53 protein-coding genes and 2 tRNA genes (2 of these 55 cut by a window edge) are annotated in these 56207 nt (G+C 64.0%); 37 read left to right on the top strand and 18 right to left on the bottom strand.

Annotation, left to right across the window (positions count from 1 at the left end; translation table 11 throughout):
- Positions 1-1350, top strand: partial view of an MFS transporter gene (locus CW305_RS04260; protein WP_104097180.1) — the 3' portion only. It extends 63 nt beyond the left edge of the window; the window shows 1350 of its 1413 coding nt (coding positions 64-1413); its start codon lies beyond the left edge, outside the window; its stop codon occupies positions 1348-1350.
- Positions 1351-1386: 36 nt separating this feature from the next.
- Here the strand turns inward: CW305_RS04260 and rdgC are convergent, their stop codons facing one another.
- Positions 1387-2307 (bottom strand): recombination-associated protein RdgC, encoded by a 921-nt coding sequence (gene rdgC / locus CW305_RS04265; RefSeq protein ID WP_003300724.1) that lies wholly within the window; start codon positions 2305-2307, stop codon positions 1387-1389.
- A gap of 215 nt (positions 2308-2522) precedes the next feature.
- Between rdgC and CW305_RS04270 the strand changes: the two genes are divergently transcribed.
- From CW305_RS04270 to bamJ, 3 genes are all read left to right on the top strand, one after another.
- Positions 2523-2598: transfer RNA gene (locus CW305_RS04270), tRNA-Val, on the top strand.
- A gap of 13 nt (positions 2599-2611) precedes the next feature.
- Positions 2612-2688, top strand: a tRNA-Asp gene (locus CW305_RS04275).
- A 268-nt stretch (positions 2689-2956) separates the two neighbouring features.
- Positions 2957-3706 (top strand): BamJ family beta-barrel-assembly machinery protein, encoded by a 750-nt coding sequence (gene bamJ, locus CW305_RS04280; RefSeq protein WP_044315268.1) that lies wholly within the window; start codon positions 2957-2959, stop codon positions 3704-3706.
- Between the two features lie 71 nt (positions 3707-3777).
- Here the strand turns inward: bamJ and bfr are convergent, their stop codons facing one another.
- Both bfr and CW305_RS04290 read right to left on the bottom strand, forming a co-directional pair.
- A complete protein-coding gene (gene bfr, locus CW305_RS04285; protein ID WP_003300730.1) occupies positions 3778-4248 on the bottom strand; it encodes a bacterioferritin in 471 nt (156 codons plus the stop codon).
- A 191-nt stretch (positions 4249-4439) separates the two neighbouring features.
- Positions 4440-4658, bottom strand: coding sequence for a bacterioferritin-associated ferredoxin (locus tag CW305_RS04290; RefSeq protein ID WP_104097181.1), 219 nt, complete (start codon positions 4656-4658; stop codon positions 4440-4442).
- A 196-nt stretch (positions 4659-4854) separates the two neighbouring features.
- On the opposite strand from CW305_RS04290, the gene CW305_RS04295 reads away from it, so the two are divergent.
- Positions 4855-5394, top strand: a complete 540-nt coding sequence (locus CW305_RS04295; RefSeq protein WP_003300734.1) for a YaeQ family protein — start codon at positions 4855-4857, stop codon at positions 5392-5394.
- A gap of 18 nt (positions 5395-5412) precedes the next feature.
- On the opposite strand, the gene CW305_RS04300 is transcribed toward CW305_RS04295, so the two are convergent.
- The 4 genes from CW305_RS04300 to CW305_RS04315 all read right to left on the bottom strand — a co-directional run bounded on the left by CW305_RS04300 (position 5413) and on the right by CW305_RS04315 (position 9112).
- The gene (locus CW305_RS04300; RefSeq protein WP_104097182.1) at positions 5413-6633 is read right to left on the bottom strand and encodes an NRAMP family divalent metal transporter; all 1221 of its coding nucleotides are present in this window, start codon (positions 6631-6633) and stop codon (positions 5413-5415) included.
- Between the two features lie 114 nt (positions 6634-6747).
- The gene (locus CW305_RS04305) at positions 6748-7662 is read right to left on the bottom strand and encodes a 5-oxoprolinase subunit C family protein (RefSeq protein ID WP_104097183.1); all 915 of its coding nucleotides are present in this window, start codon (positions 7660-7662) and stop codon (positions 6748-6750) included.
- On the bottom strand, positions 7659-8366 hold the full coding sequence (gene pxpB, locus CW305_RS04310) for a 5-oxoprolinase subunit PxpB (protein WP_104097184.1): 708 nt from the start codon (positions 8364-8366) through the stop codon (positions 7659-7661). Before pxpB ends, CW305_RS04305 begins: the two co-directional genes overlap by 4 nt.
- Positions 8363-9112, bottom strand: coding sequence for a 5-oxoprolinase subunit PxpA (locus CW305_RS04315; RefSeq protein ID WP_104097185.1), 750 nt, complete (start codon positions 9110-9112; stop codon positions 8363-8365). Before CW305_RS04315 ends, pxpB begins: the two co-directional genes overlap by 4 nt.
- A gap of 192 nt (positions 9113-9304) precedes the next feature.
- On the opposite strand from CW305_RS04315, the gene CW305_RS04320 reads away from it, so the two are divergent.
- The 11 genes from CW305_RS04320 to CW305_RS04370 all read left to right on the top strand — a co-directional run bounded on the left by CW305_RS04320 (position 9305) and on the right by CW305_RS04370 (position 21827).
- Entirely contained in the window at positions 9305-9832 is a 528-nt protein-coding gene (locus CW305_RS04320; RefSeq protein ID WP_046618750.1) for a winged helix DNA-binding protein, read from the top strand.
- A 26-nt stretch (positions 9833-9858) separates the two neighbouring features.
- Positions 9859-11574 (top strand): single-stranded-DNA-specific exonuclease RecJ, encoded by a 1716-nt coding sequence (recJ, locus tag CW305_RS04325; RefSeq protein ID WP_104097186.1) that lies wholly within the window; start codon positions 9859-9861, stop codon positions 11572-11574.
- Positions 11575-11702: 128 nt separating this feature from the next.
- Positions 11703-13796 carry a molybdopterin oxidoreductase family protein gene (locus tag CW305_RS04330; RefSeq protein ID WP_104097187.1) on the top strand — a complete coding sequence of 698 codons (2094 nt, stop codon included), beginning with the start codon at positions 11703-11705 and terminating at the stop codon, positions 13794-13796.
- Between the two features lie 95 nt (positions 13797-13891).
- The gene (locus CW305_RS04335) at positions 13892-15001 is read left to right on the top strand and encodes an NADH:flavin oxidoreductase/NADH oxidase (RefSeq protein ID WP_104097188.1); all 1110 of its coding nucleotides are present in this window, start codon (positions 13892-13894) and stop codon (positions 14999-15001) included.
- 43 nt (positions 15002-15044) lie between these two features.
- On the top strand, positions 15045-15761 hold the full coding sequence (locus tag CW305_RS04340; protein ID WP_104097189.1) for a tellurite resistance TerB family protein: 717 nt from the start codon (positions 15045-15047) through the stop codon (positions 15759-15761).
- A gap of 124 nt (positions 15762-15885) precedes the next feature.
- Positions 15886-16981, top strand: a protein-coding gene (gene prfB, locus CW305_RS04345) for a peptide chain release factor 2 (RefSeq protein ID WP_096780450.1) whose coding sequence is annotated in 2 segments (ribosomal slippage) — positions 15886-15957 and positions 15959-16981 — 1095 coding nt in all. Because the reading frame shifts where the segments join, the coding sequence is not laid out codon by codon here.
- 64 nt (positions 16982-17045) lie between these two features.
- Entirely contained in the window at positions 17046-18548 is a 1503-nt protein-coding gene (lysS, locus tag CW305_RS04350; protein WP_104097190.1) for a lysine--tRNA ligase, read from the top strand.
- A gap of 90 nt (positions 18549-18638) precedes the next feature.
- A complete protein-coding gene (locus CW305_RS04355; RefSeq protein WP_003283839.1) occupies positions 18639-19934 on the top strand; it encodes a flavohemoglobin expression-modulating QEGLA motif protein in 1296 nt (431 codons plus the stop codon).
- Between the two features lie 42 nt (positions 19935-19976).
- A complete protein-coding gene (locus tag CW305_RS04360) occupies positions 19977-20636 on the top strand; it encodes a Bax inhibitor-1 family protein (protein WP_104097191.1) in 660 nt (219 codons plus the stop codon).
- A gap of 62 nt (positions 20637-20698) precedes the next feature.
- Positions 20699-21445 (top strand): TIGR00266 family protein, encoded by a 747-nt coding sequence (locus tag CW305_RS04365; RefSeq protein ID WP_014820989.1) that lies wholly within the window; start codon positions 20699-20701, stop codon positions 21443-21445.
- Positions 21446-21503: 58 nt separating this feature from the next.
- Positions 21504-21827 carry a PA3694 family proteiin gene (locus CW305_RS04370; protein ID WP_014820988.1) on the top strand — a complete coding sequence of 108 codons (324 nt, stop codon included), beginning with the start codon at positions 21504-21506 and terminating at the stop codon, positions 21825-21827.
- Positions 21828-21895: 68 nt separating this feature from the next.
- Here the strand turns inward: CW305_RS04370 and lptF are convergent, their stop codons facing one another.
- From lptF to CW305_RS04385, 3 genes are all read right to left on the bottom strand, one after another.
- Entirely contained in the window at positions 21896-22678 is a 783-nt protein-coding gene (gene lptF / locus CW305_RS04375) for a lipotoxin F family OmpA-related lipoprotein LptF (RefSeq protein ID WP_014820987.1), read from the bottom strand.
- Between the two features lie 50 nt (positions 22679-22728).
- Positions 22729-23121 (bottom strand): DUF4398 domain-containing protein, encoded by a 393-nt coding sequence (locus CW305_RS04380; protein ID WP_014820986.1) that lies wholly within the window; start codon positions 23119-23121, stop codon positions 22729-22731.
- 287 nt (positions 23122-23408) lie between these two features.
- Positions 23409-23759, bottom strand: coding sequence for a hypothetical protein (locus CW305_RS04385; RefSeq protein WP_044315254.1), 351 nt, complete (start codon positions 23757-23759; stop codon positions 23409-23411).
- Between the two features lie 224 nt (positions 23760-23983).
- Here CW305_RS04385 and ppc point away from each other — a divergent pair, with 224 nt between their 5' ends.
- The 7 genes from ppc (at position 23984) to CW305_RS04420 (ending at position 31222) form a co-directional block, all read left to right on the top strand.
- The gene (gene ppc, locus CW305_RS04390; protein ID WP_104097192.1) at positions 23984-26623 is read left to right on the top strand and encodes a phosphoenolpyruvate carboxylase; all 2640 of its coding nucleotides are present in this window, start codon (positions 23984-23986) and stop codon (positions 26621-26623) included.
- A 245-nt stretch (positions 26624-26868) separates the two neighbouring features.
- Positions 26869-27516 (top strand): adenylate kinase, encoded by a 648-nt coding sequence (adk, locus tag CW305_RS04395; RefSeq protein WP_041014541.1) that lies wholly within the window; start codon positions 26869-26871, stop codon positions 27514-27516.
- Between the two features lie 143 nt (positions 27517-27659).
- The gene (gene tsaB / locus CW305_RS04400) at positions 27660-28337 is read left to right on the top strand and encodes a tRNA (adenosine(37)-N6)-threonylcarbamoyltransferase complex dimerization subunit type 1 TsaB (RefSeq protein ID WP_104097193.1); all 678 of its coding nucleotides are present in this window, start codon (positions 27660-27662) and stop codon (positions 28335-28337) included.
- A 64-nt stretch (positions 28338-28401) separates the two neighbouring features.
- Positions 28402-28746, top strand: a complete 345-nt coding sequence (locus CW305_RS04405; protein WP_014820981.1) for a hypothetical protein — start codon at positions 28402-28404, stop codon at positions 28744-28746.
- A 74-nt stretch (positions 28747-28820) separates the two neighbouring features.
- Positions 28821-29618, top strand: a complete 798-nt coding sequence (locus tag CW305_RS04410) for a DUF72 domain-containing protein (RefSeq protein ID WP_104097194.1) — start codon at positions 28821-28823, stop codon at positions 29616-29618.
- Positions 29619-29687: 69 nt separating this feature from the next.
- Positions 29688-30380, top strand: coding sequence for an extensin-like domain-containing protein (locus CW305_RS04415; protein WP_104097195.1), 693 nt, complete (start codon positions 29688-29690; stop codon positions 30378-30380).
- Positions 30381-30445: 65 nt separating this feature from the next.
- Positions 30446-31222, top strand: a complete 777-nt coding sequence (locus tag CW305_RS04420) for a class I SAM-dependent methyltransferase (protein WP_104097196.1) — start codon at positions 30446-30448, stop codon at positions 31220-31222.
- Between the two features lie 33 nt (positions 31223-31255).
- Here the strand turns inward: CW305_RS04420 and CW305_RS04425 are convergent, their stop codons facing one another.
- Positions 31256-31891, bottom strand: coding sequence for a TetR/AcrR family transcriptional regulator (locus CW305_RS04425; RefSeq protein ID WP_104097197.1), 636 nt, complete (start codon positions 31889-31891; stop codon positions 31256-31258).
- A gap of 93 nt (positions 31892-31984) precedes the next feature.
- On the opposite strand from CW305_RS04425, the gene CW305_RS04430 reads away from it, so the two are divergent.
- Together CW305_RS04430 and CW305_RS04435 are read left to right on the top strand one after the other, a co-directional pair.
- Positions 31985-33085 (top strand): efflux RND transporter periplasmic adaptor subunit, encoded by a 1101-nt coding sequence (locus CW305_RS04430; protein WP_125876521.1) that lies wholly within the window; start codon positions 31985-31987, stop codon positions 33083-33085.
- A gap of 5 nt (positions 33086-33090) precedes the next feature.
- Positions 33091-36171, top strand: coding sequence for an efflux RND transporter permease subunit (locus CW305_RS04435; protein ID WP_104097199.1), 3081 nt, complete (start codon positions 33091-33093; stop codon positions 36169-36171).
- A 31-nt stretch (positions 36172-36202) separates the two neighbouring features.
- Here CW305_RS04435 and CW305_RS04440 read toward each other — a convergent pair whose 3' ends face one another.
- Complete coding sequence (locus CW305_RS04440; protein ID WP_104097200.1) at positions 36203-36763, bottom strand: TetR/AcrR family transcriptional regulator; 561 nt, start codon at positions 36761-36763, stop codon at positions 36203-36205.
- Between the two features lie 135 nt (positions 36764-36898).
- Between CW305_RS04440 and CW305_RS04445 the strand changes: the two genes are divergently transcribed.
- The 3 genes from CW305_RS04445 (at position 36899) to CW305_RS04455 (ending at position 39782) form a co-directional block, all read left to right on the top strand.
- Positions 36899-37492, top strand: coding sequence for a glutathione S-transferase family protein (locus tag CW305_RS04445; protein ID WP_014820973.1), 594 nt, complete (start codon positions 36899-36901; stop codon positions 37490-37492).
- A gap of 25 nt (positions 37493-37517) precedes the next feature.
- The gene (locus CW305_RS04450) at positions 37518-38321 is read left to right on the top strand and encodes an MBL fold metallo-hydrolase (protein WP_101274808.1); all 804 of its coding nucleotides are present in this window, start codon (positions 37518-37520) and stop codon (positions 38319-38321) included.
- 123 nt (positions 38322-38444) lie between these two features.
- Positions 38445-39782, top strand: coding sequence for a sensor domain-containing protein (locus CW305_RS04455; protein ID WP_104097201.1), 1338 nt, complete (start codon positions 38445-38447; stop codon positions 39780-39782).
- Positions 39783-39809: 27 nt separating this feature from the next.
- Here CW305_RS04455 and mapR read toward each other — a convergent pair whose 3' ends face one another.
- Positions 39810-41219 carry a GntR family transcriptional regulator MpaR gene (gene mapR, locus CW305_RS04460; RefSeq protein WP_003300787.1) on the bottom strand — a complete coding sequence of 470 codons (1410 nt, stop codon included), beginning with the start codon at positions 41217-41219 and terminating at the stop codon, positions 39810-39812.
- A 34-nt stretch (positions 41220-41253) separates the two neighbouring features.
- Positions 41254-42672 (bottom strand): cytochrome c oxidase accessory protein CcoG, encoded by a 1419-nt coding sequence (gene ccoG, locus CW305_RS04465; protein WP_104097202.1) that lies wholly within the window; start codon positions 42670-42672, stop codon positions 41254-41256.
- 301 nt (positions 42673-42973) lie between these two features.
- On the opposite strand from ccoG, the gene CW305_RS04470 reads away from it, so the two are divergent.
- From CW305_RS04470 to mdoH, 6 genes are all read left to right on the top strand, one after another.
- A complete protein-coding gene (locus CW305_RS04470; protein WP_014820968.1) occupies positions 42974-43339 on the top strand; it encodes a CidA/LrgA family protein in 366 nt (121 codons plus the stop codon).
- On the top strand, positions 43336-44046 hold the full coding sequence (locus CW305_RS04475; RefSeq protein WP_014820967.1) for an LrgB family protein: 711 nt from the start codon (positions 43336-43338) through the stop codon (positions 44044-44046). Before CW305_RS04470 ends, CW305_RS04475 begins: the two co-directional genes overlap by 4 nt.
- Positions 44047-44189: 143 nt before the next feature.
- Positions 44190-44969 (top strand): PhzF family phenazine biosynthesis protein, encoded by a 780-nt coding sequence (locus tag CW305_RS04480; RefSeq protein WP_104097203.1) that lies wholly within the window; start codon positions 44190-44192, stop codon positions 44967-44969.
- A gap of 101 nt (positions 44970-45070) precedes the next feature.
- Positions 45071-47362, top strand: a complete 2292-nt coding sequence (gene bglX / locus CW305_RS04485; protein WP_104097204.1) for a beta-glucosidase BglX — start codon at positions 45071-45073, stop codon at positions 47360-47362.
- Positions 47363-47549: 187 nt separating this feature from the next.
- A complete protein-coding gene (locus tag CW305_RS04490) occupies positions 47550-49076 on the top strand; it encodes a glucan biosynthesis protein G (RefSeq protein ID WP_104097205.1) in 1527 nt (508 codons plus the stop codon).
- Positions 49069-51645 (top strand): glucans biosynthesis glucosyltransferase MdoH, encoded by a 2577-nt coding sequence (gene mdoH / locus CW305_RS04495; RefSeq protein WP_181063848.1) that lies wholly within the window; start codon positions 49069-49071, stop codon positions 51643-51645. Before CW305_RS04490 ends, mdoH begins: the two co-directional genes overlap by 8 nt.
- 45 nt (positions 51646-51690) lie before the next feature.
- Here mdoH and CW305_RS04500 read toward each other — a convergent pair whose 3' ends face one another.
- Positions 51691-52032 (bottom strand): FKBP-type peptidyl-prolyl cis-trans isomerase, encoded by a 342-nt coding sequence (locus CW305_RS04500; protein WP_041014525.1) that lies wholly within the window; start codon positions 52030-52032, stop codon positions 51691-51693.
- A gap of 226 nt (positions 52033-52258) precedes the next feature.
- Here CW305_RS04500 and CW305_RS04505 point away from each other — a divergent pair, with 226 nt between their 5' ends.
- Complete coding sequence (locus tag CW305_RS04505) at positions 52259-52957, top strand: pirin family protein (RefSeq protein WP_104097206.1); 699 nt, start codon at positions 52259-52261, stop codon at positions 52955-52957.
- 82 nt (positions 52958-53039) lie between these two features.
- A complete protein-coding gene (wrbA, locus tag CW305_RS04510; protein WP_014820960.1) occupies positions 53040-53639 on the top strand; it encodes an NAD(P)H:quinone oxidoreductase in 600 nt (199 codons plus the stop codon).
- Between the two features lie 15 nt (positions 53640-53654).
- Here wrbA and CW305_RS04515 read toward each other — a convergent pair whose 3' ends face one another.
- A complete protein-coding gene (locus tag CW305_RS04515; RefSeq protein WP_104097207.1) occupies positions 53655-54155 on the bottom strand; it encodes a GNAT family N-acetyltransferase in 501 nt (166 codons plus the stop codon).
- A 131-nt stretch (positions 54156-54286) separates the two neighbouring features.
- Here CW305_RS04515 and CW305_RS04520 point away from each other — a divergent pair, with 131 nt between their 5' ends.
- On the top strand, positions 54287-54826 hold the full coding sequence (locus CW305_RS04520) for a DUF3087 domain-containing protein (protein WP_104097208.1): 540 nt from the start codon (positions 54287-54289) through the stop codon (positions 54824-54826).
- A 45-nt stretch (positions 54827-54871) separates the two neighbouring features.
- Here CW305_RS04520 and CW305_RS04525 read toward each other — a convergent pair whose 3' ends face one another.
- On the bottom strand, positions 54872-55573 hold the full coding sequence (locus CW305_RS04525) for a c-type cytochrome (protein ID WP_104097209.1): 702 nt from the start codon (positions 55571-55573) through the stop codon (positions 54872-54874).
- 10 nt (positions 55574-55583) lie between these two features.
- Positions 55584-56207, bottom strand: the 3' portion of a protein-coding gene (locus tag CW305_RS04530; RefSeq protein ID WP_104097210.1) for a copper resistance protein B. Its footprint extends 351 nt past the window's final position; the window shows 624 of its 975 coding nt (coding positions 352-975); the start codon falls outside the window, past its right edge — the gene reads right to left on this strand; it ends in the stop codon at positions 55584-55586.

The following is a 56207-nucleotide window of genomic DNA, read 5'->3' on the forward strand; positions in this document are numbered from 1 at the left end:
ACGCATTCGCAGTTTCGCCTGCTCGGCAAGCGTCGCTTCCTGCCTTTTTTCTGCACGCAGCTGCTCGGTGCATTCAACGACAACGTGTTCAAGCAGGCGTTGATCCTGGCGATTCTGTTCAAGATCGGCACTGGCGCCGACAAGAGTCTGCTGATCAATCTTTGTGCGCTGCTGTTCATCCTGCCGTTCTTTCTGTTCTCCGCGCTGGGTGGCCAGTTCGGCGAGCGCTTCGAGAAGGCCTGGCTGATTCGCCGAATCAAGTTCGCCGAGATCCTGATCATGCTTGTCGGGGCGCTCGGCATGCTGCTCGGCAACCTGCCGGTATTGCTTGCGGTGCTGTTCTGCATGGGCACCCAGTCGGCGCTGTTTGGTCCGGTCAAGTACTCGATCCTGCCGCAGCAGCTCGCCGAGGATGAGCTGGTGGGAGGCAATGCGCTGGTGGAGATGGGAACGTTCCTGGCGATTCTCGGGGGCACCATCGGTGCGGGTGTGTTGATGGCGAGTGAGGGCTACGCCGAGCTGGTGGCGATCAGCGTGGTGCTGATCGCGCTCGTCGGTTATCTCGCCAGTCTGGCCATTCCAGCCGGTACGGCAGCGCTGCCGACCCTGCATATGGATTGGCGCGTGTTGCGTCAGTCATGGCGCATTCTGCGGCTGGGGCTCGGTCAGCAGCGGGCGGTGTCCCGGGCCATGCTGGGCAATTCCTGGTTCTGGTTTCTCGGTGCGACTTACCTGACGCAGATCCCGGCGTTTGCCAAGGACTATCTCGGTGGCGATGAAAGCGTGGTGACGTTGATCCTGACGCTGTTTTCGATCGGCATCGCGCTGGGATCGCTGCTTTGCGAGCGGCTGTCGCGGCATCACGTGGAGATCGGCCTGGTCCCGTTCGGAGCCATTGGCCTGAGCCTTTGCGGAGTGCTGCTGTGGTGGCATGCGAGCGGCCACGTGGAGCCTGTGGGTACGGTCGACTGGCTTGCGCTGCTCGGCGAGCCTTCTGCCTGGTGGGTACTGATGGATATCCTCGGGCTGGGGATTTTCGGTGGGCTGTACATCGTCCCGCTGTATGCCCTGATCCAGTCACGCAGTGTGGTTCACGAGCGCTCGCGAGTGGTGGCAGCGAACAATATTCTCAATGCGCTGTTCATGGTCGCGTCGGCGATCATCGCAATTGTCCTGCTGGTGCTGCTGAAGCTCTCGATACCGCAGCTTTTTCTGACTGTTTCGTTGCTCAGCGTGCTGGTCTGCGGGGCGCTGTTCGTCGATGCGCCGGAGTTCATCGAGCGTTTTCTGATCTGGTCGCTGGGGGAGCGATTGGGCGGGGCGCTGGCGTTGCAGCTGAAGGTGCGTTGAGGGGAGCGGGGCGCCGATCAGCGCCCCGGGCGGGTGTCAGAGGCCCTGGGGGACTTCTTCGCCACCGAACGCCTCGAACAGCGCAGGCAGGAACTCGCGGAAGGTCATCATCATCAGCAGGAAACTGGCGTCCTGCTGGGCAAGGGCGTCTTCACCACCGTCCTGCTCGGCCTGGTCCTGCAGCAGTTCCTCGAAGCGCAGGCGCTTGATGATCAACTTGTCGTCCAGCACGAAGGACAGCTTGTCCTGCCAGGCCAGCGACAGCTGGGTGACCTGCTTGCCGGCTTCCATATGCTGCTGGATCTCGTCGCTGGTCAGGTCCTGGCGCTTGCAGCGCACCACGCCGCCGTCCTCGTGGGTATCGCGCAGCTCACATTCGTCGAGCACGAAGAAATCGTCTGCGGACTTCTGCGTCTTGACCCAATCGGTCAGGGTGGCGCTTGGCGCAATCTTCACGGTCAGCGGGCGCACCGGCAGCGAGCCGATCGCTTCACGCAGGGTCGACAGCAGGTCCTCGGCCTTCTTCGGGCTGGCCGAGTTCACCAGGATCAGCCCGCGCTCGGCGTCGATTGCGGCGAAGGTGCCGGATTTGCGGATGAAGGCGCGCGGCAGAAAGGCCTGGATGATCTCGTCTTTTATCTGGTCGCGCTCCTTCTTGTAGACCTTGCGCATCTGCTCGGCTTCGATCTCGTCGACCTTTTCCTTCAGGGCATCCTTGACGACGCTGCCCGGAAGAATGCGTTCTTCCTTGCGCGTGGCGATCAGCAGGAAACCCTGGCTGACGTGCACCAGGGGGGCGTCTTCACCCTTACCAAAAGGGGCGACGAAGCCGTAGGTGCTCAGCTCCTGGCTGGCGCAGGGGCGGGCAGGTTTGGCGGCCAGTGCAGCTTCGAGTGTCTCGGCATCTAGAGCGACGTTCTGGGTGAGACGGTAAACGAGCAGGTTACGAAACCACATGGCGGGGTAGATCTCCGGAAAGCAAAGGGGTGCATTATTCCTGCCTGGCCAGTTCAGGCCAACCCTGCGGGATGTTAATGCACGGCGAACGAGAAAAATCGGCTGGTAAATCGAGGGTTTTCCTAAGTCTTTGGAACTTCTGCAATTTTTTTTTCGAAAGGGGGTTGCCAAGGTGCGGAACCCTCTCTAGAATGCGCCCCACTTCGAGAGCAAACGGGTGATTAGCTCAGCTGGGAGAGCATCTGCCTTACAAGCAGAGGGTCGGCGGTTCGATCCCGTCATCACCCACCACTCGAGGTTTAGCGCAGCGGTAGTTCAGTCGGTTAGAATACCGGCCTGTCACGCCGGGGGTCGCGGGTTCGAGTCCCGTCCGCTGCGCCATATTCGCTTCACGGGTCCACTGAACGCCCTGAAGCAACGAAAGAAACGGCCATCTAGGCCGTTTTTTTTTGCCTGGATATTTTTGGGCGGAAGCTGCGGGTGCCGCTTCTCGCTCGGCTCGATCCTGCTGTCGGGATTGCTACGCGCGTCCGTTCTTTGCAATCTCTTTACGGTCCTTGCCTTGGGGTGCGGTAGCCAGTGCCGGGATGCGCTGCTAAGCTCGACCATCGGTTTTTCGAATGCCCAACAGCGTATTTAAGGAAACAGCATGAGACTGAGACATCATCGTTTGGCGCCTGCGGTTGCCCTGGTTGGCCTGGTGCTGGCCGGCTGCGACTCGCAGACCAGTGTCAAACTGGACACTCCGGCGCAGAAGGCGTCCTATGGTATCGGCCTGAACATGGGCAAGAGCCTTGCGCAGGAGGGTATGGATGATCTCGACTCCCAGGCTGTTGCGCAGGGTATTGAAGATGCCATCGGCAAGAAGGAGCAGAAGCTCACCGATGAGCAGCTGATGGAGGCTTTCACCTTCCTGCAGACCCGTGCCGAAGAGCGCATGGTTGAGATGAATGCCAAGGCGGTCGAGGCTGGCAAGAAGTTCCTCGAAGACAACGCCAAGCGTGAAGGTGTGAAGACCACCGAATCCGGTCTGCAGTACGAAGTCGTCAAGGCGGCCGAAGGCCGTCAACCGACCGAGAACGACGTGGTGACCGTGCACTACGAGGGCAGCTTGACCGACGGCACCGTCTTCGATAGCTCGATCAAGCGCGGCAGCCCGATCGATCTGCCGGTCGGCGGTGTGATTCCAGGTTGGGTCGAAGGTCTGCAGCTGATGCATGTGGGCGAGAAGTACAAGCTCTACATCCCGAGCGAACTGGCCTACGGTGAGCAAAGCCCGAGCCCGCTGATCCCGGCCAACTCGGTGCTGGTCTTCGATCTCGAGCTGCTGGATATCAAGGGTGGCGAGGCCGAGCAGCCCGCAGCCGAGCAGCCTGCTGAAGCAGCCGAGCAGGAATAAGCGGTTCTCTTCGCTGCAAACGAAAACGCCCCGATCTAGTCGGGGCGTTTTTATATGGGCTTGCTACTGAATCAGTCGTCCATCTGCGACTGCAGGTAGTTTTCCATGCCCACCTTGTCGATCAGGCTCAGCTGCGTCTCCAGCCAGTCGATATGCTCCTCCTCGGATTCGAGGATGTCTTCCAGCAGCTCGCGACTGCCGTAGTCGCCGACGCTTTCGCAATAAGCGATGGCGACCTTCAGATCCTGCACGCCACCTTGCTCCAGCCTGAGGTCGCACTCGAGCATCTCGCGAGTGTTCTCACCGATCAGCAACTTGCCCAGATCCTGCAGATTCGGCAGGCCTTCCAGGAACAGGATGCGCTTGATCAGCTTGTCCGCATGCTTCATCTCGTCGATGGATTCTTCGTACTCATGCTTGCCGAGCTTGCCGAGACCCCAGTCCTCATACATGCGCGCGTGCAGGAAGTACTGGTTGATGGCTACCAGCTCATTGCCGAGGATCTTGTTGAGGTGCTGAATGACCAGCTTGTCGCCTTTCATGTAGTTAGCCTGCCTGACGCGGTGGGAATGCAAGCAGTCTGGCCACGCTCAGGTGACCTGTCAAACCTAAGTCATTGAATGCTAAAGCTAAACCCTAGCGAGAATAGTTGCGTTCCGCATCCTTCTGAGCAACTTGCTGATTTGCAGGCAAAAAAAAGCCGGGCATGGCCCGGCTTCATGGCTTCAGTCTGTCAAGCCTGAACAAAACTGGCAGGGTAGGCGAGTGAGGCCTGGGCACTTTGCACGTTGCTGAGCGTTTCGCGCACGACCTGCTTGGCGGCGCAGGCGCACTTGCCGCACTGGGTGGCGACGCCGGTCGTTTCCCGTACTTCACGGTAGCTGCAGCAGCCTTCGTAGATGGCATCGCGAATCTGGCCGTCGGTGACACCCTGGCAAAGACAGACGTACATAGAAGCACTACCCGTTGAATTCGTTGACGGTTGGGATGCTAATCAGAATGAGAATAATTGTCAAAGTTCGTTCGTCGGGGGTTTCTCCTGATGAGCGTATTTTTCCGTTCGTACCGACGGTGTCGAAGGCCGCAGCGAGGATCGGTGTTGACCGCTTTGCGGTAGACTGCGCGCCTTTTCGCAACGGAGGCCGTTCATGGCCCTGCAAGCCACACCATACAAAGTCGAGCTGAATCTCACGGACCTGGACCGCGGGGTTTACGAGAATCTGCGCTTTACGGTCGCCAAACACCCGTCGGAAACCGAAGAACGCCTCGGCGTACGATTGATTGCCTATGCGCTCTGGTATAGCGAGCAGCTGGCCTTTGGTCGCGGCCTCTCTGATGTGGACGAGCCAGCACTCTGGGAAAAGAGTCTGGATGGCCGCGTCCTTCATTGGATCGAAGTGGGTCAGCCGGATGCAGAGCGATTGACCTGGTGTTCGCGACGAGCCGAACGCGTCAGTCTGGTTGCCTATGGCAATCTGCGCGTCTGGCAGGGCAAGGTGATCGATGCGGTGAAGGGATTGAAGAATCTGTCCATTGCCACCATCGACTCGGAGTCACTTGCCGCGTTGGTCAAGGACTTGCCGCGTAGTCTGCAGTGGGGCGTGATGATCAGTGACGGCACGTTGTTCATCACCGATGAGCGTGGCCAGTTCGAAGTGAAGTTGGGTTGGTTGCTCGGCGAGCGCTGAGAGCGCCCGCCGTGCCAGTCACGCTTGCCAGAACTCCAGCAGCGCATTGAACGACATCACCACCCCGACCGCCGTGGCCAGCATGGCCAATATGCCGAACACCAGCATCCAGGTGGGGTGGCGGTAGGCGTCGCCGACGATGTTCGTTTTGCGCGATGCGAGCAGTATGCAGCCCAGTGCCAGCGGCAGCACCAGGGCATTCAGCGTGCCCGCTACCACCAGAACCTTCACGGGCTGGCCGACCAAGCTGTAGATGAGCGTCGAGCAGGCAATAAAGGCGATCACCACTCGCTGGTTATGCCGGCGGATGCTGTCATGCAGCGAGTACATGAAGGTCACACTGGTATAAGCGGCGCCGATCACCGATGAAACCGAAGCGGCCAGCAGCACTACGCCAAAGGTCTTGTAGCCGATGGTGCCCATCGAATGGGAAAACACCGACGCAGCGGGGTTGCTCGGGTCGAGAGTCAGGCCCTGGCTGACGACCCCGAGCGCGGCAAGAAAGAGGCAGATGCGCACGACGCCGGTGGTAGCGATACCGATCACAGCCGCGCGGGTTACCAGCCTGACATTCTCTACCCCGGTGATGCCGGCCTCTACCAGGCGATGGCCACCGGAAAACGATATGTAGCCGCCGACCGTGCCGCCCACCAATGTCACGATCGGCAGCAGCAGGATCAATGGGTCGTCCGGATTGAAGCTGCGACTCATCGCTTCGAGCAGCAGTGGATTCGACTGCAGCATGGCGTAGCCGATCATGCACAGCATTACCAGGCCGAGAACCTGCATCACCGAGTCCATCACGCCCTTGGCGTTGCGCAGCAGGAAGATGCCGATGATCAGCACCGCGGCGATCAGCGAGCCGATTATCGGCGGGACGCCGAAGATCACATTCATCGCCAGGCCGGCGCCACCGATGTTGCCGATGTTGAAGGCAATGCCGCCAAGCACGATGAAGGCGGATATCAGATGGCCGACGCCGGGTATCACGCGGTTGGCGACGTCCTGGCCGCGCAGGTTGGCAACGGTGATCACCCGCCAGATATTAAGCTGGGCACCGATGTCGATGAGCAAAGAGATCAGGATCGCGAAGGCGAAACTCGCCAGATACTTCTCGGTGAACAGCGACGTTTGGGTTAGAAACGCGGGTCCGATGGACGAAGTCGCCATGATGAAAATGGCGCCGCGCAGGACGTTGCGCTGGGCGGGAGTGCCGCGTTCGGCTTGTGTGGCTTGCATTGGATACCTTCTTTTTCTTGGCGTTGGGGCAGGTAGAAATGCGCCCGGGTCATACCCGGCAATGTTGTTCTTGTAGGAATAACTGGCTGCTGGTCAGCGGCTCCTTATGAGCGACTACCGCCACTGGGCGAGCAGTTCGCGGTGCGCGCGTTGCGCGGCCTCCAGTGAAATCGGTTTGAGCCTGAGCGAGGTACCGGGCAGGCACTGCGCCAGCTGGGCCACCGCCGCAGGTGTCAGCGCGCCTAGGCGTGGATAGCCGCCGATTGTCTGGCGGTCGTTGAGCAGGATGATCGGCTGCCCGTCGGCCGGAACCTGGATCGCCCCCAGCGGCACGCCTTCGGAAATCATGGATGAGCGCGTGCTGTGAAGCGTGGGGCCGAGCAAGCGCACGCCCATGCGGTCGGCTCGTTGATCGACTGTCCAGTCGCTGTTGAAGGCATCGAACAGGCTCTGGCCGCTGAAATCACCAATCTGCGCGCCGAGCACGACCGCCAGGGTCGGGCTCGATAGTGGGGTGACGGTTTGCACTGGCAGCTCTCGGCGAGCAGCAGAAACACCACTGAGCCAGTGCAAGCGGTCGCCCTTGGCCAGCGCTTGGCCGTCACCGGCCAAGCCGCCGAGCTGCTCGCGCCGGACCGTGGCGTAGCTGCCCAACACCGGTGTCGCCTGGAAGCCGCCTGGTGCGGCGAGATAGGCGCGAACGCCTCGCTTTGGATGCGCGAAGGCAAGCAGCTGACCCTTACGGACCTCGAAGCTGCGCCCCGGTGCGATGGCTTCGTCATCGAGCGCGGCGCCGAGATCGGCACCGCAGATCGCCAGGCAGGTATCGGTTTGCGCGCGAAGGCTGAAATTCCCCAGCGTGATTTCCACCGTAGCGGCCTGCGCAGGATTTCCAAGCAGCCAGTTGGCCCAGCCGTGGGAAATCCAGTCCACCGGGCCGCCCTGGGTAACGCCGAGGTGGCGGACGCCCATACGGCCGCCGTCCTGCAGGCTGGCCAATGCGCCGGCGCGTTCGATAAGCAGGCTCATGCAGCGGTCTCCTCGAAGGGGCTGTCGTCACCGCCCAGGCGGACGAATTCGGCGCGCTCGATGGGCACGAAGCGCACCCGGTCGCCTGGCTGCCAGAGGCTGTAGCCGTCGAGCTCGCGGTCGAACAGACGAACCGGGCTGCGCCCGATCAGATTCCAGCCGCCCGGCGAAACCAGCGGGTAGATCGCTGTCTGCCGATCGGCGATGCCCAGGCTGCCGGCCGGCACCCGCTTGCGTGGTGTGGCCAGGCGCGGGCTTGCCAGTTGTTCGTCCACCAGTCCGAGAAAGGCGAAGCCCGGTGCAAAGCCCAATGCGAATACCTGATAGATATGCGCGCTGTGTTGCTCGATCACGCCGGCTACACCGAGGCCGCTGCGCTCGCCCAGCGCTTGCAGTTCCGGGCCGACGCTCGGGTCGTACCACACCGGTATATCGTGCTGGCGAGCACTTTCGGCAGCGGCCGGCTGAAGACCTTCAAGGGCCTGATGAAGATGCTGGCGGGCCTGCTGATCGTTCAGCCGGGTCAGGTCGTAATGCACCAGCAGGGTGGTGTAGGAAGGCACCAGATCGATCAGTGCCGCGCCGAAGGTTTCGCGCACACGCTGACTGGCGGCGAGCATCCAGGGCATATTGTCTTCATCGATCTGATCGAACAGGCGCAGCAACAGACTGTCGACGCCGACCACTTCGATCCGCGGCTTCATGCGGGAAGCGCCTGCAGCGACTGACGGATGCGCTGGACGGCGGCTATGGAACCGGCGTTGTCGCCATGCACGCAGAGGGTATCGGCCTGCAGAATCAGCGCGCTGCCATCGCTCGCAATCAGCGCCTCGCCCTTGGCCAGGCACAGGGCCTGGTCGGTCACGGTTTCTGCATCGTGGTGGACGGCGCCTGGCAGGCTGCGCGAAACAAGCATGCCGGCGGCGTCATAGGCGCGGTCAGCGAACACCTCGAACCACAGGGTGATGCCCATTTCCGCTGCCAGCGCCTGGCTCGTGCTGTTGTCGCGGGTGGACATCAGCATCAACGGCAGGTTGGCGCTGTAGGCCTTGATGGCGCTCATCACTGCGCGCAGCAGGTCGGGCTGGCGCATCATGTCGTTGTACAGCGCACCGTGGGGTTTGACGTAGCGGACCTGCGTGCCTTCAGCGCGGCAGATGCCGTCGAGCGCGCCGATCTGGTAGAGCAGCATGTTCTCCACTTCGGCCGGGCTGCAGGCCATGGAGCGCCGGCCGAAGCCGACCAGATCCGGATAGGCCGGATGGGCGCCGATGCGCACATCATGCTTGCGTGCCAACGCGACCGTGCGCCGCATGATCTGCGGATCGGACGCGTGGAAGCCGCAGGCGACATTGGCGCAGTCGATGAAAGGCATCACCTCGGCATCCAGACCCATGGTCCAGGCGCCGAAGCTTTCCCCTATGTCGCAATTGAGTAAGAGACGACTCACGATGGCTGCTCCTTTCGAAATGGACTGGTGCGTTTGCGGCGGTGTCGAGGATCGATACACTGATAAAGTATTGATAAATTATCAACGTATTTCTTCCGTCGGGCGTCTGAAGTGCCTGAGCGGACATTGCTGTATCCTTGCCCGCCCCATCGATACGAACGGCGCTGCCGCTTCATCAATCAGGAACTCAAGATGGTTGACGCCAAAAGCCCCCGCCCGTTGCGATCTTCGATCGTCGCTTCGGCGCACCTCGCCGAGCAGTCGCAGGAACTCTCTGAACTGGAGTACGGCATCATCGTCGCCAGCGCCGCGCTGATGCGCTGGATGGAGCGCTGCATGCAGGCCTGCGGCACGGTAGAGATGAACGCGCTGGACGTCATGGTGCTGCACAACCTCGCCAGTCGCGGCCGCGCCAAGCGACAGGCGGACATCTGCCTGCTGCTCAACGTGGAAGACACGCACACCGTGACCTACGCGCTGAAGAAGCTGAGCAAACTCGGCCTGGTGGAAGGTGCCAAGCAGGGCAAGGAAATGTTCTATCGCACCACCGAAAAGGGTCGCGCGCTCTGCCAGGAATACGCCGACATCCGCCGCGAATGCCTGATCGCGTCGTTCGAGAACCTGAATATCGATCCCGATGAGATCCACCGCCTGGCCGGCATGCTGCGTGCCATGTCCGGGCTGTACGACCAGGCCGCTCGCGCCGCCACCTCCCTGTAAACGACCTTCACCGAGCCCGGAATTCCATGCGTATCGAACCCCGCCCCCTGCCCGAGCAGCTGCCCGACCTTGGCGAGCTGCCGCCGCTGCTGCAGCGCCTCTACGCGGCCCGTGGCGTGACCTGCGCTGAGGAGCTGGACAAGGGGCTGGCGCGGTTGATTCCTTATAAGCAGCTCAAGGGCATCGATGCCGCGGTGGAACTGCTGGTCGAGGCGCTGGAAAAGCGTCAGCGCATCCTGTTCGTCGGCGATTTCGATGCCGATGGCGCGACGGCCAGCACCGTGGGTGTACTTGGCTTGCGCCAGCTTGGCGCTGCCCACGTCGATTACCTGGTGCCCAATCGCTTCGAGTACGGGTACGGTCTGACCCCTGAAATCGTTGCCGTTGCCTTGCAGCGCGAGCCCGATCTGCTGGTGACCGTGGACAACGGCATCTCCAGTGTCGACGGCGTGGCGGCGGCCAAGGCCGCAGGGCTCAAGGTGCTGGTCACGGACCATCACCTGCCGGGCCACGAACTGCCGGCGGCTGATGCCATCGTCAACCCCAATCAGCCTGAGTGCGCCTTTCCCAGCAAGTGCATCGCCGGTGTCGGGGTCATCTTCTATGTGCTGCTGGCATTACGCGCTCGCCTGCGTGAGCTGAACTGGTTCACCCGTCAGGGCTGGGCCGAGCCGAATCTGGCTGAGCTGCTCGATCTGGTGGCGCTGGGCAGTGTCGCCGACGTGGTACCGCTGGATGCCAACAACCGCATCCTGGTCCATCAGGGCTTGGCGCGGATTCGCGCGGGGCGGGCGAGGGCGGGCCTGCGGGCGATTCTCGAAGTGGCGGGGCGCGACCATCGACGCATCACCTCTACCGACCTGGGCTTCATTCTCGGACCGCGGCTCAACGCGGCCGGGCGGCTGGATGACATGTCGCTGGGCATCGAATGCCTGCTCTGCGAGGACGAGGCACTGGCGCGCGACATGGCGGTCCAGCTCGATGAGTTGAATAAAGACCGCAAGAGCATTGAGCAGGGCATGCAGCGCGAGGCGCTGGCGCAGCTCAAGGACCTGCCGCTGGAGGATCTTCCGTTCGGCCTGTGCCTGTTCGAGGCGGACTGGCATCAGGGCGTGATCGGCATCCTGGCTTCGCGCCTGAAGGAGCGCTACCACCGCCCGACCATCGCCTTCGCCGATGCTGGCGACGGGCTGCTCAAGGGGTCGGCGCGCTCGGTGCCGGGCTTTCATATCCGCGATGCGCTGGATGCGGTTGCCGCCAAGCATCCTGGCTTGATCAGCAAGTTCGGCGGGCACGCCATGGCGGCCGGGCTGTCGCTGCCGCAAGCCAACTTCGGTGCCTTCGCCGCCGCCTTCGATGCCGAAGTGCGCCGCCAGCTGTGCGAGGACGATCTCACCGGTCGGCTGCTTACCGACGGCCAGCTCAGCGTCGAGGAGTTCCACCTGGAACTGGCGCGTGCGCTGCGCAACGCCGGGCCCTGGGGCCAGCACTTTCCCGAGCCGATGTTTCATGGGGTGTTCCAGTTGGTGCAGCAGCGTATCGTCGGCGAGCGCCATCTGAAGCTGGTGCTCAAGAGCGAATGTGGATCGCTGACCCTCGACGGCATTGCCTTCAACGTCGACCGCGAAATCTGGCCGAATCCGACGGTGCGCTGGGCGGAGCTGGCCTACAAGCTGGACGTCAACGAGTACCGCGGTCAGGAAAGCGTGCAGCTGATGGTGGCGCATATCGCCCCGCGCTGATCGATGCATGCCGGCTGACGATAGGCCGGCTGAATCCAGCGCCATTCCCCGTAAAGACGTCTGATTGTTGCCCATGGCCGTGGCGCCTAGAGTGGCTGGACAACAACAGCGCCATGCGGGAATCCGAAATGAGCGACACGACCGTCCACCACCGTGCCTGTCATCTGTGCGAAGCCATCTGTGGTCTGACTATCCAGACCGAAGGCGAGCGAATCCTCTCGATCAAGGGCGACCCCCTCGACAGCTTCAGCCGCGGCCATATCTGTCCCAAGGCTGTCGCCCTGCAGGACATCCAGAACGACCCTGACCGGCTGCGCCACCCGATGCGGCGCTGCGGCGATGAGTGGCAAGCGATCGGCTGGGACGAGGCGTATGAACTGGTCGCTGAGCGCCTCGCTGAGATCCGCGAGCGCCACGGCGCCAATGCCGTGGCCATCTATCAGGGCAACCCGAGTGTGCACAACTACGGGCTGATGACCCACAGCAACTACTTCCTTGGGCTGCTGAAGACGCGCAATCGCTTTTCCGCGACCTCGGTCGATCAGCTGCCGCATCACCTGACCAGCCATCTGATGTACGGCCACGGCCTGTTGCTGCCGGTGCCGGACATCGATCACACCGATTTCATGTTGATCCTGGGGGGCAATCCGCTGGCGTCCAACGGCAGCATCATGACCGTGCCTGACGTGGAAAAACGGTTGAAGGCGATCCGTGCCCGCGGAGGCAAGCTGGTGGTGGTCGACCCGCGGCGCAGCGAGACCGCCGCGATAGCCGATCAACATCTGTTCGTGCGCCCCGGACAGGACGCCGCGCTGCTGTTCGGGCTGCTCAATACTCTGTTCGAGGAAGGCCTGACACGTACCACCGAACTCCCGCTGGACGGCATCGAGGAGGTGCGAAAGGCAATCGCCGCCTTTACGGCAGAGGCGATGAGCGCCCGTTGCGGAGTACCGGCCGAACAGATCCGCCAGTTGGCGCGGGACTTCGCGGCGGCGGACAGGGCGGTCTGCTACGGACGCATGGGCGTTTCGACCCAGGCCTTCGGCACGCTCTGCCAGTGGCTGGTGCAGCTGATCAACCTGGTCACCGGCAACCTCGACAGGGTCGGCGGCGCGCTGTGCACCGAGCCGGCGGTGGATCTGGTGGAGACCACCAAGGGCGGCCATTTTGACGCCTGGCGTAGTCGGGTGTCGCAACTGCCCGAATATGGCGGCGAACTACCGGTAGCGGCATTGGCCGAAGAGATGCTCGAGCCTGGGGAAGGGCAGGTGCGTGCGCTGATCACCGTGGCCGGCAACCCGGTGCTTTCCACACCCAACGGGCGCAAGCTGGAGCAGGCGCTGGATGGCCTGGAGTTCATGCTCAGCGTGGATTTCTACATCAACGAAACCACTCGCTATGCCGACGTGATCCTGCCGCCGACCGCGCCGCTGGAGCACGACCATTACGATGCGACATTCAATCTGCTCGCCGTGCGCAACGTCACCCGCTTCAACCAGCCGGTGCTGCCCAAGCCCGAGGGCGCGCTGCACGACTGGGAAATCTTCATCGGGCTGGCTAAGGCCTACGCGGGGCGGGTGGGTGTCGAGCTGAAGCCCACCATGCCGCCGCAGCAGATGATGGACCTGGCGCTGCGCCATGGGCCATACGGTGACAAGTCAGAGCGCAAGCTGAGCCTGGCAGCGCTGGAGGATTATCCCCACGGTCTGGATCTCGGGCCGCTCAAGCCGAATCTGGCGAGGCGCCTGAAAACGCCGAGCAAGCGCATCCAGGCCGCGCCGGCGTTGATGCTGGACGATCTGCAGCGTTTCGCCGCCGAGCCGCAGACCAAGAGCGACGAGCTGCTGCTGATCGGCCGCCGGCATGTACGCAGCAACAATTCCTGGATGCACAACTACCAGCGCCTGGTGAAGGGCAAGCCGCGTCACCAGCTGCTGATGCACCCTGCGGACATGGCTGCTCGGACTTTGCAGGATGGCCAGCGGGTGCGCGTGCATTCCCGGGTCGGCGTGGTCGAGGTGGAGGCGCTGGCCAGCGAGGAGATGATGCCCGGCGTGGTCAGCCTGCCGCATGGCTGGGGCCACGCCCGTCCTGGCGTGCAAATGGATATCGCCCGGCAGCAACCGGGCGCCAGCAGTAACGACCTGACTGACGAGCGCCAGTTGGATGTATCCGGCAATGCCGCGCTCAACGGTGTGCCGGTGCAGGTTAGCGCTGCCTGAGGCAGACAGTTCCACCGATGTCGGGCTGGGCATGAGCGGCGAAACGGTCTCTACTGACGGGTGTCAAATCCGCATCACCGACAGTAGAGGCCGACATGTCCCAGCTTTTCCAGCCGCTTACCCTGCGCCAGCTCAAACTGCCCAACCGGATTGCCGTATCGCCCATGTGCCAGTACTCGGCGAAGGCCGGGATGGCGAACGACTGGCATCTGGTGCATCTGGGCAGTCGGGCCGTCGGTGGCGCCGGGCTGGTGATCATCGAAGCGACGGCGGTCAGCCCTGAGGGGCGTATTTCGCCGGACGACCTCGGCATCTGGTCCGAGGAGCATGTCGAGCCGCTACGCCGTATCACCCGCTTCATCGAGGCGCAGGGCGCGTTCGCCGGCGTGCAGCTGGCCCATGCCGGGCGCAAGGCGAGTACGTGGCGGCCCTGGCTCGGCAAGCATGGCAGCGTGCCCATCGCCGCTGGCGGTTGGACCCCGGTCGGCCCTTCGACCATTGCTTTCTCGCCTGAACATGCCGTGCCGACGGCGCTGGACGATGCCGGCATCGCGGGCGTCGTGCAGGCGTTCGTCGAGGCGGCCGAGCGCTCATTGGCAGCCGGCTTCAAGGTCGCCGAGGTGCATGCGGCCCATGGCTACCTGCTGCATCAGTTCCTTTCGCCGCTATCCAATCAGCGCCAGGATCGTTACGGCGGCTCGTTCGATAACCGTATCCGCCTGCTCCTGGAGGTTACGGCGGCTGTTCGCGAGGTCTGGCCCGAGGAATTGCCGCTGTTCGTCCGCCTCTCGGCGACCGACTGGGTCGATGATGGCTGGAATGCCGACGAAACCGTCGAACTCGCGCGGCGGCTCAGGGAAATTGGCGTCGACCTTATCGACGTGTCATCCGGCGGCACTGCTGCCAACGCCTATATTCCAGTCGGGCCGGGCTACCAGACCCAGTTCGCCGAGCGCGTGCGCAAGGAGGCGGGTATCGCCACCGGCACGGTCGGCATGATCACCGAGGCGGTGCAGGCCGAACACATCCTGCGCACCGGTCAGGCCGACCTGATTCTGCTCGCCCGCGAACTGCTGCGTGATCCGTACTGGCCGCTGCATGCCGCCGAGGACCTGCGTGACAGTTCCGTGGCCTGGCCGGCGCAGTACGTGCGTGCCGCCCATCGCGACACGCCGATTCGTCAGGTGCCCGAGTCGTTCGACTGAGCACTGCTGTTCAAATCCTGATTCAATCCGTTTGGGGACTTCGATGAAAACCAGTGGCCTTCTCGATCAACTGCTCAGGTCCGGTCAGGACCTGCTGCAGAAGCAGCAATCCAGTGCAGGCGGAAAGCCCGGCAAAGGCGGTTTGAGCGACCTGCTTTCCGGCGTTGGCGGCGGTTCGCTCGGCAATGCCCTGTCGGGTGCCGGTGGCGGCGCGCTGGCGGCCGGTGCCATGGGCCTGCTGCTGGGCAACCGCAAGGTACGCAAGATGGGCGGCAAGGCGGTGACCTACGGCGGTCTGGCTGCACTCGGGGTGCTGGCCTACAAGGCGTACAGCAATTGGCAGGCACAGCAGGGCGGGACGCAGCAGCAGACGCCACAGACCATCGATCGCCTACCGCCGGCAGAGGTCGAGGTCCACAGCCAGGGCATTCTCAAGGCACTGGTGGCAGCGGCCAAGGCCGACGGCCATGTCGATGCCCGAGAGCGTCAGCTGATCGAGGCGGAGCTGGGCAAGCTGGCCGATGCTGATCTGCAGCACTGGCTGGAGGCTGAGCTGAACAAGCCGCTGGACCCGGCTGACGTGGCCAGTGTCGCCAGTACCCCGGAGATGGCTGCGGAGATGTATCTGGCCAGCGTGCTGATGGTCGACGAGGAGCATTTCATGGAGCGTGCCTATCTGGATGAACTTGCCCGCTGTCTGCAGCTCGATCCGCAACTCAAAGCCGAGCTGGAAAGCCAGGTACGCGGTGTGAGTGCCTGATCGACCGTCATGAGGGCAAATCCGTTTCCTGACCGTCCGCCGGCACGTCCGGCGGGCTGTCAGCACGGGTCGGCTGAGTTATAATCGCCGGCTTTTGCACCGTCCGATTGAGAGCTGCCTACCTATGGAAATCAACCCGATCCTCAACAGCATCAAGGACCTGTCCGAGCGCACCCTGTCAATTCGGGGGTATCTTTGACTACGATCAGAAGCATGATCGTCTCGTCGAAGTAAACCGCGAACTCGAAGACCCCAACGTCTGGAACAAGCCCGAATACGCCCAGAGCCTGGGCCGTGAACGCGCCACCCTGGCGCAGATTGTCGAAACCATCGATGATCTCGATGGCGGACTTGCCGACTCTCGCGACCTGCTCGACATGGCGGTCGAAGAAGATGATCAAGGCGCCGTTGATGATGTGGCCGCCGAGCTGGACCGTCTGCGCGGAATCCTCGAAAAGCTCGAATTCCGCCGCATGTTCAGCCACGAGATGGACCCGAATAACTGCTACCTGGACATCCAGGCTGGTTCCGGCGGCACCGAGGCGCAGGACTGGGCGAACATCCTGCTGCGCATGTACCTGCGCTGGGCCGACAAGCGCGGTTTCACTGCCGAGATCGTCGAGCTGTCCGAGGGCGAAGTCGCCGGTATCAAGGGCGCTACCGTTCACATCAAGGGTGAATATGCTTTTGGCTGGTTGCGCACCGAGATCGGTGTGCACCGCCTGGTGCGCAAGAGTCCGTTCGACTCCGGCGCGCGCCGCCACACCTCGTTCTCGGCAGTGTTCGTCTCGCCCGAGATCGACGACAGGGTCGAGATCGAGATCAACCCGGCCGACCTGCGCATCGATACCTACCGCTCCTCCGGTGCTGGTGGTCAGCACGTCAACACCACCGACTCGGCAGTGCGTATCACCCACGTACCGACCAACACCGTAGTGGCCTGTCAGAACGAGCGTTCCCAGCATGCCAACAAGGACACCGCCATGAAAATGCTGCGGGCCAAGTTGTACGAACTGGAAATGCAGAAGCGCAACGCCGCCTCTCAGGCGCTGGAAGACAGCAAGTCGGACATTGGCTGGGGGCACCAGATCCGTTCCTACGTGCTCGACGACTCGCGCATTAAGGATCTGCGTACCGGTGTGGAGCGCAGCGATTGCCAGAAGGTGCTCGACGGCGACCTCGACGGATACCTCGAAGCCAGCCTGAAACAGGGGCTCTGAGAGCAGCTGCAAGCCTCAAGCCGCAAGCACCTCCATTGAAACGATTTGACCGGGACGACCCGCAATGAGCGAACAACCGCTGAACCAGCACGCCATCCAAGAGGAAGAAAACAAGCTGATTGCCCAGCGCAAGGAAAAGCTTGCTGCCGTGCGCGAGCAGGGCAATGCCTTCCCCAATGACTTCCGTCGCGACCGCTATGCAGGCGACCTGCAGAAACAGTACGCCGAGAAGACCAAGGAGGAGTTGGAGGCGGCCGCCATTCCGGTCAAGGTCGCCGGGCGCATCATGCTCAACCGCGGGCCATTCATGGTGCTGCAGGATATGAGCGGGCGCATCCAGGTCTATGTCGATCGCAAGACGCTGCCGGCCGAGCAGGTCGAGGCGGTCAAGCACTTCGACCTGGGCGACATCATTGCCGCCGAGGGCACCCTGGCGCGCTCCGGCAAGGGCGACCTCTACGTCTACATGAACAGCGTGCGCCTGCTGACCAAGTCGCTGCGCCCGCTGCCGGACAAGTTCCACGGCCTGACCGACACCGAGCAGCGCTATCGCCAGCGCTACGTCGACCTGATGGTCAACGAGGAGGTGCGTGAAACGTTCCGTGTGCGCTCCCAGGTCATCTCGCATATCCGCAAGTTCCTCGCCGAGCGTGACTTCCTCGAAGTCGAAACGCCGATGCTGCAGACCATTCCCGGCGGCGCTGCGGCCAAACCGTTCGAGACCCATCACAACGCGCTGGACATGCCGATGTTCCTGCGCATCGCGCCGGAGCTCTACCTCAAGCGTCTGGTGGTCGGTGGCTTCGAGCGCGTGTTCGAGATCAACCGCAACTTCCGTAACGAAGGCGTCTCGACCCGGCACAACCCCGAGTTCACCATGCTCGAGTTCTACCAGGCTTACGCCGACTACGAAGACAACATGGATCTCACCGAGGAGCTGTTCCGCGAGCTGGCCCAGGCCGTGCTTGGCGGCACCGACGTGCCCTACGGCGACAAGGTGTTCCATTTCGGCGAGCCGTTCGCGCGGCTGTCGGTGTTCGACTCGATCCTCAAGTTCAACCCGGAGATATCGGCCTCCGATCTCAACGATCTGGAGAAGGCCCGTGCCATCGCCAAGAAGGCCGGCGCCAAGCTGCTCGGCCATGAAGGCCTGGGCAAGCTGCAAGTGATGATTTTCGAGGAGCTGGTCGAGCACAAGCTGGAACAGCCGACCTTCATCACCGAGTACCCGTTCGAGGTCTCGCCGCTGGCCCGACGCAACGATCGCAACCCCAACGTCACCGACCGCTTCGAACTGTTCATTGGTGGCCGCGAGATCGCCAACGCCTATTCCGAGCTCAACGATGCCGAGGATCAGGCCGAGCGCTTCCACGCGCAGGTGGCGGACAAGGATGCCGGCGATGACGAAGCCATGCACTTCGACGCCGACTTCGTTCGTGCGCTGGAGTACGGCATGCCGCCAACCGCGGGCGAGGGTATCGGCATCGATCGCCTGGTGATGCTGCTGACCAACTCGCCTTCGATCCGCGACGTGATCCTCTTCCCGCACATGCGTCCGGAACTCTGATCCACTGAGCGTCGACCGACCCGCAGTGTGCCGGCCTCGGCCGCTGCGGGTATAACCTCAAGGGTACGGGTCATCCGTGAAGAGGGACTGATGAACAGCCGTAACAACCTGGACGAGTATCAGACCATCGTGCGCGGGCTGTCCGACCGCATCGTCGAGGCGCAGACGCCAGTGCGCGTACTGGACGCGGTGAAGTGGGACGAGAATACCCGCCAGGGTTTTTTCGCCGCCAAGGGCCGCGAGCTGCCGAAGATCGATCGCGGCTACTACGAGGGCCGGCCACTGGCCTTCGATTCCAGCGCCAAGAAGCAGGAATTCCAGGACATCGAGCGCGACATCACCCGCCAGCTAGGCCAGTTCAACCCCGTCGGGCAGATCATGCGGCGCATGTGCAAGGAATACCGCATGGTCATCCGCATGCTCGAGGCGCGTGGCACACCGGACTTCGGCATGATCTCCCAGGAGCTCTACGGCGCGGCATCCGACGCCTTCCATGCTGGCGATCCAACCCTGGCCGACCTCGGCCTTATGCTCTCCGACTATCTGAACAACATCGCCGACCGTGGCGACCTGCGTGACGAGCCGAAGAATCTCACCGCGCCGCAGGCCGTCGAGCTGCTGCAGAAGCGGCTGGATGTGGTGTTCGGCGAAGGCGAGGGCGTGATCCGTGTTTTCGAATCCGACGGCATCCTCGCCGATGCGGCAGCGGGCGCCGACTACATCAAGATCCGCAGCGACGCGCTGTTCAACGAGCGTGACGTGCGCGCGCTGGAGGTTCACGAAGGACTGGTGCATGTCGGCACCACGCTCAACGGGCAGAACCAGCCGATCTGCACCTTCCTCGCCAAGGGGCCACCGTCCTCGACGGTGACCCAGGAGGGCCTGGCCATCCTGATGGAAGTCATCGCCTTCGCCTCCTACCCGACGCGCCTGCGCAAGCTGACCAACCGCACCCGCGCCATCCACATGGCCGAGGAGGGCGCGGATTTCCTCGACGTGTTCGCCTTCTTCCGCGAGCAGGGCTATGGCGACGACGATTGCTACAGCAATGCCAGCCGGGTGTTCCGCGGCTCGACCCCCGATGGTTTGCCCTTCACCAAGGACCTGTCCTACCTGAAGGGCTTCATCATGATCTACAACTACATCCAGCTAGCCGTGCGCAAAGGCCGGCTGGAGCAGATCCCGCTGCTGTTCTGCGGCAAGACCACGCTTGAGGACATGCGCACGCTGCGCCAGCTGGTAGACGAGGGCATGGTCGTCCCGCCCAAGTATCTGCCGCAGCAATTTCAGGACCTCAATGCGCTGTCGGCTTGGATGTGCTTCTCCAACTTCCTCAATCACCTGAGCCTGGATCGCATCGAAGCCGACTACGCGAACATTCTCTGATCCCGGATATCCGACACCACCCACGCAAGGAAGCGTAACGATATGGAAAACCCGGTCTTTGCCCGCCAGTCCAGTCCGCTCGATCGCACCCTCTCGGCTGGCGCCTACAACCTCGTCATCGGCCTCACGCTTTGCTGGGGCTTCTGGGTCAACTGGTGGATGGTCGGCAACATCCCGGTCGAGTCCATTCGCAGCATCCATCCCTGGCTGTTCTTTGGCGGCTACTTCGCTAGCTGCCTCACCGGCGCCTGGCTGTTTCATCGTTCGAACCAGCCCTGGGTGAGTTTTTTCGGCTACAACCTGGTCGTGGTGCCGTTCGGGCTTATCGTCAACCTGGTGGTGAGCCGCTACGACGCCTCTCTGGTGCATGAGGCGATACGCATCACCGCGCTGGTTACCCTGGGCATGATGCTGCTCGGCACGCTGTTTCCGAAGTTCTTCGCCAGCATCGCCGGTGCGCTGACAGTGGCGTTGTTGCTGGTGATCGTCGTCGAGTTGGTCGAGGTGTTCATCCTCGGCATTCATCACGGCGTGATCGACTGGATCGTCGTGCTGATCTTCTGCGGCTATGTCGGCGTGGACTGGGGCCGGGCGAATCAGATCCCCAAGACGCTGGACAATGCGATTGACAGCGCAGCCGCGCTCTATATGGACATCATCAACCTGTTCCTGCGTATCCTGCGCATTCTCGGGCGCAAATAGGCAACGGCGGGGAGCTGCCGGATCCTTGCAGCGCCGCAACCCGATCGCTTCAGGAGCTCGCCGTGTCCAGCCACGAACTCGAATACGAAATCCTCGGTCAGTCCGCGCAAAGCGTGGAGATCATCCTCGATCCAGACGAGACGGTGATCGCCGAAGCCGGAGCAATGAACTACATGACCGACGGCGTGCGTTTCGAAGCGCGCATGGGCGACGGTTCGGCGAGCGGCGTGCTCGGCAAGCTGTGGGGCGCGGGCAAGCGCATGTTCACCGGCGAGTCACTGTTCCTCACTCACTTCACCAATGAAAGCAAGGCCAAGGCACGCGTGGCCTTCGCCGCGCCTTATCCGGGCACAGTGGTAGCGATTGATCTTGCTGCTGTGGGCGGCAAGCTGTTTTGTCAGAAGGATGCCTTTCTCTGCGCGGCTTATGGCACGTGCATCGGCATAAGCTTCAGCAAGCGCATCGGCGCAGGCTTCTTCGGTGGCGAGGGATTCATCCTGCAGCGCCTGGAAGGCGATGGACTGGCCTTCGTGCATGCCGGCGGCACCGTGATTCGCAAGGAGCTGAACAACGAAACCCTGCGGCTGGATACCGGCTGCCTGGTGGCCTTCACGCAGGGCATCGACTACGACATCCAGCTTGCCGGCGGCCTCCGGAGCATGCTGTTCGGTGGCGAAGGGCTGCTGCTCACCACCCTCAAGGGCACCGGCAGCGTCTGGATCCAGAGCCTGCCCTTCTCGCGCCTGGCCGAGCGGGTCTACGAGGCGACCTCACAGGCCCGCGGTGAAACCCGCGCCAGCGGTAAATGAGCCGCAGGCGACCTTCGAATTTGTCACAATGCGCCTCTTTGCCTCGATGAGACCGTCCATGTCCGAACGCAATCCCATTCCCCTGATCCTGACCGCCATCGGCAGCGTGCTTGGCACGGTCGCGGTGCTGTCCTATTACGGCTACGTGCATATCGCCAAGCCAGAGGATGCGTTGCTGCTGGCTGACTACACCATGCTCAAGACCGTTCCCGGCGAGGATTACCGGGTATCGCTGAAGCCGGCGTCGCAGGTGGCTCAGTGCATCGATGGTGTGCTGGTGCTGTTCGATACCGAACAGAAGGGCCTGACAGGCGTGCTGGTCGACAGGAAGAAGCGCGCCGTGCGCTGCATGGGTCAGGATGCGCCGCAGGAGAGCAAATAAAACAGCCCGTCAGGGCGACGGGCTGCTAAAGGGGCAGGGCATCAGCTCGCCATGCCCACGGTCCGTGGTCACTCCATCGACGAACGTGGCGCGACGCGCTGGCTGTCGTTGGAGATAGTCACCTCGACGCGGCGATTCATCGCGCGGCTGGACGGCGAGTCGTTGCTCGCAACCGGGTATTGCTCGCCATAGCCCACCGCCTGGATGCGCTGTGGATCGACGCCCGCGTGGGTCAATGCGCGGCGCACGGATTGGGCGCGGCGCTCGGAAAGCTGCTGGTTGTAAGAGTCGGAGCCGGTGCTGTCGGTATAACCCTCGACTACCACCTTGCGCTCCGGATTCTCGTTCAGGAACTCAGCGAGCTTCTGGATGCCGCGCATACCGGCCGGTTTAAGTTCGGCCTTGTCCAGGTCGAACAGAACGTCACCGAAGGTCACCAGGGTGCCGCGCTCGGTCTGCTTGGCCTGCATGTCCTCCTGCAGCTTGCGGATCTGCGCGTCCCGGGCTTCGAGGCGGGCTTCGGCGCGCTGCGCGGAGGCCTTGCCGAGATCCTCTTCGGCCGCGCGCAGGGCAATAGTCTGCTCGGCCAGTTCGATGCGGCGCTTGGTCAGGTAGGCCAGCTGATCCACCGTTTCTTCGTCGGCATCGTTCAGATATGCCTTGTTGGCCTTGTCCAGCATGTTGCTGGCGTCCTGGGTTTCCAGGGCTGCGACCTTGCTTGAGCGGGCGTCGCTCTGCAGAGCGGAGAAGCTGCTGCGCGCCTCTTCAAGGTTCTGATTGGGCTGGTTGGCGCAGGCCACTAGGCCGATGCTCAGGGCCAGCATGGTAGGTAGGGTTACAAGCTTGTGCATGACGAGTTCATCCTATTGGCTATAAACGGAATGGCGGGCGTGGCGAGGAATCAGCGAACGTTGCGCATGCCTTCTTCGCGCAATTCCTGAATCCCCTGCTGCGCATCTTCGACGGCCTTCTGAGCCTTCGCCGCTTCAGCCTTGCGTTGGGCTACGCGGGCATCCCATTCGGCCTGTTCGGCCAGCTTGCGGGCTTGTTCGTAGTTTTCTTTCTGCATGGCCAGTTCGGCCTCTTTCCACTTTTCCTGCGCGGCGCGCATTTCCACTGCGGCATACTCGGTACCACCAGCGCTTACGGCGCTGCGCACGGCCGATTCAGTCACGGCGAACTGCTCGGTCGGTGGGTTGCCGGCGCATGCGGTCAGCAGCAGGCCACCAAGTGCAATGGCCGCCAGCTTGGGTAGCTGAAATCTCGAAGCGTGGGTTGCGACAGCTTTGTTCATGGTCAGTCTCCAGTTCGAATTGCTCAACGAATAGCTACCGTCCCTGGCCGGGCAGTGTGCTGAATAGGGCACTACCGATGTCGGGACATATCTTTGTGAGGCCAAATGGCGCTAATCGTTCAGTGAAAGTTGGCGGGCTAGAGCGGTTGTCATCGGGGAATCCGCTACCAGCGCGGTATTAACGGGGTGGGGACTGGCCTGCGCGGGCAGGGCGGGCGTATGCAACAAGGGTGACCTGTGTGATGGCGCCCTGAGCGGGCGCCGAGCGTACAGGGTGCGCTTTCGGGTCAGGCCGGTGGGGTAGAAGACGCTTCCTCGTCGAGCATGCGCTTGAGATGTTTGCGCGAGAGCTCGAGAAAGCGCGGGGTGGGCCCGATGTCTTCGTAGACCGGGTCGCCCTGTTCGTCAGTGGCGATGACCTGGGTGCCGCGCTCATACGGAAGGCTGGTTTCGACGGCTTCGAGGGCCGCACCAACCAGCTCGCCGAGCAGCGCTTCGGTGCTGCGCTTGGGGTACATCTCGGCGAGGGCCGCGAGCCGCGCCGCGCTCTCGACGTCCAGCGGAATGCTGTAGGTTGTCTGGCTCATGTGACCCTTGGCGTCGCGTTCCCAATGGCTGACCAGCTCGGAAATTCTCATGATTACTCCTTTGCCCGCGCTTACGAGCGGTGATGACATGTGCAATCGTGCTGTCCGCAACAGGGTCGTCGGCGTTGACGCCTTGTCATGACCGGATGCGGTGGGCACTCTGGTTGGAGGTAATTTCAGCGTAGCCGTTCAGGATCGTTTTCTCCGCGGCGCGTCTGATAAGCAGCGGCGAGTCGCTCATGTGAAGGCGGCAGCCCAGGAGGAGCAAGAAGGTCATGGCGAAAATCATCGACGCGCGCCTGCGCGACAACGTACACCTGCTTGGCGAACTGCTCGGCAACACCATTCGCGCCCAGCATGGCGACCAGTTCTTCGACAAGATCGAACGCATCCGCAAAGGCGCCAAGGCGGCACGCAAAGGCTCGGCCGAGGGTGCGCAACTGCTGTCCGAGACGCTCGACAGCCTTGACGAGAATGAACTGCTGCCGATGACACGGGCGTTCAACCAGTTCCTCAACCTAGCCAATATCGCCGAGCAGTACCATCAGGTTCGTCGCCGTACGGCAGGCGAGCCGGTACCGTTCGAAACCAGCGTGTTCGCCGATCTGATCGAACGCCTCAAGGCCGCCGGACACGGCGACGAGTTCATTGCACGGCAGGTCAGCCGCCTGGAAATCGAACTGGTGCTGACAGCGCACCCCACCGAAGTTTCACGGCGCACGTTGATCCAGAAGTACGACGCCATCGCCGAACAGCTGGCCGCACGGGACCACACCGACCTCTCCGGCGCCGAGCAGGCGAAGATCGAGCTGCAGCTGCAGCGCCTGATCGCCGAGGTCTGGCACACCGAGGAAATCCGTCGCAACCGACCGACGCCGGTGGAAGAGGCGCGGTGGGGCTTCGCCGCCATCGAGAACTCGCTGTGGAAGGCCGTACCCAATGTATTGCGTCAGACCGATGCGACGCTCAGGCGGACGACCGGGCTGCACCTGCCACTGGAAGCCGCGCCGATCCGCTTCGCCTCCTGGATGGGCGGCGACCGCGATGGCAACCCGAACGTGACCGCGATGGTATCCCGCGAAGTGTTGCTGACCGCGCGCTGGGTGGCTGCCGATCTGTACCTGCGGGAGATCGAAGGGTTGATCACCGCATTGTCGATGAGCGAAGCCAGTGAGGAACTGCTGCGCCTGACCGGTGATTCGGCCGAGCCATACCGGGTCCTGCTCAAGCCCCTGCGTCAACGGCTGCGGGCGACCCGGGAGTGGGCGCGAGCGGCCATCGAGCATGGCCAGCCGGCTCCGGCGGAAGTGCTGCAGGACTGCGCCGAGCTGCGTCGGCCGCTGGAACTCTGCTACCGCTCGTTGCATGCCCGCGGGATGGGCATGATCGCCGATGGCGCGCTGCTTGACTGCCTGCGGCGACTGGCCGTGTTCGGGCTGTTCCTGGTACGGCTGGACATTCGCCAGGACGCGGCACGGCATGCCGCAGCGCTGGCGGAAATCACCGATTACCTCGGGCTGGGCGACTATCAGGCGTGGGACGAGCAGCGGCGACTGGACTGGCTGCAGCTTGAACTGGGCAATCGCCGCCCGCTGCTGCCGGCGCATTATCATCCGTCGGCCGATACCGCCGAGGTGCTCGCCACCTGCGCGGTGATCGCCGAGGCGCCAGCTGCGTCACTTGGCTCCTATGTCATTTCCATGGCCCATGCGGCCTCCGATGTACTCGCCGTGCAGTTGCTGCTCAAGGAAGCCGGCCTGCAGCGACCGATGCGTGTGGTGCCGCTGTTCGAAACCCTGGACGACCTGAATAACGCCGCGCCGATCATTGACCGCCTGCTCGCGCTGCCCGGGTATCGCCAGCGTCTGCATGGCCCGCAGGAGGTGATGATCGGCTACTCCGACTCGGCCAAGGATGCTGGCACTACTGCCGCCGCCTGGGCCCAGTACCGCGCTCAGGAACGGCTAGTGGACGTATGCCGGGAGCACGACGTCGAACTGTTGCTGTTCCATGGCCGCGGCGGCACCGTGGGGCGCGGCGGTGGCCCGGCGCATGCGGCGATCCTGTCGCAGCCGCCGGGCTCGGTAGTCGGGCGCTTCCGTACCACCGAACAGGGCGAAATGATCCGCTTCAAATTCGGCCTGCCGGACATCGCCGAGCAGAACCTCAATCTGTACCTCGCCGCGGTGCTCGAGGCGACTCTGTTGCCGCCGCCGATGCCCGAGGCCGACTGGCGTGAGACCATGGATCGCCTGTCCGCCGAAGGGGTGGCGGCCTATCGTGGCGTGGTACGCGAGCATCCGCAGTTCGTCGATTACTTCCGCCAGGCGACACCCGAGCTGGAACTGGGCCGTTTGCCGTTGGGCAGTCGCCCCTCCAAACGTCGCGAGGGTGGGGTGGAAAGCCTACGGGCGATTCCATGGATTTTCGCCTGGACGCAAACGCGGCTGATGCTGCCCGCCTGGCTTGGGTGGGAGCAGGCGCTGCAGAGCGCACTGACGCGTGGGGAGGGCGAGCGGCTGGCCGAAATGCGTGCGCGATGGCCGTTCTTCACTACGCGCATCGACATGTTGGAGATGGTGCTGGCCAAGGCCGATGCCGATATCGCAAGGCGTTACGATGAGCGCCTGGTGCAGCCGGAACTGCTTTCCCTTGGTAGCGATTTGCGTGACCGATTGTCGCAGGTGGTCGGCGCTGTGCTGAGCGTGACCGGCCAGGCCGATCTACTCGACCACAGTCCGAAGACCCAGGAGGCGTTCAGTCTGCGCAACACCTATCTTGATCCGTTGCACCTGCTGCAGATAGAACTGCTGGCTCGCTCAAGGCAGCAGCAGAACCCGGCAGACAGCCCGCTCGAGCAGGCGCTGCTGGTCAGTGTGGCGGGTATCGCGGCGGGCTTGCGCAACACGGGCTGAAGTGGCGGCTCCCGGCGCTCAACGGCTGCGCGATGCGTAGTCGTTGAGCGCAACTCGCGTCGAATCGTGACATTTATGCGGGTCGATAGACGCTTTCGGGACGGCTTGTGCCGCCTCGGTGCGCTGTGTATCGTGTTCAACCTTTTGTCGCATGGCGGCAAACCAGAATTTTTGATTCGTCAGCGAAGAGCCACTCCGGCCCGCTGGCAGGATCGCCCCCCTTCTAAGAAACTCGAGGACTCATCATGCGTGTGATTCTGCTGGGAGCGCCCGGTGCCGGAAAAGGTACCCAGGCTGGCTTCATTACCAAAAAATTCGGTATTCCGCAGATCTCCACGGGCGACATGCTGCGTGCCGCAGTCAAGGCGGGCACCGAGCTGGGCCTCAAGGCCAAGAGCGTGATGGATGCCGGTGGCCTGGTTTCCGATGATCTGATCATCAATCTGGTCAAAGAGCGCATCGCGCAGCCGGATTGCGCCAATGGCTTCCTCTTCGACGGCTTCCCGCGCACTATTCCGCAGGCCGAAGCTTTGAAGGAAGCAGGCGTGCGCATCGACAACGTTATCGAGATCGCCGTGGACGACGAGGAGATCGTCGGCCGCATCGCGGGTCGCCGTGTGCATCCGGCTTCCGGCCGCGTCTATCACACCGAGCACAACCCACCGAAGGTTGCTGGCAAGGACGACGAAACCGGCGATGAGCTGATCCAGCGCGAAGACGACAAGGAAGAGACCGTGCGTCATCGCCTGTCCGTCTACCATGCGCAGACCAAGCCGCTGGTGGACTTCTACCAGAGCCTGGCAGCCGCGGAAGGCACGCCGAAGTACAGCTGCATCGAAGGTGTCGGTTCGGTGGACGAGATTACGGCCAAGGTGTTCGCTGCACTTAGCTGATCGAAGCTGCCTGACACGAGCGATAGAAATGCCCGTATCGAAAGATACGGGCATTTTTTTGCCCAGAGATCAGGGCAGGCGCGAAAGAACCCGCTCCGCGAATACGTTAGAATCGGCGCCTTTTTACCGACCGGACCGACCCGATGACCACTCTGCTGGCCCTGGATACTGCCACCGAAGCCTGCTCAGTCGCGCTGTTGCACGACGGCAAGGTGCTGAGTCACTACGAGGTGATTCCGCGCCTGCATGCCCAGCGGCTGCTGCCGATGGTGCAGACGCTGCTCGGCGAGGCCGGGGTTGCGCTGTCCGCGGTGGATGCCATCGCTTTCGGGCGGGGACCAGGTGCCTTTACCGGCGTGCGGATTGCCATCGGTGTGGTGCAGGGCCTGGCGTTCGCGCTGCAGCGGCCGGTGCTGCCGGTTTCTACCCTCGCGACCATTGCCCAACGGGCCTGGCGTGAGCACGGCGCAGCGCAGGTCGCGACGGCCATCGATGCGCGCATGGACGAGGTCTACTGGGGCTGTTATCGCGAGCAGGCCGGGGAGATGCAGTTGGTCGGCAATGAGGCCGTGCTGCCGCCCGAGCAGGCCGTGCTGCCGCGCGATGCAGGTGACGACTGGTTCGGCGCCGGTACCGGCTGGGGTTACGCCGAGCGGATAGCCGCGGCCGTACGTGCACACGACGCCGGGATGCTGCCGCATGCCGAAGATCTGCTGAGTCTGGCTAGTTTCGCCTGGCACCGAGGCGAGGCGCTGGAGGCCGATCAGGCCCAGCCGGTCTACCTGCGGGACAATGTTGCGACGCCCAAAGGGATCAAATGACGAGGAACGTTGCCAAACTCCTGCCTGCCCGTTAGAGTCGCCGGGCCTCTGATCGAGTCCAATGATGCGCGTCGAAAGCTCCTTTCCCGTTCCCTATTCAACGGATCGTTCTGCCCGTACCGGCAGGGCGGCGGATAGCTATGGGGAAACGCAGCGGGTCGCGCAGGCGCAGCGCGGGGTCGACAGCCGCTCCGGTCAGGATTACCAGCCCCAGGCCGATCGTCCGCAGCAGCGGGTCAATTCCAGCGCGCTGGTCGAACGCTACTCCGCATTCCGCTATGACGAGCCGCAGCCCGAGCGCCCACTGACCAGTCGCGTGGCCCAGGCGCTGGCCAGCTACGCCAGCACCGCCAGCATGAGCGTCGAGTTCGACGGCGCAGAGGTGCTCGGGCTCGACCTCTACGCCTGAGGCGGTTCGATCTGCCAGAGCTTCCCTATTACCTCGGTTGTCCCTCCTGGAACGAGAGTGCCTGGCTCGGATCGTTGTACCCGACGGCTACGCCGGCTTCCGATTTCCTTGCCGCCTACTGTTCCACCTTCAATACAGTCGAGGGCAATACCACGCTGTACGCCTGGCCATCGGAGCAGAAGGTCCAGCGCTGGGCCGGCGAGATGCCCGAAAGCTTCCGCTTCTGTGCCAAATTTCCCCGCGATGTCAGCCAGGCCGGCGATCTGCGTGCGGCGCTGGAGCAGGCGCATGCCTTCCAGCGGTTGTTGCTGCCATTGGGGCGAAGGGTAACGCCGTTCTGGCTGCAACTGCCCGCCAGCGTTGGGCCATCCAGATTGAGCGAGCTTGCGGCGTTCATCGATGGCTTCGACGGAGCGCTGGCGATCGAGGTGCGGCATCCCGGATTCTTCGACCGAGGGGATGGCGAGCGCGCGTTGAACCGATTGCTGCGTGATCGCGGCATCGAGCGCATCTGCCTAGATACCCGCGCGCTGTTCAGCTGCCACTCTCACGACCCCGCCGTGTTGCATGCGCAGAGCAAGAAGCCGCGTCTGCCGGTACGCCCGGTGGCATTCAGCGATTCGCCGCAGGTGCGCTTCGTCGGTCACCCCGAGCTGGAGACGAACGACGCATTCATGGCGCCCTGGCTGGACAAGGTGGCTGGTTGGATCGAGGCCGGCAAGACGCCGCACGTCTATCTGCATACCCCCGACAATCATCGTGCGCCCGAGCTGGCGATGCGTTTTCACGGCTTGCTGAGCGAGCGCTTGCCCGGCCTGCCGGCCCTGCCTGCATTGCACCCTGCGCCGCAGATGTCCTTGCTGACGGATTGAGCGAGCGATTTCGACCAGTTTTGTAAAACATCCCTTTCAACTTCGCGGGTTGGCTGTTGCCCATAAGGAATGACCTTTGGCCGCTTCTTTCTTCTCCTGTTGCTGCTGCTTGCCGGCTTCGCCCTGGCGGTGCGGCAGGATCTGATCGACATCCCGCCGCGCTGGAACCCCTGGGCGCCGCTGGACATCCGTGAGCCGCCGAACCTGTTGACGTCACTCAAGCTACGGCGCCTGCAGCAGGACCGAACGCTCTGCGAACAGGCGCTCTCCACGGCGCCGCTGCGTTATTCAGCCGTGCCGGACAGCACGCCGGAGCCCGGCTGTCCGGTCGAGAACAGCGTTCGGGTGCAGGGCTCGGACGTGCGGTTCAACGGGCCTTTTCTCGCCACCTGTCCGCTGGCGGCGGCTTATGCGATGTTCGAGTTGCACGGGCTTCAGCCGGCGGCCCAGGCAGTATTCGAGCAGCCGGTGGTGCGCATTGATCACTTCGGCAGCTTTGCCTGTCGCAACATCGCCCGCAGCAACCGCCGCAGCCAGCACGCCAGCGCCAATGCGCTGGATATGGCGGGCTTTCACCTTGAGGATGGCACCCGCATCACCGTGGCGCGGGACTGGCAGGGCGAGGGGGACAAGGCGCGTTTCCTGCGGCTGGTTCGCGATGCGGCCTGCGATGCGTTCAACGTGACGCTCGGGCCGGAATACAACGCGGCCCACCACGACCACTTTCACGTCGACATGGGTGGCTTCGGCATGTGCCGCTGAACGCTCGCGCGCAGCCTGGAATGCTCTGGCACAATGCGCGGCTTTCCATCACCGCTGGATGCCCTATGTCCGCACGCAACCCTGTGGTTCGAGTCGAACCGCTGACTCCTCAGTTCGCCGCTGCCGCCCATCAATGGGCGCAGCGTCTCGACTTGCCGGAAATTCAGGACGCGGCCGAATTCGCTTTGCAGATTGGCGCGGACGGCTTGCAGCTGCAGTTGCTCGAGGCGCAGGCACCGGGGCCGGTACGGGTGGATTTCGTCGAGGGGGCCGCAGCGCACCGGCGTCAGTTCGGTGGTGGCAGTGGGCAGATGATCGCCAAGGCCGTGGGCATCCAACCCGGTATCCGGCCACGGGTGCTGGATGCTACAGCGGGGCTCGGGCGCGATGCCTTTGTGCTGGCGACGCTGGGCTGTGAAGTGAGCCTGATCGAACGCCAGCCGCTGATTGCCGCGCTGCTGGAGGATGGTCTGGGTCGCGCGGCTGGGGACGCCGAGGTGGGTGCTATCGCCGCGCGGATGACCCTGCTCAAGGGCAATGCCATCGAGCTGATGACGCAGTGGCAGAGTGAGGCGCCGCAGGTCATCTACCTCGACCCGATGTTTCCTCATCGCGACAAGAGTGCGCTGGTGAAGAAAGAGATGCGCCTGTTCCGACCCTTCGTCGGCGACGATACGGACGCGCCGGCGCTGCTGGCCGCGGCACTGGAGCTGGCCAGCCATCGTGTGGTGGTCAAGCGTCCGCGCAAGGCGCCGGCCATCGAAGGCGCCAAGCCCGGCTACAGCCTGGAAGGAAAATCCAGCCGCTACGACATCTATCCGAAGAAGAAGCTGCAGGGCTGATTCCGCAGTCCGCGAACCTCTCGCTTGCTCAGGTCAGCAACGATAGGCGCGCAGAAACACACTCACCGCGTCCCGCACGTGCAGGTTGCCTTCCTCATCGGTTGGCGCCTCGGCATAGCCGACCAGCAGGCGGAAATGCTGGGCACCCTTGATCAGCGAGCAGAAATGCTCGGCGGCGCGCAGTGGGTCGTCGATCTCCAGCAGGCCCAGCGCGTCGGCCCTGCTGAACAGCTGTTGCAGATCGCACAGCAGCTGCTGCGGGCCGGCATCGAAGAACATCTTCACCAGCCCCGGATTCTGCGTCGCCATCGCCACCATCACCCGATGCAGACCGATGGACTCGGGGCTATTGACCAGCTCATTGAAGGCGCCACCGATCGCCAGCAGCACCTTCTCGATGTCGCAATCCGCCTCCACCTGAAACAGCCGCCTCGGCAGGCGCGTTTCGCAGGTGGTCTTCACGGCCGCGCTGAAGAGCGCCTCCTTGTCCTTGAAGTGGCTGTACAGCGTGAGCTTGGAAACGCCGGCTTCGGCGGCGATGGCCTCCATGCTGCTGCCTTCGTAGCCGTTGCCGAGGAACAGCACCTGCGCGGCAGCGAGGATCGCCTCGCGCTTGGCGGGGTCCTTCGGGCGGCCTGGGCCGGGCGATACGGAATGGATTTCTGTCATGGGCGTTTTAATAGTGGACTGGCTGGTACGCTATTTTTACTATACCGCGCAGTATAAGTATTCCAATCCGCTTCGCGACAGAGAGACTTCATCGTGTTCCGACATGCCTTGTCCCTTGCCTCCATGTTCGGTTGTGCCTTTGCCCTGGTCGCCTGCGGCAACGGTGAACCGCCGCAGCAGCTCCCTCGTCCGGTCATGGTGGTGCACCCGCAGCCAGCCAGCGAAGCACGCGAAAGCTATCCCGGTGAGGTGCACGCACGCTACGAGCCGGAACTGGCGTTTCGTATAGGCGGCAAGGTTGTCGAGCGTCTGGTGGAAGCCGGTGATCGCGTTCGCAAGGATCAGCCTCTGGCGCGGCTCGATCCGCAGGACGTGCGGCTGCAGCTGGACGGTATGCGGGCGCAGGTGGCGGCGGCGGAAGCCAATCTGCGCGTAGCCAAAGCGGAACACGACCGTTACAAGGCGCTGCTTGGTCGCCAACTGGTCAGCCAGTCGCAGTTCGACAATGCCGACAACGCCTATCGCGCCGCGGCTGCCCGTTTGCAGCAGGCGCGGGCCGAGTTCGATGTGGCCAGCAACCAGGTCGATTACGCCGTGCTGCGCGCCACCAGCGATGGCTTGATCGCGCAGCGCCGAGTCGAGGTGGGGCAGGTGGTCGCCGCTGGGCAGACCGCGTTCGTGCTGGCGGCGGATGGCGAGCGGGAAGTGGCCATCGATCTGCCGGAGCAATCGCTGGAGCGCTACCGGGTTGGCCAGGACGTCGAGGTCGAGCTGTGGTCGCAACCGGGGCGCCACTATCTCGGCAAGATTCGCGAACTCTCGCCAGCCGCCGATGCGCAGTCGCGAACCTATTCCGCGCGCGTCGCCTTCAGCGAGCAGGAAGTGCCCGCAGAGCTTGGCCAGAGCGCGCTGGTCAGCATTCGCCGCGATGGCGAGGTATCGCTGGCGGTGCCGCTCTCGGCGCTCAGTGCGGAAAAGGGCAGGGCGCACGTATGGCGGCTCAAGGCCGACTCCACCGTAGAGCGTGTCGAGGTTCGGACCGGGCCCTTCGGTGAGCAGCTCGTGCCGGTCCTCGAAGGGCTGGAGGCCGACGACTGGATCGTCCTGGCCGGGGTGCAGATGCTCAGCGATAACCAGCCGGTTCGCCCGGTGGATCGCCACAATCGCCCCGTCGAGCTGGCCGCCCAGGAGTAATCGCGATGCGCTTCAATCTCTCCGCCTGGGCGCTGCAGAACCGGCAGATCGTCGTCTATCTGATGCTGCTGCTGGCGATCGTCGGCGCGCTGTCGTACAGCAAGCTCGGCCAGAGCGAGGACCCGCCATTCACCTTCAAGGCCATGGTCATCCAGACGCAATGGCCGGGCGCTACCGCCGAGGAAGTGTCGCGCCAGGTCACCGAGCGCATCGAGAAGAAGCTGATGGAAACCGGCGAGTACGAGCGCATCGTTTCGTTCTCCCGACCGGGCGAATCCAATGTCACCTTCATGGCACGCGACTCGATGCGCTCGAAGGACATTCCCGACCTCTGGTACCAGATTCGCAAGAAGATCGGCGACATCCAGCACACCTTTCCGCCGGGTGTACAGGGGCCCTTCTTCAATGACGAGTTCGGCACCACCTTCGGCAACATCTACGCCCTGACCGGCGAAGGTTTCGACTACGCGATCCTCAAGGACTACGCCGACCGCATCCAGCTGCAGCTGCAGCGGGTCAAGAACGTCGGCAAGGTCGAGCTGATCGGCCTGCAGGACGAGAAGATCTGGATCGAGCTCTCCAACGTCAAGCTGGCCACGCTCGGCGTCCCGCTGGAAGCCGTGCGCCAGGCGCTGGAGGCGCAGAACGCGGTAACAGCTGCCGGTTTCGTCGAGACCATCAGCGATCGGGTGCAGCTGCGCGTCACCGGTAGCTTCGAGACGGTCAAGGAGATTCGTGATTTCCCCATCCGCGTTGCCGGCCGCACCTTCCGTATCGGCGATGTTGCCGAGGTGCATCGCGGCTTCAACGACCCGCCCGCGCCGCGCATGCGCTTCATGGGCGAGCCGGCCCTGGGTCTGGCGGTTTCGATGAAAAGCGGTGGTGACATCCTGGTGCTGGGCGAGGCACTGGAGCAGGAGTTCGCCCGCCTGCAGCAGGAGCTGCCGGCGGGGATGCAGCTGCGCAAGGTCTCGGATCAGCCCGCTGCGGTGAAGACCAGCGTAGGTGAGTTCGTCAAGGTGTTGATCGAAGCGCTGGTGATCGTATTGCTGGTGAGTTTCTTCTCGCTAGGCGTGCGTACCGGGCTGGTGGTCGCGCTGTCGATTCCGCTGGTGCTGGCGATGACTTTCGCCGCCATGAGCTATCTAGACATCGGCCTGCACAAGATCTCCCTTGGCGCCCTGGTCCTGGCTCTCGGGCTGATGGTGGACGACGCGATCATTGCGGTGGAGATGATGGCGATCAAGATGGAGCAGGGCTACGACCGCCTCAAGGCCGCCAGCTTCGCCTGGACCAGCACGGCATTCCCGATGCTGACCGGCACGCTGATCACCGCGGCGGGTTTCCTGCCGATCGCCACTGCCAATTCCAGTACCGGCGAATACACCCGTTCGATCTTCCAGGTGGTCGCCATTTCGCTCATCGCGTCCTGGATCGCCGCTGTAATGTTCGTGCCGCTGATCGGCGAAAAGCTGCTGCCGGACCTGGCCAAAAAATCGGCACACAAGCACGGCGCGAGCAGTGAAGGCCACGATCCTTACGCAACGCCGTTCTACCAGCGAGTGCGTCGCGTGGTGACCTTCTGCGTGCGCCGGCGCAAGACCGTCATCCTGCTCACCCTGGCGATCTTCGTCGCCGCGGTGGTGCTGTTCCGTCTGGTGCCGCAACAGTTCTTCCCCGCTTCCGGCCGTTTGGAGCTGATGGTCGATCTCAAGCTGGCCGAAGGCGCCTCGTTGAAGGCGACCGAAGCAGAGGTGGCGCGGCTGGAACAGCTGCTCAAGGATCGGGCCGGCATCGACAACTATGTGGCCTACGTCGGCACCGGCTCGCCGCGTTTCTACCTGCCGCTGGACCAGCAGCTGCCGGCGACCAGCTTCGCCCAGTTCGTCGTGCTGGCCGACAGCATCGAGTCCCGCGAGTCCCTGCGCGCCTGGCTGATCGAACGCATGCGCGAGGATTTCCCGAGCCTGCGCGGTCGCGTGACGCGGCTGGAGAATGGCCCGCCGGTGGGCTATCCGGTGCAGTTCCGTGTCACCGGCGAGCATATCGACGTGGTGCGTGGGCTGGCTCGTCAGGTCGCTGCCAAGGTCAACGAGAACCCGCACGTGGCCAACGTCCATCTGGACTGGCAGGAGCCGAGCAAGATGGTCCGGCTCAACGTCGATCAGGATCGTGCCCGGGCGTTGGGCGTGACCACCGCCGAGCTGTCCGGCTTCCTGCGGCGCACATTCACCGGCAGCAGCGTCAGCCAGTTCCGCGAGGACAACGAGCTGATCGAGATACTCCTGCGCGGCACCGAGCGCGAGCGGCTCGAGCTGTCGATGCTGCCGAGCCTGGCGATTCCCACCGAGAGCGGGCGCAGCGTGCCGCTGTCGCAGGTGGCGACGCTCGAGTACGGCTTCGAGGAGGGCGTGATCTGGCACCGCAACCGCCTGCCAACGGTCACCGTGCGCGCCGATGTGTACGGAGAGCAGCAGCCGGCGGCACTGGTGCGTGAGATCGAGCCGACCCTGGCCGACATTCGCGATCAGCTGCCCGGCGGCTATCTGCTCGAGGTCGGCGGAACGGTGGAGGACTCCGAACGCGGCCAGCGTTCGGTGAATGCCGGCATGCCGCTGTTCGTCATCGTCGTGCTGACCCTGTTGATGGCGCAGCTCAAGAGTTTCTCGCGCTCGGCCATGGTGTTCCTCACCGCGCCGCTGGGCATCATCGGTGTTGCACTGTTTCTGCTGCTGTTCGGGCAGCCGTTCGGCTTTGTGGCGATGCTCGGCACCATCGCGCTGTCGGGGATGATCATGCGTAACTCGGTGATTCTGGTGGATCAGATCGAGCAGGACATCGGTGCCGGTCAGGCACGCTTCACCGCCATCGTCGATGCCACGGTGCGCCGCTTCCGGCCCATCGTGCTGACCGCGCTGGCGTCGGTGCTGGCGATGATTCCGTTGTCGCGCAGTATCTTCTTCGGGCCAATGGCGGTGGCGATCATGGGTGGCCTGATCGTTGCCACGGCGCTGACGCTGCTGTTCCTGCCAGCCCTGTATGCCGCCTGGTTCAAGGTTCGGGAAGACGAAGCCGGCACCCTCTGATCGGCAAGAGGGCGCGCCCACTGCGACGCGCCTAGATTCCGGCGGCCTCGAGCAGTCGTTCGGCGGCGACTTTCGCGTCCCGTGCCTGCTCGCCCGGCCCTTCGATATGCGCCATGCTCAGCGCGCCTTCGAGCAGATACTGCAGTTGGCGCGCCAGCTGCATCGGCTGTGGCGCATCCAGGCGTTCCAGTAGCTCGCGAAGGTAGGCCAGCAGCTCTGCCTTGTAGGCGGAGGAGCGGCGGTGAATCGGGTGGTCGCGGTCGTGATATTCGGCCGCTGCGTTGATGAACAGGCAGCCGCAGAAGGCGTCGTTGCCGTGAATCATTCCGTGCAATCCATCGAAAATTCCCAGTAGCGCCTCACGCGGCGGCAGTCTGGTGGCACGCTCGCGCAGGCGCGTCAGCATCAGCTCGTGGCGCGCTTCCAGCACGGCCAGGATCAGCTCGTCCTTGGACTTGAAGTGCTTGTACAGCGTCATCTTGGCCACGCCGGATTCGGCCAGGATGCGATCGATGCCGGTGGCGTGATAACCCTCGCGATAGAACAGACTCTCTGCGGTGTTGAGCAACTGGTCGCGCTTGTTCGATGCCATGGATACCTCCTGTGGTTCGACATTATGCGGGAGCGCTCGCGGCTTGCTCCAGTTGGGGTGGATTTGCGTTGGTGCTTGCAGTGTACAGACAGGTCTGTCTATTATCCAGTCGCAGCCAATCACAAGGGCAACACCATGAAGCTTTACGACCTGACCCTATCCGGCAATTGCCACAAGGTTCGTCTGTTTCTCAGCCTGATCGGCCAGCCGGTGGAGCTGGTGCCGGTGAATCTGCTTGCGGGCGAGCACAAGCAGCCGGCGTTCCTTGAAATCAATCCGCGCGGACAGATTCCGGTGCTCGAGGACGGCGACTTTCGACTTGGCGATTCCCAGGCAATCCTGGTCTATCTGGCCCAGCGCTATGCCAATGAGTGGTATCCGCAGGACGCCGAAACCCAGGGCCACATCGCCAACTGGCTGAGCTTTGCCGCCAACGAGGTGCAGCATGGCCCGGCCACCGTGCGTCTGGGCAAGCTGTTCGGCCGGCCGATCGACGAGCCGCTGGCGCAGGCACGTGCCGCCAGCGCCCTGCGTACGCTCGAGCGGCACCTTGCGCAGCACGCCTGGCTGGCGCAGACCAGCAAACCGACCGTCGCCGACATTGCCGTCTTCCCCAACGTCGCGCTGGGTGGTGACGGCGGGCTCGATCTGGCTGCCTATCCGGCGCTGCAGGCCTGGTTCGCCCGCGTCCGCGCGCTGCCGGGCTATGTCGGCATGCCGGGGTTGTGACGCCATGAACGTGCAGAATGGTCGGATGCCCGGCGAGCTGGACCGGCACCCGGGCCGGCGGATCGGAGTATCGCTGCTGCTGGTGATCGGGCTGGCAGTCTCCCTGTTTGGCTTCGTCGAGGATGCTTCGGCTGTGCAAGGGTTGCGCTTCAGCCTGGTGAAGACGGCGCAGAGCGACAGTGGCGACTTCTTGCTGGGACGGAACGGTTGGCAGGAGGCGCCGCCCACGCAGCACATCGCGATTCTGATCGAGCATCGCGGCAGCCGCTTGCTGTTTGGAACCGGGCTCGGTAGGCAGATCGACGCGCAGCTGGACGCCGAGGTGCCCTGGCGAATCAAGCGCTACGCGGACGTACGCCCGGTGCGCGATCAGCTGGAGGGGGACGGACTGGAGATCGATCGTATCGTGCTGGGGTGCGTGCGCTGGGAGCACGCTTCGGGGCTGGTCGACTATCCCGAGGTACCGGTATTGGCCAGCGCGGACAGCCTGGGCTATCTGGAGGCTGCCACGCCGCCAGCGGTGTTGCCCAGTCAGTTTCGCCACCCGGTCCGCTGGCAGTCGCTGGAGTTCCAGGCGAGCCCTTATCGGGAGCACCGTCGTAGCCTGGATCTGTTCGGCGACGGCCAGGTCGTGCTGGTGCCGCTGGATGGCCATGGGGCGGTCGGTCTGTTCCTCACGCTTGCCGATGGCCGCCGCTTCTTCTTTCGCGGCGACCAACTGGGACGGGACGCCGGCGATGCGCCAGAGGACGTTATCGCGCTGCAGGATGCCAACACCCAGGCTTCTCTCGGCTTCTATCCGCGCTGGGTGGAGGGAGCCGGACAATAAAAAAACAGCGCGGCCGCTGCGGATTTGGGCGATGCTTAGGATATGGGAACGAGCGATCAGCCGCGCGACGGCGCCGCCCCGATCGCCAGGCCCGTGCCCAATGGCCGAAGTAGGTCTGCCGCTGTGAAGACGGATAGCTACGCGCCTCTTGCGAGTGTCATCGATTTGTTGCTGGATGCCATCTGCGTGGTCGATGCGCAGGGCAACTTCGTCTACGTCAGCGCCGCCTGCGAGCGCATCTTCGGCTATACCCCGCAGGAGATGCTCGGCAAGCGGATGATCGAGATGGTCTATCCCGAAGACCGTGCCCGGACCCTGGCCGCCGCCAAGGGGGTCATGGCTGATCAGCCGCTGCTGCACTTCGAGAACCGTTACGTGCGCAAGGACGGCGGTGTGGTGCACATCATGTGGTCGGCCTGCTGGTCGACCGATAACAAGCTGCGCATCGGCGTGGCGCGCGACATCACCCAGCGCAAGCAGTCCGAAGCGATGCAGGCGGCGCTCTATTCGATCTCCGAGGCGGCGCACGGGGCCAAGGACCTCGCGGCGCTGTATCAGCAGATCCATCTGACCATCGCCCAGCTGCTGCCGGTGGACGATTTCATCGTGGCCATCCGCAATGCTGCCAGCGGCGAGCTGAGTTATCCCTACCAGGCGCTGGCGCTCGATTCGACCGGGCTGCCAGCGGAGCCCGAGGCGTCCCTGTGTTTCTCCGTTCTGCATGGCGCGCAGCCGTTGCGCTTCAATGCGGACTCGATGCCAGCGCTGGCGCTCCCGCTCGGTGATGGGGATACCCATGCCTGGTGGCTGGGGGTGCCGCTCAGTTCGAGTGAGGGGGTGATCGGCGTGCTGTTGCTCAAGAGCACGGCGGCGCCCTACACCGAGAAGGATCAGGAGCTGCTGCAGTTCGTCTCGATGCAGGTGGTCACGGCAATCGAGCGCAAGCAGCTGTATGCGCGACTGCACCGGATGGCACAGTACGACGAACTCACCGGCCTGCCGAATCGCGCCTGTTTTCGCGATCGCCTGGACACGGCCCTGGCGCGGGTGCGGCGCAATGGCGGACGCGTCGCCTTGCTCTACGTGGATCTGGATCGCTTCAAGCAGGTCAACGATACCTACGGCCACAGCGGTGGCGACCAGCTGCTGCGTGCAGTGGCCGATCGCCTCACGCACTGCGTGCGCGACACCGATACCGTGGCGCGGCTGGGTGGCGATGAGTTCGTGGTGCTGCTGGAAAGCATCGCCGAGGCAGAGGATGCCCGCCGCGTCGTCGACAAGATCCGCGCGGCCTTCGAGCAGCCGATGCAGATTGCCGAGCACAGTCTCGATATCGGCTTGAGCATCGGCACCGCGCTCTATCCCGAAGACGGTGATGCGGAGGCCCAGCTGCTCAAGCAGGCCGACGACCGCATGTATCTGATGAAGGCCCGTGGCGGCCAGCCGCAGGATTGCGACTGAAGGTCCCGGACATATCGGCACCGCGCCTCAGAACGACTTCAGCATCCTGCCCAGCAACTCCATCGCCTGCTCGCTGCGGGCGTCCCATGGATGGCCGTGATTCAGCCGCGCGCAGTTGCGAAAGCGCTGGGTCGCCGAAAAGATCGGCCCTGGCGCCAGGCTGATGCCCTGGGCCAGCGCCAGTTGCAGCAGCTGCAGCGAATCCACCTGCTCGGGAAATTCGAACCACAGAAAGTAGCCGCCGCTGGGCCGGGTGACTCGCGTGCTCGCTGGGAAATGGCGGGCCGCGGAGGCGAGCATCGCGCCCTGCTGCATCTCCAGCGCATGGCGCAGCTTGCGCAAGTGACGGTCGTAGCCGCCGTGCTGCAGGTAATCGGCAATGGCGGCCTGCGCCGGCACTGACGGCGAGATGGTGGTCATCAGCTTGAGCCGGGCGATCTGCTCGGCATAGCGACCGCCGGCAACCCAGCCGACCCGGTAACCGGGCGCGAGACTCTTGGAAAACGAACCGCAGTGCATCACCAGACCTTCGCGGTCATGGCTCTTCACCGGCTTGGGCGGCTCGCGGGTGAAGTACAGCTCGGCGTAGACGTCGTCCTCGATCAACGGCACCTGGTGGCGCTGCAACAGCTCATAGAGCTGCTGCTTCTTCGCCTCGCCCATGCTCGCGCCCAGCGGGTTCTGCAGGCTGCTCATGAACCAGCAGGCCTTGATCGGCAAGTGCGCGAGGCGATCGGCGAGGATGTCGAGGTCGATGCCTTCGCGCGGGTGCACCGGAATCTCCACCGCCTTGAGCTTGAGCCGTTCCAGTACCTGCAGCGTGGCGTAAAACGCTGGCGCCTCGATGGCCACCAGGTCGCCCGGTTCGGTCACCACCTGCAGGCAGAGGTTCAGAGCCTCCATCGCACCGGTGGTGATCACCAGTTCGTCCATCGGCAGCATCACACCGCTGACCATGTAGCGCAGGGCGATCTGCCGGCGCAGGTCCGGGTTGCCGGCGGTCATCTCGGCAATCACCTCGCGTGCCGGCATGTCGCGCACGCTCTGTGCCATCGAGCGCGCCAGGCGCTGCAGGGGAAACAGCTCGGGACTGGGAAACGCCGAACCGAAGGGCACCGTGGCCGGGTCGCGCAGCGAAGCGAGCACCGAGAACACCAGCTCGCTGACGCCGACATCGGTGGTTTCCGCCGGACGCAGGCTGATGTCCGGTTCGTGCAACGGGCGCTTGGCATGTTCGCGGACGAAATAGCCCGAACGCGCCCGCGCCTGGATCAGCCCGCGGTCTTCCAGCAGGTAGTAGGCCTGGAACACGGTGGACGGGCTGACGCCGTAGGTGCGGCTGGCGTGGCGCACCGAGGGCACTTTTTCTCCCGGCGCGAGCACGCCACTGCGGATCAGTTCGGCAATCTCGTCGGCGAATTTCTCGTAGCGCTTCATCGTGTCCGGGCCGTGGCGGTTGGGCATGGCCAGTCTACTGGCGTAGCGCCGCGATGGGGGCGACGAAGGTGCTCGGTGTACTCACCCGGCTGCTTGGCTCGGCCAGGTCGCTGACCTCGAAACGCAGCTCGCGGCTGAAGTCGCGGGCGTTGTCGAGCAGCGCAACGCTGACCGGCAGGCCGGCGATCTCGCCCGGGGCCAGGGCGATCTCGCGCGGTCCCTGCAGTGCGAACGGCCCGCCTTCCAGCCCGAGCGCGTAGCGGCGCGCTTGCTGGGTCTTGTTGATCAGCTTGAGGCGGTACATGTTTTCGATCTGCCCCTGCATGTTCTCGCGGTACAGCGTGCGGTCGCGGGTGACGTCCAGCTGCAGCTGCGGCCGCGCGTCCAGTGCCCAGACGAAGGCGGCGATCATCGCCGTCATCGCCACGGCATATCCGATCAGGCGCGGCCGCAAGAGGCGGGTGGCGCCGCCTTTGAGCGCGCGTTCGGAGGTGTAGCGCAGCAGGCCGCGAGCGTAACCCATCCGGTCCATGACGCTGTCGCAGACGTCGATGCAGGCGCCGCAGCTGATGCAGTCCAGCTGCAGGCCGTCGCGGATGTCGATGCCGGTGGGGCAGACCTGCACGCACAGCGTGCAGTCGACGCAGTCACCGAGGCCCTGCGCGCGCGGGTCGCTGCCCTTGCGTCGCGCGCCGCGGTTCTCGCCACGGGCTGTGTCGTAGGAGACGAGTAGGGTATCGGCGTCGAACATCACGCTCTGCAAGCGCGAGTAGGGGCACATGTGCAGGCACACCTGTTCGCGCAGCCAGCCGGCGTTGATGTAGGTCGCAGCAGTGAAGAACAGCAGCCAGAAACCGGTGGTCGCGCCGAGCTCGAAGCGGGCGAGGTCGGCCACCAGCTCGCGTACCGGGGTGAAATAGCCGACGAAGGCCAGCGCCGTGGCCAGGCTGATGGCCAGCCACAGCGTGTGCTTGGCGGCACGGCGCAGCAGCTTGGCGGCGGACCAGGGTGCAGCATCGAGCTTGATGCGCTGCAGGCGGTCGCCTTCAGTGATCTTTTCCACCCACATGAACATCCAGGTCCAGGTGCTCTGCGGGCAGGCGTAGCCGCACCAGATGCGCCCGGCCAGCACGGTGATGAAGAACAGGCCGAACGCGGCGATGATCAGGATCGCCGAGAGCAGGATGAAATCCTGCGGCCAGAAGGTGGCGCCGAAGATGTGGAACTGCTGCCGGTCCAGGTCCCACAGCACCGCCTGACGCCCGTTCCAATTCAGCCAGACGGTGCCGAAGTAGAGCAGCATCAGCAGGGCGCCGCCCAACAGGCGCAGGTTGCGGAAGCGGCCGCTGAAACTGCGCGTATGAATGGGCCCGCCGCTCTGCGCGGGCGTCAGGCGGATCGGTTGGCTGGGATCAACGGTTTCGATGATCTGCGCGGGTATGCGGTCGGTCATTAGGCTTCGCCCCATAGGCATTTCAGGCGAAGCGGATGATCCCTGCCGGTGGTGCTGCATAACAGACTCAGATGAACGGCCAAAATGCAGATCAGATGAGCATCGGCTGCCTGCCCTGCAACGGCTTCGGACAATGGGTTGACCTGTATCAGTGGAACCTTTCGAGATCGGCTGATCTGCTTTTTTAGTGCCAATCTGCATCTGTTGCGCCGCTGCCAACGCAGCCATAGTCGAAACCTTTTGCCACGCACTGAGGAGCTGTCGTCATGATTTCTGACCTGCCGCCAATGGAGCACCGCCGATGATTCTCAAGGGCCTGACCTGGCTGGTGCTGCTGCAACTGCTCGGCAACCTGATCAATCTGGTGCTGCTGCCGGCATTGCCTGGGCCGATCATCGGCATGCTGTTGCTGTTCGGCCTCCTGTTGCTGCGCCGCAGCATTCCCGAGTCGCTGGAGAAGACCGCGGCGCTGCTGCTGCAGTACCTGCCGCTGCTGCTGATCGTGCCCGCCGCCGGAATCATGACCAGCGGCGCCGCACTGCTGGATGACCTGCCGGCCATCGCCGCCGGGCTGGTGCTGTCGTTGCTGATCACCGTGCCGTTCTGCGGCTGGCTGATGCAGCGGCTGATTCGCCGGCTCGACCTCAAGCGGGAGGATCAGGCATGACGGTTCTCGACTGGCGCACGGCCTGGGCGGCCGTCGTGGTGCATCCGCTGTTCGCCGTGGCGCTGACGCTGATCGCTTTCCAACTCGCGCTGATGCTCTATCGGCGTAGCGGCTGGTTGGTTCTGCAGCCGGTGATGATCGGCATGCTGCTGGTAGTCGGCACGCTCACCCTGGTGGATTTGGACTACGCGCGCTACCGCGAGGGTGCCTCGTTGATCGCCATGTTGCTGGGGCCTGCAACCGTGGCGCTGGCGGTGCCGCTGCATCGTCACCTCAAGCGGATTCAGCAATTGTTCTGGCCGATCGTCATTACCCTGGCTGTGGGCGGCGTGCTCAGCGTGGTGCTGACGCTGGCGATCGCCTGGGCGCTGGGCGCGCAGCTGCCGGTGCTGATGAGCCTGGCGCCGAAGTCGGCGACCATGCCGATCGCCATGCTGGTGGCCGAGCAGCTCGGCGGGCTGGCCTCGCTGGCGGCGGTGTTCGTCATGCTCACCGGCGTTATCGGCACCGCGTTGGGGCCGCTGTTGTTGCGCTGGGCCGGTGTCGAGCATCCCGCCGCGCGGGGCCTCAGCTATGGCATCAACGCGCATGCCATCGGTACGGCGAGGGCGTTGGAAGAGGGTGACGAATGCGGCGCTTTCGCCGCGCTGGGCATGAGTCTGCTGGGCATCCTGATCGCGCTGCTGCTGCCCTTTGCCCTGGGCTGATACGCGGCGCTGCCGAAAGTAGGTGAACCGGACGGATTCCGGGCCCTTCAGCCTTCACGCACCACTGGCTAGCACCCCGTCAGCCCGGTTAGAGTAGGCGGCGGTCGCTTGACCGTGCACAGGGTGCAAACATGAAATTGCGGATGTTCCAGGTCGATGCCTTCACTGCCGAGCGCTTCAGGGGCAATCCCGCGGCAGTGATACCCCTGCAAACCTGGCTGTCGGACGAGCTGATGCAAGCCATCGCCGCCGAAAACAACCTTTCTGAAACGGCCTTTTTCGTACGCGAAGCGGACGGGGCGTTTCACATCCGCTGGTTTTCGCCACTGACTGAAATCGACTTCTGCGGCCATGCCACGCTGGCCAGCGCCTTTGTGCTGCTGGAAGCGGGCCTGGCTCAGGCACCGCTGACCTTCCGCGCTGCCGCCGTGGGTGACCTGGCGGTGCAGCGACGGGCTGATGGCATGCTGGAAATGAGCTTTCCCAACCGCGCGCCGGAACCAGTTGCCGAACCGCCGGCGGCATTGTTGCAGGGGCTTGGGTGCGAGCCGGAAGCGGTGCTGCGCAGCTCGCAGGCGTGGTTCGCCGTCTACCGTGACGAGCGCGAGGTCAGGGCGCTGGCTCCCGATCTGGATGCGCTGCGTACGCTGGCCCCACTGGACGTGGTGGTGACCGCCGCAGGCAGCGAGCAGGATTTCGTCTCGCGCTACTTCTGGCCAGCCAACGGCGGCGACGAGGACCCGGTTACCGGCTCCATCCATGCCGGGCTCGCTCCCTACTGGGCCGCGCGGCTTGGGCGCAACGAACTGGTGGCGCTGCAGGCTTCGAAACGTAGCGGCATCCTGCACTGCCGGGTCGAGGCGGATCGTGTGATGGTGGCCGGGCAGGCCGTGCTTTATCTCGACGGCACCATCGAACTTTAAAAATAGTCTTCAACCCATTGCGATCGGCTTTCACAGGCGGCGCGATGGGTGTGTCTGTGTGTGGCTGATCGGTTCAACGAATGGGGTTGCGGAACGTGATGATGAAAAGGCTGTTGCCGTTTGTCCTGCTTGCCAGCGCGATGGGCTCGTTCCCCTGTGCGGCACAGCCCGCGTTGCCGCTGGATGACCGGCAGGCGCTGATCGAAACCCTGCTCGAGCGCATGACCCTGGCGGAGAAGATCGGCCAGTTGCGCCTGATCAGCATCGGTGGTGACATGCCCCGGGAGCGGATCGCCGAAGAAATCGCTGCCGGACGCATCGGCGCTACCTTCAATTCGGTCACCCGCGCCGACAACCGACCCATGCAGGATGCGGCGCTGCGCAGCCGCCTGGGCGTTCCTATCTTTTTCGCCTACGACGTCATTCACGGCCACCGCACCATATTCCCGATCAGCCTGGCGCTGGCTTCGAGCTGGGACCTCGAGGCCATCGCCCTTAGCGGTCGCGTGTCGGCCATCGAGGCCAGCGCCGACGGCCTGGACCTGACATTTGCACCGATGGTCGACATCACCCGTGATCCGCGCTGGGGCCGGACCTCCGAAGGCTTCGGCGAAGATCCCTACCTGGTATCGCAGATCGCCGGCACGCTGGTGCGCGCCTATCAGGGTGAGCGCCTGAGCGCCGCGGACAGCGTGATGGCCAGCGTCAAGCACTTCGCCCTGTACGGCGCGGTGGAAGGGGGCCGCGACTACAACGTGGTCGACATGAGCCCGCAGCGTATGCATCAGGATTATCTGCCGCCATACCGTGCCGCGGTGGACGCCGGGGCAGGCAGCGTGATGATCGCGCTGAACACCGTCAACGGCATGCCGGCCAGCGCCAACCGCTGGCTGTTGCGCGACCTGCTGCGCGACGACTGGGGCTTCCGTGGGCTGAACATCAGCGACCACGGCGCCATCGACGAACTGCTGCGCCACGGCGTGGCTCGCGACGGGCGCGAGGCTGCGCGCCTGGCGATCGAGGCGGGTATCGATCTGAGCATGCATGACTCGCTTTATCTGCAGGAACTGCCGGGGCTGGTCGAGCGCGGTGAGGTGCCGATAGAGCTGATCGACCAGGCCGTGGGGCGTGTGCTCGGTGCCAAGTACGACCTCGGCCTGTTCCATGATCCTTATCGGCGTATCGGCAAGGCGGCGGACGATCCCGTCGAGGTCAATGCCGAAATCCGCCTGCATCGCCAGGCGGCAAGGCAAGTGGCGCGTGACTCGCTGGTCCTGCTGGAGAACCGTCAACAGACGCTGCCACTGCGCAAGGACGCGACCATCGCGCTGGTCGGCCCGCTGGCCGATTCCCACGTTGACATGCTCGGCAGCTGGTCGGCGGCCGGTGTGGCGGCACAGACGGTGACGCTGCGCCAGGGACTCGAGGCTGCAGTGGGCGATTCCGGCCGGGTCATTCATGCTCGTGGCGCGAACGTCACCGACGATCCGCGACTGATCGAGTACCTGAACTTTCTCAACTGGGATCGCCCGGAAGTGACGCAGGACCCGCGCCCGCCGCAGGCGATGATCGACGAGGCCGTGCGTGCAGCGCGCGAGGCTGACGTGATCGTCGCGGCGGTGGGCGAGTCACGCGGCATGTCCCACGAATCCTCCAGCCGTACCAGCCTTACGCTGCCGGCCAGCCAGCAGGCACTGCTCGAAGCGCTGGCTGCCACCGGCAAACCGCTGGTGGTGGTTTTGATGAATGGCCGGCCGCTGCAACTGGGCTGGGTCAAGGACAACGCGGATGCGGTGCTGGAAACCTGGTTCGCCGGCACCGAGGGCGGGCACGCGATTGCCGAGGTGCTGCTCGGTGCGCACAACCCGTCCGGCAAACTGCCGATCTCCTTTCCGCGCTCGGTTGGCCAGATTCCGACCTACTACAACCACCCGCGACTCGGCCGACCCTACGTCGAGGGTCGCCCCGGCAACTACACCTCGCAGTATTTCGAAGAACCCAACGGTGCGCTGTACCCGTTCGGTTATGGCCTGAGCTACACCGAGTTCGAGCTGGCGAAGCCGCAGCTTTCACGACATCAGCTGAAACGCGGCCAGATTCTGGAGGTCAGCGTAACGGTAAAGAACACTGGAGCACGCGCCGGCGCGACGGTAGTGCAGCTGTATCTGCAGGATCTGGTCGGCTCCAGCGTGCGCCCGGTCAAGGAACTCAAGCGCTTCGAAAAGCTCATGTTAGAGCCAGGCGAGTCGCGGGTAGTGCGCTTTGAACTGGGCGAGGGCGATCTGAAGTTTCCTGACGCGCGACTCGACTACGTGGCCGAGCCCGGCGAGTTCGAGGTCCAGTTGGGGCTCGACTCGCGGTCGGTGCAAAGCGCGCGATTCGAGTTGTTGTAAGACTTTTTTCTGTATGGCGATCTGCATCCAGCCCGCGATCGCTGCCGCGCTGTAGAGCAAAGCGGCGGAATACGTGGGTTGTAGGCGATCAGAAACAGCGAAGCAGAGCGGACTCTGCACAAACGTGTAATTCGGAGGCGGTGTGTTACGCATTTTTCAATGGAACACGGGGAATCAGCCGGCGCGCATGCTGGCCGGTCTGGCGGGTGGCCTGTGCATGCTGATGGCCGGCAGTGCGCTGGCGTTCAGCCTCGACGATGTGGCCAAGCGGGCTCAGGAACTGGCTGCCAGCGGTTACGAGGAGCCGGTGAGCAACCTGCCCGACGAATTCCGCAAGATGGCATTCGCCGACTACCAGCGCGTGCGCTTCAACCCGGAGCATGCCTACTGGAAGGACGTCGAAACCCCGTTCCATCTGCAGTTCTATCACCAGGGCATGCACTTCGACACGCCGGTGCGCATCAATGAAATCACCGCGACGAAAGTGCGCGAGATTCGCTACGACCCGTCGATGTTCGAGTTCGGCGGTGTCGACATCGACCCGGCCTCGCTGGAGGGGCTGGGCTTCGCCGGCTTCAAGGTGCTCTATCCGCTGAACAAGAAGGACAAGCAGGACGAGGTGATGACCCTGCTCGGCGCCAGCTACTTCCGCATCATCGGCAAGGGCCAGTGGTACGGGCTCTCCGCGCGCGGGCTGGCGGTCGACACGGCACTGCCAGTGGGCGAGGAGTTCCCGCGGTTCCGCGAATTCTGGGTCGAGCGGCCGCAGGCTGATCGGCGCAACCTGGTGATCTACGCGCTGCTCGATTCGCCGCGCGCCACCGGCGCCTATCAAATGGTGCTGACGCCGGGCAAGGACAGCACGCTGGACGTGCAGGCCAAGGTGTTTCTCCGCGAGCAGGTCGGCAAGCTCGGGATTGCGCCACTGACCAGCATGTTCCTGTTCGGCGCCAACCAGCCGAGCAATGTCACCAACTTCCGTCCGCAACTGCATGACTCCGAGGGTCTGGCGATTCATGCCGGCAGTGGCGAATGGATCTGGCGTCCGCTGAACAATCCGAAGCGGCTGGCCGTGAGTGCGTTCAGCGTGGAGAACCCGCGCGGCTTCGGGCTGATGCAGCGCACTCGCGATTTCGGCCGTTACGAAGACCTGGACGACCGCTACGAGCTGCGCCCGAGCGGCTGGGTGGAAACCCGCGGCGACTGGGGCAAGGGCCACGTTGAGCTGATCGAGATCCCGACGCCTGACGAGACCAATGACAACATCGTCGCCTTCTGGTCCCCGGAAAAGCAGCCGGAGCCCGGCCAGTCGCTGGATCTGGAATACCGCCTGCACTTTTCCATGGACGAACCGAGCCTGCACGATCCTGAGCTGGCGTGGGTGCAGCAGACCCGTATCTCCACCGGCGACGTCAAGCAGGCCAACCTGATCCGCCAGCCTGACGGCAGCACGGCGCTGGTCGTGGACTTCGTCGGGCCGGTGCTGGAGAAGCTCGCCGAGGATGCGCCGGTCAGCACGCGCGTCAGCGTCGATGACAATGCCGAGCTGGTGGAAAACAACCTGCGCTACAACACCGTCACCAAGGGCTGGCGCCTGACGCTGCGCGTGAAGGTTCGCGACCCGGCGCGCCCGGTCGAGATGCGTGCGGCGCTGGTCGATGGCGACAAGACCCTTTCCGAAACCTGGACCTACCAGATTCCTCCCCATGAATGAGCAGCATGCAGTGAATGGTCTGACGCAAAACTATTGCGACGGCCTGGCATTGAACGAAACCGAGGACCCGGCCAGATACCGGCAGGCGGCCGAGCGGGGCGGCCTGTTCGCGCTGCATGATGAACTGTCTGCCGAGACCAGCGCGCAGCGCAGCCCGTCGCGGCGTCTGCTCGACTCGGTGGTCGCGCGACTGCGGCTGGGCTGGGGCGATCTGTTCGACCGCGCCGGCGTGATCGCCGAGGACCACCAGGGCCGCGCCTATGTGCAGTCGACCCCGCCGATCGTGCGCACACGCATGGTGCCGGAGCCCTGGCATACCAATATTCTGCGCCGCGGTTGGCGCCGGATGCTGGGCCGCACGCCGCCGCGGCGTCACTTCGAGCCCAGTCCGCAGCCGCTCGACGAGGCGCGCTGGCGCCGGGTCGCGGCGCTGCGCCGTGCGGCACTGCTGGTGCTGATGCTCGGCCAGACCGCCTTTGCCACCTGGCAGATGAAGGCGGTGCTGCCTTACCAGGGCTGGTTCCTGGTCGACATGCAGGAAGTGTTCGTCCAGCCGCTGTCCGAATCGGCCCGGCAGATCCTTCCCTATGTGGTGCAGACCAGCATCCTGCTGCTCTTCGCACTGCTGTTCTGCTGGGTCTCGGTGGGCTTCTGGACCGCGCTGATGGGCTTCTTCCAGCTACTTCGCGGCAAGGACCGTTACAGCATCTCGGCCAGCAGCCCCGGCACCGAACCGATACCGGCCGAGGCGCGTACGGCGCTGGTGATGCCGATTGCCAACGAGGACGTGCCGCGTGTGTTCGCCGGCCTGCGCGCGACTTACGAGTCGCTCAAGGCAACCGGTGAGCTCGAGCATTTCGACATCTTCGTGCTCAGCGACAGCAACGACCCCGACACCTGTGTTGCCGAGCAGAAGGCCTGGGTCGAGTTGTGCCGTGCGGTGGATGGCTTCGGTCACATCTTCTACCGTCGCCGCCGGCGCCGCGTGAAGCGCAAGAGCGGCAACATCGACGACTTCTGCCGTCGCTGGGGCAGCAGCTACCGCTACATGGTGGTGCTGGACGCCGACAGCGTGATGAGCGGCGAATGCCTGACCAGCCTGGTGCGACTGATGGAGGCCAACCCCAACGCCGGCATAATCCAGACCGCGCCCAAGGCGTCGGGCATGGACACGCTCTATGCGCGGCTGCAGCAGTTCGCCACGCGCGTCTACGGTCCGCTGTTCACCGCCGGGCTCAACTTCTGGCAGCTGGGTGAATCGCATTACTGGGGCCACAACGCGATCATTCGCGTGAAGCCGTTCATCGAGCACTGCGCGTTGGCGCCGTTGCCCGGCACCGGCTCGTTCGCCGGGGCGATCCTCTCCCACGACTTCGTCGAAGCCGCGCTGATGCGCCGCGCCGGCTGGGGCGTGTGGATCGCCTACGACCTGCCGGGCAGTTACGAGGAGCTGCCGCCGAACCTGCTCGACGAACTCAAGCGTGATCGTCGCTGGTGCCACGGCAACCTGATGAACTTCCGCCTGTTCATGGTGCGCGGAGTACACACGGTGCATCGCATGGTGTTTCTCACCGGGGTGATGTCCTACCTGTCGGCGCCGCTGTGGTTTCTCTTCCTGCTGCTGTCCACCGGCCTGCTGGCGATCCATACGCTGATGGAGCCGGAGTACTTCCTGCAGCCGAACCAGCTTTACCCGCTGTGGCCGCGCTGGCACCCGCAGGAAGCCATCGCGCTGTTCTCGGCGACCATGACACTGCTGTTTCTGCCCAAGCTGCTCAGCGTGCTGCTGGTCTGCATCCAGGGAGCTGAAGCCTATGGTGGGCGGCTGCGGGTGCTGCTGTCGATGCTGATCGAAACGCTGTTCTCGGTGCTGCTGGCGCCGGTGCGCATGCTCTTTCACAGCGTGTTCGTCACCGCGGCGTTCCTCGGCTGGTCGGTGCAGTGGAAATCGCCGCAGCGCGGCGATGACGCCACGCCCTGGGGCGAGGCGCTGCGTCGGCATGGTTCGCAGATCGTCATCGGCGTGCTCTGGACGGCCCTGGTTGCCTGGCTGGATGCGGCCTTTCTCTGGTGGCTGGCGCCAATCGTGGTGTCGCTGATCCTCTCGGCGCCGGTTTCGGTGATCACCAGCCGTACCGGTCTCGGCCTGGCCGCGCGGCGCAGCAAGCTGTTCCTGATCCCGGAGGAATACGCACCGCCCACCGAGCTGGCCAATACCGACCTGTACCAGCAGCAGAACCAGGCGGTTGCCTTGCGCCATGGCTTCCTCGTGGCGGTGGTCGATCCGCTGTACAACGCGCTGGTCTGTGCCATGGCGCGCGCCCGGCATGCCAGGGTGGTCACTGGCGCCGAGCGTTTGCGCGAGCAGCGCCTCGGTCAGGTGCTGGCGGTCGGCCCGGACGGCGCGGATGCCGAGGCGGCGCGCTGGCGCCTGCTGAACGATCCGGATGGCATGGCGCTGTTGCACCGTCACGCCTGGGAAGATCCGGCCGGGGCCGTCTGGCTGGCACGCTACCGCGAGCAGTATCCCCACGGCGTGGCGCGCCCGGACCTCGCGGGCGAGGCCTGATACGCGCGACTTTCTGGCGGTCCGCAGGGCCGCCAGAAAGGGCGATCAGTCGTCGCGCGTCAGCACTTCCAGCAGTTCGATCTCGAAGTGCAGATCCGAATTGGGCGGGATATGCGCGCCGACCTGGCGTTCGCCATAGCCCAGCTGCGCCGGCACGAACAGCCGCCGCTTGCCGCCGACCCGCATGCCCATCAGCCCGATGTCCCAGCCCTTGATCACCCGGCCGGTGCCGATGACGCACTGGAAGGGTTTGCCGCGCGCGTAAGAACTGTCGAACTCCGTCCCATCGCTCAGCGTGCCGCGGTACTGGGTGGTGATCAGCGCGCCCTTGACCACCGCCTTACCGTCGCCGAGCTGAATGTCTTCGACCCGCAATTCATCGTTCATTCATGCGCTTCCTGAAAGCTGAAGAAAGGGAGCGCTTTGTCGCAGGTAAACGCGCTGCGGGCAATAGACCCGGCCGCCGCGCCGCTTTCACCGGGATAGTCGGCCTGCCTGATTATCGATTTATTCGATAGTTATTGGCGGAAAATTGCAGACATTGTTGATCGGATTGAATGGATCATCTCCCTCATTCGCCGGGTTGCCCGGTGTCCCATCTGCGGAGAGCGAGATGATCGAACGACGTCCATATGCCCAGCTTGGTCATGCGCAGCACGGCTGGCTGAACGCGCGCCACCATTTTTCCTTTGCCGATTATCACGATGTCGAGCGCATGCGCTGGGGCCGCCTGCGCGTCTGGAACGACGACAGCATCGCGCCGCAATCGGGCTTCGAGCCGCACTCGCACCGCGACATGGAAATCATCACCTATGTCCGCCAGGGCGCCATCACTCATGAAGACAGCCTCGGTAACCGCGGCCGTACCGTCGCCGGCGATGTGCAGGTGATGAGCGCCGGCACCGGCATCGTGCACAGCGAGTACAACCTGGAGGATGTGGAAACGCGCATTTTCCAGATCTGGATTCACCCGCAGCAGACCGGACTGCCGCCGGCCTGGGGCACTCGCCAGTTCCCCACCGGCGAGCGCGCCGGCGCCTTCGTCACGCTCGCCAGTGGCCTGTCCGGCGATGACGAGGCGCTGCCGATTCGTGCTGAAGCCAGGCTGGCAGCGGCTACGCTTGCAGCAGGGCAGAGCGCCGACTACGAAATTGCTGCCGGGCACCGGGTGTATCTGGTGCCGGCCAGCGGCCAGATCGAGATCAACGGACTTGCTGTCGCCGCCGGCGATGGCGTGGCCGTGCGTGATGAGACACGGCTGAGCATCAGGGCCGTGGCAGACAGCGAAGTTGTCCTGGTCGAGTCGCTCTGACGCCTGCTGTCGGAACGACCCGTCTGGCGCGTTATCCCATCCACCCTTAATTCAGACTCACCCACCGAAAGAGGAAAGCAAGATGGCGAAGATTCTCGTGCTCTATCACTCCATGTACGGCCATATCGAAACGATGGCCAATGCCGTCGCCGAAGGCGCGCGCCGCGTGCCGGGCGTGGAGGTGACGATCAAGCGCGTGCCGGAAACCATGCCGGAAGACGCCTTCCGCAACGCCGGCGGCAAGGTCGATCAGCCAGCCGATATCGCCGATCCGAACGAGCTGCCGGACTACGACGGAATCATCTTTGGCACCCCGACCCGCTTCGGCAACATGTCCGGACAGATGCGCAACTTCCTCGACCGCACCGGCGGCCTTTGGGCCAAGGGCGCGCTGCACGGCAAGGTCGCCAGCGTGTTCGCCTCGACCGGCACCGGCGGTGGGCAGGAGATGACCATCACCTCGACCTGGACCACCCTGGCACACCACGGCATGGTCATCGTGCCGACCGGTTATGGCATCAGCGAGTTCTTCGACATCTCCGAAACCAACGGTGGCACGCCCTACGGCGCCACGACCATCGCCGGCGGCGACGGCTCGCGTCAGCCTTCGGAAAAGGAACTGGCCATCGCACGCTACCAGGGCGAGCACGTGGCGAAGATCACCAGCAAGCTCAAGGGCTGATCTGCCGCGCAGTACCTACGCTGGGACCCGCCCGGGTCCCAGCAACAGTCCATACATCAGTTCGTCGACGAAGCCGTCGTCGCTGCTGCGCTTGTAAGCGGCGCGCTGCGTGCCTTCGTAGACGAAACCGAAGTGCTCGTAGAAGGCGATCGCCCGCGGGTTGTCCGCTTCCACCGTCAATTCCACACGACGAATGCCGCTGGCGGCCAGCCTGTCGAGGGCGTCCCGCATCATCCGTCGCGCCAGGCCGCTGCCCCTGACCTCGGGCGCGACGGCCAGGGTGCCGAGGTAGGCCACATGGGCGGCGCGGCCCAGGTGGCGCTGCACCTTATAGAAGCCCTGCACCATGCCGTCGTCTTCGAAGACATAGAAGCTGGCGCTTTCGAACAGCGGCTCGAAAACCTTGCCGAAGTGCTCGCGCGGCATGGGATCGAAGCCCAGGTAGGGCACCACGTCCGGGTGCATGTAGATGTCGTAGACCCGCTGCTGATCGGCGGGCGTGGCGAGGCGGCGCATGGGGTTCTCCTGTTGGGACGGCTCCAGCATAGCCGGGTCCTGGAAGAAACTGCGCTGCGTCAGTCATCGCTCGCCGATTGAGGTGATAATGGCCACCGCTCATCTTCCGCCTCAGCCAAGGACATCGCCCTGTGGTGCTATTCGAGATCGTTCCGCTCAGCCCCGAAACCTATCGCCAGCAGACCCGGCGCAGCACGCTGATCGTCGCCGCGACCTTTGCCGTCCTCGCCATGGGCTTGTCGACCCTTGCCGTGGCGCTGTTCGGTGAGCCCGGTGGCGACAACCTGCGGCTGAACATCATTGGTGTCGTGGCCGGACTGGCGCTGACGATCGGAATCGTCAGGTGGCTGTACTGGCAGCAGCCGTGGATGGCCGCAGCGGTATACGGCTGGCAGCTCAAGCGCAGCCTGATGCGTGTGACCAACATGATGCACCAGGTCAAGGCAGGCGTAAGTGCGGGCGATCCGGATGCGATGAAGCTGCTGCGCTTCTATCACCTGGGGCTGACGCAGATGCATCGGCTCGATGGCAACTCCAGCGGCCTCAGCGATTCGGTTGCCGAGATTGACCGTCACCGCGAGGCGATGGAGGCTCGGAACATGGATACCGACCAGCCACGCCTGGAGTCGGGTTGGCTGGAGCGAGTCGCACGGATCGAGGCGAAGCGCTGAAGCGAACGGCTTGAAGGACGATTGCGCCGTTCATGGCGCAGCGCATCAATGCACGTGGCGGCTACCGTCCGGGTGGTGGTGTACGTCGGCTTCCGGTACTGCTTCTGATTGCGCCGGCGCATGGCCGTCGTGTGCGCCCTGATGATGGTCTGCGCCTGCCGGCTGCTGATCGGCGGCAGGAGTGGGATGCTGGCCGCTGTGATCGTGCATGTCCGATTCACCGCCACCGTGCTGGTGGCCGTCACTGGAGTCCACCAGCGTCTGGTATTCCAGTGGGGTGAGTGAGGGCAGTTGTTCGACGAAGGCGACCAGCGACCAGATGTAGCGGTCCTCCATGAACTTGCCCCACGCCGGCATGCCGGTGGACTTGATTCCATGCTTGATGACCCAGAAAGTCGCGGCCGGGTCGTTGTCGCGGGAGTCCTCGGCAAGCGTTGGGGGCGCGGGGTAGAGGCCCTGGCTCAGCTCGGTCGGCTCGACGCCGGGCGCCAGGTGGCAACCGACGCACATGGCCGCGTAGTTGCCCGCCCCGGAACGAATCTGCTCCGCAGACCCCAGCGTCGGCACTTCGAGGTTGCGGGCGCGCACGGCCACGGCGCGTTCACGGGTGGTCTCCAGCACGGCGTGCAGTGGCGCGCTGTGCGGGGCGTCCGCGCCGACATCGATGAGGCCGGAATACACCACCAGCGCGCCGCCGATTGCGACCAGCAGGGTGCTTAGTGCCAGTGTCGCCAGGACAGTCTTCATACGTGGGGCCTCAGAACCAGAAGCGAATACCGGCTACCAGCTTCGCCTCGCTGACGTCTTCGTCATCGGCACGCAGCAGGTCGGCCGTGTTGCCGTAGGCACGGCCCCAGCTGACGCCCACATAAGGCGCGAACTGACGACTTATCTCGTAACGCAGGCGCAGACCGACACTGGCGTCGCTGAGGCCGGAGCCGACGCCGCGCGCCTCGTCGTTGCGCCCGTGCAGGTTCAGCTCCGCGGTGGGTTGCAGCACCCAGCGCTGGGTCAGCAGGATGTCGTACTCAGCTTCCAGGCGCAGCGCGCTCTGGCCGCCCTCGCCAAGGAAAGCCGTGGCTTCGGTTTCCAGACCGAACAGCGGCATGCCCTGCACGCCGAAAGCGGCCCAGGTCTGCGGCGAGCCGGGCTTGAAGTCCTGACGCACGCCGGCGACGGTTTCCCACCAGGGGCCGATGGCGTGGCTCCAGAGCAGCTGCAGTTCGGCCTCCTCGGTGCGGCCATTGGTGCGCTCACCCTCGGAGCGGAAGGCGAGGCGGTCGATATCGCCGCCATACCAGCCGGAAATGTCCCAGGCCAGCGTGCTGCCTTCATCTGCGTCCTGCCATTCCAGCTGATCGGCAAGGAACAGAAAATTGCT

This window comes from Stutzerimonas kunmingensis (assembly GCF_002929225.1).
GTDB lineage: Bacteria > Pseudomonadota > Gammaproteobacteria > Pseudomonadales > Pseudomonadaceae > Stutzerimonas.

Excerpts from the sequence above, each read along its gene's own strand:
- CW305_RS04355 (WP_003283839.1), top strand. The coding sequence starts at position 18,639 with ATGAACAGCCGTAACAACCTGGACGAGTATCAGACCATCGTGCGCGGG.
- CW305_RS04330 (WP_104097187.1), top strand. The coding sequence starts at position 11,703 with ATGAGCGACACGACCGTCCACCACCGTGCCTGTCATCTGTGCGAAGCC.
- CW305_RS04480 (WP_104097203.1), top strand. The coding sequence starts at position 44,190 with ATGTTCCAGGTCGATGCCTTCACTGCCGAGCGCTTCAGGGGCAATCCC.
- wrbA (WP_014820960.1), top strand. The coding sequence starts at position 53,040 with ATGGCGAAGATTCTCGTGCTCTATCACTCCATGTACGGCCATATCGAA.
- CW305_RS04320 (WP_046618750.1), top strand. The coding sequence starts at position 9,305 with ATGGTTGACGCCAAAAGCCCCCGCCCGTTGCGATCTTCGATCGTCGCT.
- CW305_RS04290 (WP_104097181.1), bottom strand. The coding sequence starts at position 4,658 with ATGTACGTCTGTCTTTGCCAGGGTGTCACCGACGGCCAGATTCGCGAT.
- ccoG (WP_104097202.1), bottom strand. The coding sequence starts at position 42,672 with ATGACCGACCGCATACCCGCGCAGATCATCGAAACCGTTGATCCCAGC.
- CW305_RS04435 (WP_104097199.1), top strand. The coding sequence starts at position 33,091 with ATGCGCTTCAATCTCTCCGCCTGGGCGCTGCAGAACCGGCAGATCGTC.
- CW305_RS04500 (WP_041014525.1), bottom strand. The coding sequence starts at position 52,032 with ATGAACGATGAATTGCGGGTCGAAGACATTCAGCTCGGCGACGGTAAG.
- bglX (WP_104097204.1), top strand. The coding sequence starts at position 45,071 with ATGAAAAGGCTGTTGCCGTTTGTCCTGCTTGCCAGCGCGATGGGCTCG.
- CW305_RS04475 (WP_014820967.1), top strand. The coding sequence starts at position 43,336 with ATGACGGTTCTCGACTGGCGCACGGCCTGGGCGGCCGTCGTGGTGCAT.
- bamJ (WP_044315268.1), top strand. The coding sequence starts at position 2,957 with ATGAGACTGAGACATCATCGTTTGGCGCCTGCGGTTGCCCTGGTTGGC.
- CW305_RS04525 (WP_104097209.1), bottom strand. The coding sequence starts at position 55,573 with ATGAAGACTGTCCTGGCGACACTGGCACTAAGCACCCTGCTGGTCGCA.
- CW305_RS04295 (WP_003300734.1), top strand. The coding sequence starts at position 4,855 with ATGGCCCTGCAAGCCACACCATACAAAGTCGAGCTGAATCTCACGGAC.
- CW305_RS04505 (WP_104097206.1), top strand. The coding sequence starts at position 52,259 with ATGATCGAACGACGTCCATATGCCCAGCTTGGTCATGCGCAGCACGGC.
- rdgC (WP_003300724.1), bottom strand. The coding sequence starts at position 2,307 with ATGTGGTTTCGTAACCTGCTCGTTTACCGTCTCACCCAGAACGTCGCT.
- lptF (WP_014820987.1), bottom strand. The coding sequence starts at position 22,678 with ATGCACAAGCTTGTAACCCTACCTACCATGCTGGCCCTGAGCATCGGC.
- CW305_RS04335 (WP_104097188.1), top strand. The coding sequence starts at position 13,892 with ATGTCCCAGCTTTTCCAGCCGCTTACCCTGCGCCAGCTCAAACTGCCC.
- CW305_RS04445 (WP_014820973.1), top strand. The coding sequence starts at position 36,899 with ATGAAGCTTTACGACCTGACCCTATCCGGCAATTGCCACAAGGTTCGT.
- CW305_RS04425 (WP_104097197.1), bottom strand. The coding sequence starts at position 31,891 with ATGACAGAAATCCATTCCGTATCGCCCGGCCCAGGCCGCCCGAAGGAC.
- CW305_RS04360 (WP_104097191.1), top strand. The coding sequence starts at position 19,977 with ATGGAAAACCCGGTCTTTGCCCGCCAGTCCAGTCCGCTCGATCGCACC.
- recJ (WP_104097186.1), top strand. The coding sequence starts at position 9,859 with ATGCGTATCGAACCCCGCCCCCTGCCCGAGCAGCTGCCCGACCTTGGC.
- tsaB (WP_104097193.1), top strand. The coding sequence starts at position 27,660 with ATGACCACTCTGCTGGCCCTGGATACTGCCACCGAAGCCTGCTCAGTC.
- CW305_RS04340 (WP_104097189.1), top strand. The coding sequence starts at position 15,045 with ATGAAAACCAGTGGCCTTCTCGATCAACTGCTCAGGTCCGGTCAGGAC.
- mapR (WP_003300787.1), bottom strand. The coding sequence starts at position 41,219 with ATGAAGCGCTACGAGAAATTCGCCGACGAGATTGCCGAACTGATCCGC.
- CW305_RS04380 (WP_014820986.1), bottom strand. The coding sequence starts at position 23,121 with ATGAACAAAGCTGTCGCAACCCACGCTTCGAGATTTCAGCTACCCAAG.
- CW305_RS04420 (WP_104097196.1), top strand. The coding sequence starts at position 30,446 with ATGTCCGCACGCAACCCTGTGGTTCGAGTCGAACCGCTGACTCCTCAG.
- CW305_RS04490 (WP_104097205.1), top strand. The coding sequence starts at position 47,550 with ATGCTGGCCGGTCTGGCGGGTGGCCTGTGCATGCTGATGGCCGGCAGT.
- pxpB (WP_104097184.1), bottom strand. The coding sequence starts at position 8,366 with ATGAAGCCGCGGATCGAAGTGGTCGGCGTCGACAGTCTGTTGCTGCGC.
- lysS (WP_104097190.1), top strand. The coding sequence starts at position 17,046 with ATGAGCGAACAACCGCTGAACCAGCACGCCATCCAAGAGGAAGAAAAC.
- CW305_RS04450 (WP_101274808.1), top strand. The coding sequence starts at position 37,518 with ATGCCCGGCGAGCTGGACCGGCACCCGGGCCGGCGGATCGGAGTATCG.
- adk (WP_041014541.1), top strand. The coding sequence starts at position 26,869 with ATGCGTGTGATTCTGCTGGGAGCGCCCGGTGCCGGAAAAGGTACCCAG.
- CW305_RS04470 (WP_014820968.1), top strand. The coding sequence starts at position 42,974 with ATGATTCTCAAGGGCCTGACCTGGCTGGTGCTGCTGCAACTGCTCGGC.
- CW305_RS04415 (WP_104097195.1), top strand. The coding sequence starts at position 29,688 with ATGACCTTTGGCCGCTTCTTTCTTCTCCTGTTGCTGCTGCTTGCCGGC.
- CW305_RS04385 (WP_044315254.1), bottom strand. The coding sequence starts at position 23,759 with ATGAGAATTTCCGAGCTGGTCAGCCATTGGGAACGCGACGCCAAGGGT.
- bfr (WP_003300730.1), bottom strand. The coding sequence starts at position 4,248 with ATGAAAGGCGACAAGCTGGTCATTCAGCACCTCAACAAGATCCTCGGC.
- CW305_RS04305 (WP_104097183.1), bottom strand. The coding sequence starts at position 7,662 with ATGAGCCTGCTTATCGAACGCGCCGGCGCATTGGCCAGCCTGCAGGAC.
- ppc (WP_104097192.1), top strand. The coding sequence starts at position 23,984 with ATGGCGAAAATCATCGACGCGCGCCTGCGCGACAACGTACACCTGCTT.
- CW305_RS04515 (WP_104097207.1), bottom strand. The coding sequence starts at position 54,155 with ATGCGCCGCCTCGCCACGCCCGCCGATCAGCAGCGGGTCTACGACATC.
- mdoH (WP_181063848.1), top strand. The coding sequence starts at position 49,069 with ATGAATGAGCAGCATGCAGTGAATGGTCTGACGCAAAACTATTGCGAC.
- CW305_RS04300 (WP_104097182.1), bottom strand. The coding sequence starts at position 6,633 with ATGCAAGCCACACAAGCCGAACGCGGCACTCCCGCCCAGCGCAACGTC.
- CW305_RS04440 (WP_104097200.1), bottom strand. The coding sequence starts at position 36,763 with ATGGCATCGAACAAGCGCGACCAGTTGCTCAACACCGCAGAGAGTCTG.
- CW305_RS04405 (WP_014820981.1), top strand. The coding sequence starts at position 28,402 with ATGCGCGTCGAAAGCTCCTTTCCCGTTCCCTATTCAACGGATCGTTCT.
- CW305_RS04370 (WP_014820988.1), top strand. The coding sequence starts at position 21,504 with ATGTCCGAACGCAATCCCATTCCCCTGATCCTGACCGCCATCGGCAGC.